At 69.1% G+C, this 57,671-nt stretch carries 47 protein-coding genes (1 of these 47 running past the window's edge); 25 read left to right on the top strand and 22 right to left on the bottom strand.

Features of this window, described 5'->3' with window-relative positions; translation table 11 throughout:
- Positions 1-482, bottom strand: partial view of a hypothetical protein gene (locus Q0C38_RS17330; protein WP_291298372.1) — the 5' portion only. The gene continues 61 nt to the left of window position 1, outside the view; the window shows 482 of its 543 coding nt (coding positions 1-482); its start codon is at positions 480-482; its stop codon lies off the left edge, out of view.
- 44 nt (positions 483-526) lie between these two features.
- On the opposite strand from Q0C38_RS17330, the gene Q0C38_RS17325 reads away from it, so the two are divergent.
- The 3 genes from Q0C38_RS17325 to Q0C38_RS17315 all read left to right on the top strand — a co-directional run bounded on the left by Q0C38_RS17325 (position 527) and on the right by Q0C38_RS17315 (position 2,812).
- Positions 527-952, top strand: coding sequence for a CoA-binding protein (locus Q0C38_RS17325; RefSeq protein WP_291298371.1), 426 nt, complete (start codon positions 527-529; stop codon positions 950-952).
- 86 nt (positions 953-1,038) lie between these two features.
- Positions 1,039-1,539 carry a DUF2076 family protein gene (locus Q0C38_RS17320; RefSeq protein ID WP_291298370.1) on the top strand — a complete coding sequence of 167 codons (501 nt, stop codon included), beginning with the start codon at positions 1,039-1,041 and terminating at the stop codon, positions 1,537-1,539.
- 58 nt (positions 1,540-1,597) lie between these two features.
- Positions 1,598-2,812, top strand: a complete 1,215-nt coding sequence (locus Q0C38_RS17315; protein WP_291298369.1) for an MFS transporter — start codon at positions 1,598-1,600, stop codon at positions 2,810-2,812.
- Positions 2,813-2,815: 3 nt separating this feature from the next.
- Here Q0C38_RS17315 and Q0C38_RS17310 read toward each other — a convergent pair whose 3' ends face one another.
- Genes Q0C38_RS17310 through Q0C38_RS17300 form a run of 3 tightly spaced genes read right to left on the bottom strand, consistent with a single transcriptional unit; the run spans position 2,816 to position 6,687 of the window.
- Complete coding sequence (locus Q0C38_RS17310) at positions 2,816-3,922, bottom strand: alanine racemase (RefSeq protein ID WP_291298368.1); 1,107 nt, start codon at positions 3,920-3,922, stop codon at positions 2,816-2,818.
- Between the two features lie 49 nt (positions 3,923-3,971).
- Positions 3,972-5,540 (bottom strand): M81 family metallopeptidase, encoded by a 1,569-nt coding sequence (locus tag Q0C38_RS17305; RefSeq protein ID WP_291298367.1) that lies wholly within the window; start codon positions 5,538-5,540, stop codon positions 3,972-3,974.
- Between the two features lie 4 nt (positions 5,541-5,544).
- The gene (locus Q0C38_RS17300; RefSeq protein ID WP_291298366.1) at positions 5,545-6,687 is read right to left on the bottom strand and encodes a pyridoxal-phosphate dependent enzyme; all 1,143 of its coding nucleotides are present in this window, start codon (positions 6,685-6,687) and stop codon (positions 5,545-5,547) included.
- A gap of 67 nt (positions 6,688-6,754) precedes the next feature.
- Here Q0C38_RS17300 and Q0C38_RS17295 point away from each other — a divergent pair, with 67 nt between their 5' ends.
- Positions 6,755-7,855, top strand: a complete 1,101-nt coding sequence (locus tag Q0C38_RS17295) for a M20/M25/M40 family metallo-hydrolase (RefSeq protein ID WP_291298365.1) — start codon at positions 6,755-6,757, stop codon at positions 7,853-7,855.
- Here the strand turns inward: Q0C38_RS17295 and Q0C38_RS17290 are convergent.
- From Q0C38_RS17290 to Q0C38_RS17275, 4 genes are all read right to left on the bottom strand, one after another.
- Positions 7,850-8,854, bottom strand: coding sequence for a magnesium transporter CorA family protein (locus Q0C38_RS17290; RefSeq protein WP_291298364.1), 1,005 nt, complete (start codon positions 8,852-8,854; stop codon positions 7,850-7,852). The two genes, Q0C38_RS17295 and Q0C38_RS17290, sit on opposite strands and share 6 nt — an antisense overlap.
- Before the next feature lie 71 nt (positions 8,855-8,925).
- Complete coding sequence (locus Q0C38_RS17285) at positions 8,926-9,564, bottom strand: exopolysaccharide biosynthesis protein (protein WP_291298363.1); 639 nt, start codon at positions 9,562-9,564, stop codon at positions 8,926-8,928.
- A gap of 10 nt (positions 9,565-9,574) precedes the next feature.
- A complete protein-coding gene (locus tag Q0C38_RS17280) occupies positions 9,575-11,551 on the bottom strand; it encodes a TRAP transporter fused permease subunit (protein ID WP_291298362.1) in 1,977 nt (658 codons plus the stop codon).
- Positions 11,552-11,775: 224 nt separating this feature from the next.
- On the bottom strand, positions 11,776-12,021 hold the full coding sequence (locus Q0C38_RS17275; protein WP_291298361.1) for a twin-arginine translocase TatA/TatE family subunit: 246 nt from the start codon (positions 12,019-12,021) through the stop codon (positions 11,776-11,778).
- A gap of 322 nt (positions 12,022-12,343) precedes the next feature.
- On the opposite strand from Q0C38_RS17275, the gene Q0C38_RS17270 reads away from it, so the two are divergent.
- From Q0C38_RS17270 to Q0C38_RS17235, 8 genes are all read left to right on the top strand, one after another.
- Positions 12,344-13,378, top strand: a complete 1,035-nt coding sequence (locus Q0C38_RS17270; protein ID WP_291298360.1) for a TerC family protein — start codon at positions 12,344-12,346, stop codon at positions 13,376-13,378.
- 239 nt (positions 13,379-13,617) lie between these two features.
- On the top strand, positions 13,618-14,583 hold the full coding sequence (coxB, locus tag Q0C38_RS17265; RefSeq protein ID WP_408870042.1) for a cytochrome c oxidase subunit II: 966 nt from the start codon (positions 13,618-13,620) through the stop codon (positions 14,581-14,583).
- 59 nt (positions 14,584-14,642) lie between these two features.
- Positions 14,643-16,235 (top strand): cytochrome c oxidase subunit I, encoded by a 1,593-nt coding sequence (gene ctaD, locus Q0C38_RS17260; RefSeq protein ID WP_291298358.1) that lies wholly within the window; start codon positions 14,643-14,645, stop codon positions 16,233-16,235.
- Positions 16,236-16,265: 30 nt separating this feature from the next.
- Positions 16,266-17,237: a heme o synthase gene (locus tag Q0C38_RS17255; RefSeq protein WP_408870043.1), complete on the top strand. Its 972-nt coding sequence runs from the start codon at positions 16,266-16,268 to the stop codon at positions 17,235-17,237.
- A 47-nt stretch (positions 17,238-17,284) separates the two neighbouring features.
- Positions 17,285-17,578: a hypothetical protein gene (locus tag Q0C38_RS17250; RefSeq protein ID WP_291298356.1), complete on the top strand. Its 294-nt coding sequence runs from the start codon at positions 17,285-17,287 to the stop codon at positions 17,576-17,578.
- A gap of 23 nt (positions 17,579-17,601) precedes the next feature.
- On the top strand, positions 17,602-18,162 hold the full coding sequence (locus Q0C38_RS17245) for a cytochrome c oxidase assembly protein (protein ID WP_291298355.1): 561 nt from the start codon (positions 17,602-17,604) through the stop codon (positions 18,160-18,162).
- A gap of 81 nt (positions 18,163-18,243) precedes the next feature.
- Positions 18,244-19,230 carry a tripartite tricarboxylate transporter substrate binding protein gene (locus Q0C38_RS17240; protein WP_291298354.1) on the top strand — a complete coding sequence of 329 codons (987 nt, stop codon included), beginning with the start codon at positions 18,244-18,246 and terminating at the stop codon, positions 19,228-19,230.
- A 174-nt stretch (positions 19,231-19,404) separates the two neighbouring features.
- Positions 19,405-19,605, top strand: a complete 201-nt coding sequence (locus Q0C38_RS17235; RefSeq protein WP_291298353.1) for a hypothetical protein — start codon at positions 19,405-19,407, stop codon at positions 19,603-19,605.
- A gap of 7 nt (positions 19,606-19,612) precedes the next feature.
- Here Q0C38_RS17235 and Q0C38_RS17230 read toward each other — a convergent pair whose 3' ends face one another.
- Complete coding sequence (locus Q0C38_RS17230; RefSeq protein WP_291298352.1) at positions 19,613-20,044, bottom strand: nucleoside deaminase; 432 nt, start codon at positions 20,042-20,044, stop codon at positions 19,613-19,615.
- 79 nt (positions 20,045-20,123) lie between these two features.
- Between Q0C38_RS17230 and Q0C38_RS17225 the strand changes: the two genes are divergently transcribed.
- The 3 genes from Q0C38_RS17225 to Q0C38_RS17215 are packed head-to-tail and all read left to right on the top strand — an operon-like array spanning position 20,124 to position 21,967.
- Complete coding sequence (locus tag Q0C38_RS17225; protein WP_291298351.1) at positions 20,124-20,909, top strand: pseudouridine synthase; 786 nt, start codon at positions 20,124-20,126, stop codon at positions 20,907-20,909.
- 16 nt (positions 20,910-20,925) lie between these two features.
- Complete coding sequence (gene rsmD, locus Q0C38_RS17220; RefSeq protein ID WP_291298390.1) at positions 20,926-21,492, top strand: 16S rRNA (guanine(966)-N(2))-methyltransferase RsmD; 567 nt, start codon at positions 20,926-20,928, stop codon at positions 21,490-21,492.
- Positions 21,493-21,526: 34 nt separating this feature from the next.
- Positions 21,527-21,967, top strand: coding sequence for a hypothetical protein (locus Q0C38_RS17215; RefSeq protein ID WP_291298350.1), 441 nt, complete (start codon positions 21,527-21,529; stop codon positions 21,965-21,967).
- A gap of 3 nt (positions 21,968-21,970) precedes the next feature.
- On the opposite strand, the gene mutL is transcribed toward Q0C38_RS17215, so the two are convergent.
- The 3 genes from mutL to Q0C38_RS17200 all read right to left on the bottom strand — a co-directional run bounded on the left by mutL (position 21,971) and on the right by Q0C38_RS17200 (position 25,852).
- Entirely contained in the window at positions 21,971-23,701 is a 1,731-nt protein-coding gene (mutL, locus tag Q0C38_RS17210) for a DNA mismatch repair endonuclease MutL (protein WP_291298389.1), read from the bottom strand.
- Positions 23,702-23,709: 8 nt separating this feature from the next.
- A complete protein-coding gene (pgi, locus tag Q0C38_RS17205; protein WP_291298349.1) occupies positions 23,710-25,368 on the bottom strand; it encodes a glucose-6-phosphate isomerase in 1,659 nt (552 codons plus the stop codon).
- Positions 25,369-25,444: 76 nt separating this feature from the next.
- Positions 25,445-25,852, bottom strand: coding sequence for a DUF4332 domain-containing protein (locus Q0C38_RS17200; RefSeq protein ID WP_291298348.1), 408 nt, complete (start codon positions 25,850-25,852; stop codon positions 25,445-25,447).
- A gap of 181 nt (positions 25,853-26,033) precedes the next feature.
- On the opposite strand from Q0C38_RS17200, the gene Q0C38_RS17195 reads away from it, so the two are divergent.
- The 3 genes from Q0C38_RS17195 to Q0C38_RS17185 are packed head-to-tail and all read left to right on the top strand — an operon-like array spanning position 26,034 to position 29,007.
- Positions 26,034-27,011 (top strand): tripartite tricarboxylate transporter substrate binding protein, encoded by a 978-nt coding sequence (locus Q0C38_RS17195; RefSeq protein ID WP_291298347.1) that lies wholly within the window; start codon positions 26,034-26,036, stop codon positions 27,009-27,011.
- Between the two features lie 35 nt (positions 27,012-27,046).
- Positions 27,047-27,502: a tripartite tricarboxylate transporter TctB family protein gene (locus tag Q0C38_RS17190; RefSeq protein WP_291298346.1), complete on the top strand. Its 456-nt coding sequence runs from the start codon at positions 27,047-27,049 to the stop codon at positions 27,500-27,502.
- A complete protein-coding gene (locus tag Q0C38_RS17185) occupies positions 27,502-29,007 on the top strand; it encodes a tripartite tricarboxylate transporter permease (RefSeq protein ID WP_291298345.1) in 1,506 nt (501 codons plus the stop codon). The genes Q0C38_RS17190 and Q0C38_RS17185 overlap by 1 nt, the downstream gene beginning before the upstream one ends.
- Positions 29,008-29,041: 34 nt before the next feature.
- On the opposite strand, the gene Q0C38_RS17180 is transcribed toward Q0C38_RS17185, so the two are convergent.
- Together Q0C38_RS17180 and Q0C38_RS17175 are read right to left on the bottom strand one after the other, a co-directional pair.
- Complete coding sequence (locus Q0C38_RS17180) at positions 29,042-29,707, bottom strand: DUF1109 domain-containing protein (protein ID WP_291298344.1); 666 nt, start codon at positions 29,705-29,707, stop codon at positions 29,042-29,044.
- A 13-nt stretch (positions 29,708-29,720) separates the two neighbouring features.
- Positions 29,721-30,287: a sigma-70 family RNA polymerase sigma factor gene (locus Q0C38_RS17175; protein ID WP_291298343.1), complete on the bottom strand. Its 567-nt coding sequence runs from the start codon at positions 30,285-30,287 to the stop codon at positions 29,721-29,723.
- 150 nt (positions 30,288-30,437) lie between these two features.
- Here Q0C38_RS17175 and Q0C38_RS17170 point away from each other — a divergent pair, with 150 nt between their 5' ends.
- The gene (locus Q0C38_RS17170; RefSeq protein WP_291298342.1) at positions 30,438-30,704 is read left to right on the top strand and encodes a PepSY domain-containing protein; all 267 of its coding nucleotides are present in this window, start codon (positions 30,438-30,440) and stop codon (positions 30,702-30,704) included.
- 19 nt (positions 30,705-30,723) lie between these two features.
- Here Q0C38_RS17170 and Q0C38_RS17165 read toward each other — a convergent pair whose 3' ends face one another.
- The 5 genes from Q0C38_RS17165 to Q0C38_RS17145 form a co-directional block, all read right to left on the bottom strand.
- On the bottom strand, positions 30,724-31,515 hold the full coding sequence (locus tag Q0C38_RS17165) for an amino acid ABC transporter ATP-binding protein (protein WP_408870041.1): 792 nt from the start codon (positions 31,513-31,515) through the stop codon (positions 30,724-30,726).
- Between the two features lie 29 nt (positions 31,516-31,544).
- Positions 31,545-32,708: an amino acid ABC transporter permease gene (locus Q0C38_RS17160; protein ID WP_291298341.1), complete on the bottom strand. Its 1,164-nt coding sequence runs from the start codon at positions 32,706-32,708 to the stop codon at positions 31,545-31,547.
- A 3-nt stretch (positions 32,709-32,711) separates the two neighbouring features.
- The gene (locus tag Q0C38_RS17155; protein ID WP_291298340.1) at positions 32,712-33,920 is read right to left on the bottom strand and encodes an amino acid ABC transporter permease; all 1,209 of its coding nucleotides are present in this window, start codon (positions 33,918-33,920) and stop codon (positions 32,712-32,714) included.
- 112 nt (positions 33,921-34,032) lie between these two features.
- Positions 34,033-35,055 carry an amino acid ABC transporter substrate-binding protein gene (locus tag Q0C38_RS17150; RefSeq protein ID WP_291298339.1) on the bottom strand — a complete coding sequence of 341 codons (1,023 nt, stop codon included), beginning with the start codon at positions 35,053-35,055 and terminating at the stop codon, positions 34,033-34,035.
- Between the two features lie 328 nt (positions 35,056-35,383).
- The gene (locus Q0C38_RS17145) at positions 35,384-36,439 is read right to left on the bottom strand and encodes an amino acid ABC transporter substrate-binding protein (RefSeq protein WP_291298338.1); all 1,056 of its coding nucleotides are present in this window, start codon (positions 36,437-36,439) and stop codon (positions 35,384-35,386) included.
- Between the two features lie 614 nt (positions 36,440-37,053).
- Here Q0C38_RS17145 and Q0C38_RS17140 point away from each other — a divergent pair.
- The gene (locus Q0C38_RS17140; protein ID WP_291298337.1) at positions 37,054-38,958 is read left to right on the top strand and encodes a hypothetical protein; all 1,905 of its coding nucleotides are present in this window, start codon (positions 37,054-37,056) and stop codon (positions 38,956-38,958) included.
- Positions 38,959-39,289: 331 nt separating this feature from the next.
- Here Q0C38_RS17140 and Q0C38_RS17135 read toward each other — a convergent pair whose 3' ends face one another.
- Positions 39,290-39,886, bottom strand: a complete 597-nt coding sequence (locus tag Q0C38_RS17135) for a nucleoside 2-deoxyribosyltransferase (protein WP_291298336.1) — start codon at positions 39,884-39,886, stop codon at positions 39,290-39,292.
- Entirely contained in the window at positions 39,873-40,241 is a 369-nt protein-coding gene (locus Q0C38_RS17130) for a hypothetical protein (protein WP_291298335.1), read from the bottom strand. The genes Q0C38_RS17135 and Q0C38_RS17130 overlap by 14 nt, the downstream gene beginning before the upstream one ends.
- Positions 40,242-40,529: 288 nt before the next feature.
- Between Q0C38_RS17130 and Q0C38_RS17125 the strand changes: the two genes are divergently transcribed.
- A complete protein-coding gene (locus Q0C38_RS17125; protein WP_291298334.1) occupies positions 40,530-52,892 on the top strand; it encodes an Ig-like domain-containing protein in 12,363 nt (4,120 codons plus the stop codon).
- Positions 52,893-53,103: 211 nt separating this feature from the next.
- Here Q0C38_RS17125 and Q0C38_RS17120 read toward each other — a convergent pair whose 3' ends face one another.
- The gene (locus Q0C38_RS17120; protein ID WP_291298333.1) at positions 53,104-54,117 is read right to left on the bottom strand and encodes an amino acid ABC transporter substrate-binding protein; all 1,014 of its coding nucleotides are present in this window, start codon (positions 54,115-54,117) and stop codon (positions 53,104-53,106) included.
- 123 nt (positions 54,118-54,240) lie between these two features.
- Between Q0C38_RS17120 and Q0C38_RS17115 the strand changes: the two genes are divergently transcribed.
- From Q0C38_RS17115 to Q0C38_RS17100, 4 genes are all read left to right on the top strand, one after another.
- The gene (locus Q0C38_RS17115; RefSeq protein WP_291298332.1) at positions 54,241-55,971 is read left to right on the top strand and encodes a SulP family inorganic anion transporter; all 1,731 of its coding nucleotides are present in this window, start codon (positions 54,241-54,243) and stop codon (positions 55,969-55,971) included.
- Positions 55,972-56,059: 88 nt separating this feature from the next.
- Complete coding sequence (locus Q0C38_RS17110; RefSeq protein ID WP_291298331.1) at positions 56,060-56,500, top strand: tripartite tricarboxylate transporter substrate binding protein; 441 nt, start codon at positions 56,060-56,062, stop codon at positions 56,498-56,500.
- Positions 56,497-57,042 carry a tripartite tricarboxylate transporter substrate-binding protein gene (locus Q0C38_RS17105; protein ID WP_366937288.1) on the top strand — a complete coding sequence of 182 codons (546 nt, stop codon included), beginning with the start codon at positions 56,497-56,499 and terminating at the stop codon, positions 57,040-57,042. Before Q0C38_RS17110 ends, Q0C38_RS17105 begins: the two co-directional genes overlap by 4 nt.
- Positions 57,042-57,671: MmgE/PrpD family protein (locus Q0C38_RS17100; RefSeq protein WP_291298330.1), on the top strand; the 630-nt coding region annotated here is incomplete at its 3' end. The genes Q0C38_RS17105 and Q0C38_RS17100, both read left to right, overlap by 1 nt.

Genomic DNA, 57,671 nt, shown 5'->3' with positions numbered 1-57,671 from the left:
CAGGCCGGAGAGCCGCCGCGGAGCGCGAGGACGATCGCCCCGCCCGCGAGCGTGGCGGCAAGCGCTGCGCCCTCGATGGTGCCGCCGCCGCGCGGGAACCCTTCGTCCACGGCGCGTGCGGCAAGGGCGACGACCGGAACAATGAAGGCGCTGAGCGGATACGCCGCCGGCGGTGCCGCCGCGAAGGCGAGCGTGACTGCGGCGGCAACGACCATGAACAGGTTCACGAGGTCGCCCTGCCCGGCGGCAAGCCAGCCGCCCTCGGGCGCCTTCAGCCGCGCGAGACGGCCGAGCGTTCGTGCGGTCTGCCGCAGCCCGCGCATGGCCGGCACGGGCAGCCCACGGGCGAACAGCCAGGCCCGCCGCGCGGCAAGCGCCGCGAGCAGAGCCTGCGCGACGATCGCCGGCCATGGCGCATCCACCACCGCCACGACGAGGGCAGTGGCGAGAGCGAGCCAGGCGCGGGCGAGGGAGAAGGTCACAGCCCATCACTTCCCCTGTTCGCCCCGCCGCGCAAGGATGGCGCATGCATGACGGCAACAGCGACGCGGCGATCCGCGACATCCTCACCTCCGTGCGCCGCATCGCGCTGGTCGGCGCCTCCGCGAAGGCCGGTCGGCCGAGCCATGGCGTGATGGGCTGGCTGCTCGCCCGCGGCTATGACGTGGTGCCCGTGAACCCAGGGCTTGCCGGGCAGACCATCCACGGCCGCACCGTCGTGGCCACGCTGGCCGAGGTGCCGGGCGAGATCGACATGGTCGACATCTTCCGCCGCAGCGAGGAGGCGGGCGCGGTGGTCGATGCCGCGATCGCGCGCGGGGCAAAGGTGGTTTGGATGCAGCTTGGCGTGGTCGACGAGGCCGCAGCCGCGCGCGCCCGCGCCGCGGGCCTCGCCGTGGTGATGGACCGTTGCCCCGCCATCGAGGCGCCACGCCTCGGGCTGAGCGCATGACAAGCGCGTGGCGAGGCTTGAACGGCGCCCACCGCCGGGCCACTTCCGCGCCAACCAATGGACGCAGGGACGCCAGGGAGCCAGCAATGACCGACGAGGAACGCACGCTCATCACGAGTTTCGTCACGCGCACGGTGAATGCCGGCGGCGAGGCGATCGACCCCGAGGCCGATGCGCTCTTGAAGGAGCTGTTCGAGAAGCACCCCGAGGCGCGCTATCGCCTCACGCAGCTTGCCTTCTTCCAGGAACATGCGCTGGCCGAGGCGACGAACCGCGCCAACCAGGTGGAGTGGCAGGCGCAATCGCAGCCCAAGGGCCTGCTCGGCGGCCTGTTCGGCGGCGGCAACACGGCCCCGCCGCCGGCGCAGGTGCACGCGCCCGGCTACCGCCCAGGCATGTTCCAGCAGGGCCGCCCCGGCTTCCTCGGCACGGCGGCGTCGACGGCCGTCGGCGTTCTCGGCGGTATCATGCTCGGCAACGCGCTGGCCTCCATGATGGGGATGGGCGGGGCGGCCGAGGCGGCGGAGCCGGAGCCGGCGGCAATCGAGGATGACGGCGGCTTCGACGGCGACGACGACCTGCTCTGACCCAGCCTCGGGGGTGGGGAGGTATGCGCCCCGCCCCTGATCGGCTAGCCTTCGGGGCATGAACCCCGCTCCCGCCACCTCTGCGCCGAAGGCGGGAAAGGATGCTCTGATCATCGCGCTGATCGGCGCGGCGCATTTCATCAGCCACTTCACCGTTCTCGCCATCCCGCCTCTGTTCCCGATGATGCGGGAGGACCTTGGCGTGTCCTACGCCGCCCTCGGCGGGGCGATCGCGGTTCTCTCGGCCGTCACCGCACTCGGGCAGACGCCGATCGGGGTGGCGATCGACCGCACGGGCGCGGCACCGTGGCTGATCGGCGGCACGCTGCTGATGGCGGTGGCCAGCATCGGCATGGGGGTCGCGCCAAGCTGGTGGTGGTTCATCGCCGCCGCCCTCGTCTCCGGCCTCGGCAACGCGACGATCCACCCGGCCGACTATGCGATCCTCGCAGGCTCCGTCAGCCAGGGGCGGATGGGGCGTGCGTTCAGCCTGCACACGGCCTCGGGCTATGCCGGCTTTGCCGCGGCACCCGCCGTCTCGATCGGGCTCGAGGCGCTGCTGGGCTGGCGCGGGACGCTGATGGTGATCGGGCTGATCGGGCTGCCCGTGGTGCTCGCGCTTTCCATCTGGGCGAAGGCGCTGCGGAGCGAGGCGGTGCAGCGGGCGAACACGGGAAGCCCCGTGCGGGTGCTGACGGCCAAGCCCATCCTGCTGCTGTTCGCGTTCATGACGCTGCTGGCGATGGGCGGGTCGGGCGTGCAGACGTTCCTCGTCACCGTGCTGCCGAAGATCCACGGCGTGACGCTGGCCGCCGCCGCGGCGGCGCTGACGGCGTGGCTGCTCGGCGGCACCTTCGGCACGCTCGCCGGCGGGTGGCTGGCCGATCGCACGACGCGGCATGCCTCCACCGTCGCGGTGATGCTGCTCGGCTGTGCCGCACTCGTCGCGGCACTCGGCGTGGTGCCGATGGGGGCAGCGGCGCTGATCGGCACGGCGGCAGCGGCGGGGGCGATGCTCGGCGTGCTGATGCCGGCGCGCGACATGCTGGTGCGGAAGGCGGCACCACCCGGAACGACCGGCCAGGTCTTCGGCTTCGTCTCGGCGGGGCTGCCGCTCGGCCAGGCGATCGTTCCGGCCCCGCTCGGCGCGCTGATCGACATGGGGCGCCCCGGGCTGACGCTCGTCGTCTCCGCCCTCTGCCTCGCCGCCGCAGTGCTCACCGCCGGCACGGCGCAGGCCGCGCGCGTCGCTGCGCAGCAGCCGGCGGAGTAACGCCTACCAGTAGTTCACGCGCGGCCACACCGCGACGATCTCGTCCGATCCGTCGAGCACGTTGTAGGCGGGGTAGGCGGCCGCGGTCAGGCAGGAATGGTTGGGCAGCACGCGCAGCCGCGCGCCGATCGGCAGCGCATCGAAGGGCAGCGGCGCGGCGCTCTCCACCACGCCGTGCTCCTGGTAGGCGCGGCGGACGATCGCATCGCCCAGCGTCGCGTTGCCGGCAAGGTCGACCACGAGGCCGAAGCCGTAGTCCTTCGGCGCGCCCTCGGTGCTGCGGTCCTTCGACAGCGCCAGCGCGCCGGCATCGAGCAGCACCTGGTTCGTCGCCGGCCGGCGCCCGATGACGGACGCGAGCACCGACACCGCGATGTCCTCGCGTGCCTCGGTGCCGATCTGGCATTGCAGGAGGTCGCCGAACATGTAGACGCCGGCGCGAAGCTCCGTCACGCCCTCGAGATGGGCGGCATGCAGCGCGGTGGGCGAGGAGCCCATCGAGACGATGCGCACAGGGATGCCGGCTGTCCTGATGCGCTCTGCCGCGCGGACGATACCTGCACGCTCGATCTCTGCCATCTGCGCCATGTCGGCGATGCTGCGCCCGGCATAGGAGTGGCCTGCATGGGTGAGAACGCCTTCGAAACGGGTGCCGAGATGCCGGGCGATCGCCACCAGCGCCGGATCGTCCGGCCCGAGCCCGCCGCGCCCCTCGCCGACATCGACCTCGACCAGCGCGGTGACCGGGCCCGGATGGGCCGCGATCGCCGCCGCGACGTCACGGTCATCGGTGATGACCTTCACCTCGGCACCGCGCAGGTTCAGTTCCGCGACCGTATCGAGCTTCGCGGGCGTGATGCCGACGGCGTAGATCTGGTCGCGGAACCCGGCCTGGGCGAAGTGTCGTGCCTCCGCGAGCGTGCTGACGGTGATGCCGCCCGCCTCGCCGGCGGTGGCCAGCCGCGCGACATCGACCGACTTGGCGGTTTTCAGATGCGGCCTGAGCGCCACGCCGTGGCGTGCGGCTGCCTCGTGCATCGCGGCGATGTTGCGGCGAAGCTTCGGCAGGTCGAGCAGCAGCGAAGGCGTTGGCAGGTCAGCGAGGCGCATGATGTCGTCCTGATCCCGTCAGCGGTGAACCGTTCGGCATGGCCTGCCGTCAGCGGGCGCCGGTGGAAGGCGACCAGGCGACGCCCTCGTCGAGCGGGATGACGGGGCGCGGCAAATTCTTCCACGCAAAGCGCGAGAGGATGGGCGAGGTGAGGCCGGGTGCGTCGACCTCGGTGATGCGGTCATTGCCGAAGAACTCGTCGAACCCGCCGCGGAAATGCCCGCGCGACTTCACCACGACCGACCGTGCGGCTCGGATGTCGAGGCCGAGCATCTCGAAGAACGCGGGATCGGCGCATTGCGTGCGGTACGAGACGATGACGATGGTCAGCCCGCCGACGGCGAGCGCGGCGCATGGCCCGAGCCGCATGTCACGGCCCGCGAAGATGCCGCGCCTGCCCGTGACATGCCCATCGCTGAGCGCGACGACGCGTGCCTCCGCCTCGAAAGGCTTCGAGAATTCGTTCGTCTCGGCGGTGTTGAAGCGCGCGGTGATGGTGGCACCCACGCCGGCTGCGTGCGCGGCTGTGGCCAGCGGTGCGTCGTTGATGATGCCGACGAGCGCACCCTTCACGCCGGCCTTCAGGAAGGCCTCGATGATCCACATCGTGTTGCCGCGCCCGCCACCGCCTGGGTTGTCGGCGACATCGGCGAAGCACTGCGCCGGCTTGCCGGGGTCGGCGCCGGTGGCGTGCGCCAGCGCCGTCGCGTCCTCGAGGCTGGTCAGCCGCGCCCGGAAACGGTCGCGGTTCATCCAGCCGAGCTCGGCGATCTCGACGGCAAGGCTGCGCGCCTCGTCCTCATCGCCCTCGCGCGCGGTGACGACGACGGCCAGCCCGTTCTTCGCCGTGTCGGCATAGGCGAAGCCGCCCATGACCGAGACGTTCATGATCCGCCCGGCGCAATCCTGGTCGGCGGCGCGACGCTGGCCGAGGTCGATCATCTCGCCATAGGGACGATCGGTCGCGTCGCGGCCCGTCAGCATCGTCACGGTGGGGGCGACGATGGGCAGGCGGACGAAGGCGCGCGTGGTGCGCGTGCCGCGCAGCAGCGCGCGGAGATGCACGGCCGCCTCCTCGCCACGCTCGCGCATGTCCATGTGCGGGTTGGTGCGATAGCCGACGAAGACGTCGAGATTGTCCACCATCGCGGCCGAGACGTTGGCGTGCAGGTCGAGCGTGCCGACGATGGGAACGCCGGCGCCGACGACCTCGCGCACAAGCGCGCAGAGATCGCCATCGGGGTCCTGCCGCGCGGTGGTCAGCCCCGCGCCGTGCAGGCAGAGATAGACGCCGTCGAGGGGCTTCGCGGCCTCGAGCCCCTTCCGCCATGCCGCCATCATCTCGGCGAACAGCGCCTCCTCGACAGGGCCGTTCGGCTCTGCCATCGCGAGCAGGATGGGAACGGGCTGCCACGGGCCGGTCGCATCCATCGCGGCGTAGAAGCCCGGCGTTTCCGGCAGCGCGACCGGGGCGGGGCAGCGCGCGTCGGCGGTGATCGCGTCACGCTCGAGCCAGACGCAGCCCTCGAAATCCTTCCGCGTCGCCGGCGGGGCGAAGGCGTTGCACTCGATCGAGAAGCCGAGAACGGCGATGCGCGGCGGTGGGCCCTTGGCCATCGGTTCAGATCTCCATGCCCATGAGCGCGCCGATGCGCGCCGTGGCCTTCAGCCCCGTGCCGGTGAGCACGAGGATCGTGGTCTCGCCAGGCCTGATCGTTCCGTCAGCGATAAGGTTGGCCAATGCCGCGGCGGCCGTCGCACAGGTCGGCTCGACATAGATGCCGCTGCGCGCGAGCGAGAATAAAGCTGCCTCGATCTCGGCTTCCGTCACCGTCACCGCCGCCCCGCCCGAGCGGCGGATCGCACCCAGCACCTCGGCCAGCCTGATCGGTTGCGCGATCGCGGTGCCTTCCGCGATGGTCGGTGCGATCGTGCAGGGAACGGGCGTGTCGCTGCCGGCGGCGAAGGCCGCGGCGATCGGCCCGACATTCGCCGGCTGCACCGCGAAGAGGCGCGGCAGCCGCGCGATTCCGCCGGCGCGCAGCAATTCGCCGAAGCCCAGGTCGCAGCCGAGCACGTTCGAGCCCGCGCCGCAGGGGATGATCACGTTGTCCGGCGCGCGGAAGCCGAGATCCTCCCAGAGCTCGTAGGCGAGCGTCTTGGTGCCGTGGAGGAAGAACGGGTGCCAGTTGTGGCTCGCGTAGAAGACCGTTTCCGCCTTCGCGAGTGCTGCATCCGCACAATCCTGCCGCGTGCCCGGAACGAGTTCGATCGCGGCTCCCGCTGCCTTCATCTGCACGATCTTGGCCGGGCTGGTCGAGGCCGGCACCATGATGGTCGCTGCCATCCCGCCCGCCGCCGCATAGGCCGCGATCGCAGCACCTCCGTTGCCGGAACTGTCCTCCAGCACAGCCGTCACGCCCTGCGCCCGCAGGCCGGACAGCATCACCGACGCACCACGGTCCTTGAAGCTACCGGTGGGTGCGAACCATTCGAGCTTGAGGTGAACCTCCGCCCCGCCGATCCGGCGCGGGATCAGCGGCGTGCAGCCCTCGCCCATCGTGATCGGCGCCACCTCCGGGCCGAAGGGCAACGCCGCGCGGTAGCGCCAGAGGCTGCGCGTCGCCTGGTCGATGTCGGCGCGGGCGAGGCCCGGCAGGTCGGTGAGCATCAGGGGCGCGCCATCGTCGCCGCGCCAGCGGGCGTGGTCGAGCGGCCAGATGCGTCCCGAGCGGGGATCGAGATAGGAGGGGGGATGGTTCATGCGCGGGCAGGCTTGCCCAAGCAGCGCCGGCTTGCAAGGCTGCACCCGGCAGGCACGGGAACCCACCATGACAGACGTCATCTCGCTGGCGCGCGACCTCGTCGCGCTCGACAGCCGCTCATCGCTCTCGAACATCGGGGTGGCCGACCGCATCGAGGCGGAGCTGGCCGGCTTCGAGGTCGAGCGACTCGACTTCATCGACCCAGCGGGCGTTGCCAAGCGTGCGCTCGTCGCCCATCGCGGGCCGATGCGCCCGGGGGCGGCGTTCAGCGCGCACATGGACACGGTTCCGGGGACGGGCTGGACGACAGACCCGTGGACGCCGGATGTCGCCGCCGGGTCGCTGATCGGGCTTGGCGCCTGCGACATGAAGGGGCCGCTCGCGGCCAGCCTGGTCGCGGCGAAGGCAGCACCCGAGGGGCTGCCGGTCACGCTGCTCTACACCTTCGACGAGGAGACGACGAAGGCAGGCGCGCGGCTGATCGCGACCGACAGCGCTCTCGTCCGCAAGGTGGTGCCGAAGGGGATCGTGGTGGTCGAGCCGTCCGGCATGCAATGCGTCCGCGGCCATCGCGTGCATGTGCAGTTCACCGCCACGGCCACCGGTATCCAGGCGCATTCATCGACCGGCAAGGGGCTGAACGGCAACCTCGCCCTGGTGCGGTTCCTGCACGCCATCCTGCCCGTGCATGACCGGCTGCGCACCGACCCCACCTGGCAGGATGAGGCGTATGACCCGCCCTTCAGCGACTTCAACATCACGATCGACAACCACGGCACGGCCGTGAACGTGACGGTGGCGCGGGCGACCGCGCGCATCAAGTTCCGCTACTCCCGCAAGGTTGACCCGATGCCCATCGTCACGGCCGTGCGCGCGGCCGCCGAGGAGGCGGGCATCGCGCTCGAGGAGGCGTGGGAGGGGGCGCCACCGGAACTCGCGCCCGACCATCCGCTCGTCGCTGCCGCCGTGGCGTCGACGGGGCTGCCGGCGAAAACCGCGCCCTACGGCACCGATGCGTCGGAGCTCCAGGCGATCGCACCCTGCATCGTGCTGGGCCCGGGCGATGTCGGGCAGGCGCACAAGCCGGGCGAGGGCATTCCGTTGGCCGAGCTCGAGGCCGCTCCCGCGCAGCTTCTTGCGCTCGCCGAACGCGTCGCCGCGCTATAGCCAACCTTTCCGGCGGAAGAACCACAGCGGCGCGATTGCCGAGGCGAGCATGAGGCCGAGCGCGAACGGGTAGCCCGCCACCCATTCCAGTTCCGGCATCACCTGGAAATTCATGCCGTAGATGCTGGCCACCAGCGTCGGCGGCATGAAGATGACGGCGACGACCGAGAACGTCTTGATGATCGCGTTCTGCTCGATGTTGATGATGCCGAGCACGGCATCGAGCAGGAACGTCGCCTTCTCGTTCAGGAACTTGCCGTGGTCCATCAGGCTGCGCACGTCGCGCGTGAGCGTCTTCACCCGGGTCTTGTTCTCCTTCCGGATGCAGGCATCCTTCTCCGCCGCGATGAAGGCGAGGATGCGCGAGAGCCCGAGCAGCGTGTCCGACGTGCGCGAGGTGATCTCGCCGACCTGGCCGAGCGCGATCAGCGCATCCTTCAGGACGTCGTTCTTGCGTGAGGCGCGGTCCTGGCTCTTCGCCGCCTTGAACGCTGCCTGGCTGGTGCGGTCCATGTCGGCGCCGACGCGCTCGAGGATATCGGCGAGCCTGTCCACCACCTGTTCGAACAGGCCGAGCATCACGCCATCGGGTGTCGAGGCGAGGTGCGGATTCTTGGCGGCGCGCGCGGCGAACACGCCGAATGCCTTGGGCGTTGCGTACCTCACCGTGACCAATGCCGTGGGCGTCAGCACGAAGGTGATGGCGGCGGAGCCGATCTCGCCCGTATCGATGCCGTAGAGGAACGGGGCTGTCATGAACAGCACGTCGCCCTCGCGGTAGAGGCGCGAGGAGGCCTCGATCTCCTGCATCTCCTCGCGCGTCGGCACCTCTACGCCGATCAGTTGCTCGACCAGCCGCTCCTCCTGGAGCGTCGGCTGCAGCAGGTCGATCCAGATCGGCAGCGCCCCCTCGCCCCGCGGCGCGTCGGGGCCGAGCAGCTGCGGCAGCGCGTCGCCCACGCGCATCTGGCCGCCCTCGATCCTGTAGGTCGTGATCATCCCGACCGATCTCCCACCCGCCGGCGCCCTGGGTCAAGCAGCAAAGCCGCCGCGTTGTTGACGCTTGGGCGTCACAGGAACGAGACGACAGCCTTCCCGAGCCCGACCAGCAGCGCGACGATGGCAATGTCGATCACGATCGCCGCGATCATCGCCGCGATGGCGGCGAGGAACATGCGTCGATCGGCCTCCACCAGGGCCATCGCGGTCAGGATGATGGCGACGGCGGGCGCCGGGTTGCCGAACGGGATCGGCAGGGCGAGCAGGATGGCGTTGAGCGTCAGCAGGATGGCCGCCGCGATCTCGACGGCGCGGCTCGGCAGCGTGAGCGTGCCGGGCTTCGTGATGCGCTCGATTCGGGCGAGCCAGGGCTGGGCGCGCAGCATCACCGCCTCCAGCGTCGCGCGCGGAAAGCTGCGCTCGCGGATCAGGCGCGGCAGCACCGGTTCCGGGTAGCCGGCGAGCATCATGAGCGAAAGCAGGATGATCGGTGTGCCGAGGATGCCGGACACGCCGGGCATCGGCACGGGGATCAGGTTCGGCAGCGCGAGTGCCAGGATCAGCAGGCCGTAGCCGCGATCACCCAGCGCCGCGAGAAGGTCGCCGATGGTGATGCGCTCGGCCGGCCAGGCGCGGGCAAGGTCGAGCAGCAGTTCCGAGGCGCGCCGCCGTGGCGGACGACCTGGCGCACCAGGCCCCTGGCCGTGCATCGCGCCGGCGTCAGCCGGCCACGGCAGCGCGCCCGGCAGCCCGCCGCTGCCAGAGATAGAGGCCGGCCCCGAGCGCGACGCCCAGGAGGTCCGTCACGCCCTCAGGCACGATGCACAGCACCGCCGCCACGCCCGCCAGCAGCCGGAGCGGCAAGGCGAGCCTGCCGGCCATATATCCCTCCGTGGCGAAGGCGAGCAGCACGACACCAAGCGCCGCCGTGGCAAAGGCCTGCAGGATCTCGATCAACGGCCCCTGGGCGAGCAGCACCGGGTTGAGGAAGAACATGTAGGGCACGAGGAAGGTCGCCATGCCGAATTTCAGCGCCTTCAGGCTGGTGCCCCAGAGACTTCCTCGCGCCAGGCCGGCCGCTGCGAACGAGGCGAGCGCGACCGGCGGCGTGATGGCCGAGAGCACCGCGTAGTAGAAGATGAACATGTGCGCGACGAGCGGAGGCACGCCCATGCGGATCAGCCCAGGTGCCACCACCGCGGCGGCGATGGCGTAGGCCGCCGTGGTCGGCACGCCCATGCCGAGGATCAGGGCCACGACCGCGGCGAAGGTCATGGCCAGCAGGGGAATGTCGCCGCCGAGCGCGAGCAGGATCGAGGCGAAGCGGCCGCCGATGCCGGTCAGGCCGATCACACCGGCGACGATGCCGGCCGTGGCGCAGACGGCGATCAGCTGCAGCGCCTCGCGCGCGCCGATCGCAAGCGCATCGGCGATCGCCTGGACGAGTTGGCCTGCGGCGCCGGCCAGGGCACCGAACGGGTTCTGCCGCTGCACCACGAGGCGATGCAGCAGGAACGTCACGGCCATGATCACGAGGGTCGCTGCGATGCCGAGGCCGGCCGCGCGGAACGGCGAGTAGCCCGAGAGCAGCACGACGATGAGGATGACGAGCGGCGAGAACAGGTAGAGGCGCTTCAGCAGCGGCAGCAGCGGCGGCAGCTCGTCGCGCGGCAGGCCGCGCAGCTTCGCCTTCAGCGCATGCAGGTCAGCGTGGGTATAGCAGGCGAGGTAGTAGAGCAGCGCCGGAATGATCCCGGCGATCAGGATCTCCTGGTAGGGGCGACCGAGCACCTCGGCCATGATGAATGCCCCCGCACCCATCACGGGTGGGGCGATCTGCCCGCCCGTCGAGGCGGTCGCCTCGACCGCGCCGGCGGTGTCGGCGTCGTAGCCGGCGCGCTTCATCATCGGGATGGTGAAGGTGCCGGAGGCGACCACGTTCGCCACCGAGCTTCCCGAGACCGTGCCGAACATGAACGACGAGATGACCGCGACCTTCGCCGGCCCGCCGCGTGCCCAGCCGACGAGGGACATCGCGAGGTCGTTGAAGTAGTCGCCCGCCTTCGAGGTCTGCAGGAAGGCGGCGAAGGTGACGAACATGATGATGAACGTCGCCGACACCGAGGTGGTGATGCCGAAGATGCCTTCGGTGCCGGCGATGAAGTTCACCGCCTCGCGCCAGGGAACGCCACGGTGGAAGAGCGCGCCGGGGAGCCAGGGGCCGACGAAGATGTAGGCCATGAACACGCACGCGATGATGGGCATCGCGAGGCCGGCCGTGCGCCGCGTGAACTCGAGCAGCAGCAGGATCGCGGCGAGGCCGACCACCGTGTCGCGGTTGTTCGGCCCCATGAAGGACCGCATCTCGATGCCGTCGGAATCGAGCGCGAAGTGGAATATCACGGCGATCGAGGCCGCCATCATCAGCCAGTCGTACCAGGCGATCCGGTCTAGCCGCGTGCGGGTGCTGGCCGCGAAGGTGGCGAGCCCGATCGCGGCGCCGGCAAATACATGGATGGCGCGCGCGATCAGCGGGTCCACTGGCGCGACGAGCAGCGTCCAGAGATGGAAGCCGACGAAGATGATGCCGAACCAGCGAAGCGCGATGCCGATGGGACCCGACAATGTGCGACGGCTCGAGGCGAACTCCATGTCCTCGATGCGCGCTGCCTCTTCGGCACTGATGGTGTCGTGCACCGGCCCGCCGCTACCGCCATGCGGCACGCGAGCAGGCCCCCCGCCTTCGGACGTCTCGCTCCTCATCCGCCCCCCTTGCAGCGCTTGCCCGGATCTTCTGTCCCGGCATTCGCGGCGGCGCACGATGACGCGTGCGCCGCTACCCTATGTTCACCTGAGGCAGATTAGGAGCGGAACCTGCCGTTGCGCAACGCAGCCGGCAGCCTGCCTTCGCCGAGGCTGCTTCAGCCGCGCGGGGCGGAGGACGTCTCGGTCGTGCGGGCCGTTGCCTGCGCGTCCGGGCCCGCGATGCTGCCGGCCGGCTTCTGCTCGGCCGTGCCCTCGGGCTTCTCGTCTTCCTTGATGTTCTGCTTGAAGGACTTGATGCCCTTCGCCAGGTCGCCCATCAGGCCGCTGATCTTGCCGCTGCCGAACAGCAGCAGGATGACCAGAAGCACCACGAGCCAGTGCCAGATGCTGAAGGATCCCATGGTGCCTGCGTCCGTCCCGCGCGTTTGTTCCGGTGACCGGGTCGCCCCGGCCTGTCCCTGATGTGGGGGGGACACTAACGCAAAGGAACCCCCCGGCAAAGTGCATCTCCAGTCCGATGCGGGGGTTGCATCGGGCCCGGCCTTTCGTTACGTCCCGCTGCTTGGGTCCGGGCCCCTCTGGCGGGAGGGTCCGGTACGGCCGCACTGCGCCCAGGCCGTTCCCGGCAACCGCGATGTCGGACCTTCTGGCGGGGGCCCCGTGCCGTGGGGCAGTCCCCGCTTTTGGTCATATGGCGTTGCGGCGCTGTCGTGGAGGCTCTTCGTGTCGGCACCGTTGTGGTTCTGGATCGCATTCAACGCGTTCATCCTGCTTTTGCTGCTGCTCGACCTCGGCGTCCTGACCAAGCGCGATCGGCCCATCCCGGTGAAGGAGGCGCTGTACCGCTCCGGCGCATTCTTCATCCTCGCCATGATCTTCGCCGCCGGCGTGTTCGCCTTCTATGGCGAGACGCCCGAGGAACGCAGCCGGAAGGGGTTCGAGTTCCTGACCGGCTACCTGATCGAGTGGTCGCTCTCGGTCGACAACATCTTCGTCTTCGTCCTGATCTTCAGCCATTTCCAGGTGCCGGCGCAGGTGCAGCACAGGGTGCTGTTCTGGGGCATCGTCGGTGCGCTGGTGATGCGCGGCACGCTGATCCTCGTCGGCTCGGCCCTGATCAACAATTTCCAGTGGATCATGCTGCTGTTCGGCGCGTTCCTGATCTTCAGCGGCTACAAGATGCTGAAGGCCGTGGATGCCGAGCCTGACCTCGACAACAATCGCCTGCTTGTTTGGATGAAGTCGAAGTACCGGGTGACCGAAACCTACGAGAAGGACCACTTCTTTGTCCGCCGCGACGGCGTCTTGTTCATGACCCCGCTCGCACTGGTACTGATCCTGATCGAGACGACCGATCTCGTCTTCGCGCTCGACAGCATTCCGGCGATCTTCGCCATCACGTCCGACCCGTTCATCGTCTACACGGCCAACGTCTTCGCGATCCTCGGCCTGCGCGCCATGTACTTCGCGCTCGCCGGCGTCATCCACCGGTTCCACTACCTCAAGTACGGTCTGTCGATCGTGCTCATGGTCGTCGGCGTGAAGATGATCGGCAACTACATCTGGAAGGCGAATGGCTGGGGCGAGAAGTTCCTGCCGGTCGAGGTGGCACTCGGCATCACCGCGGCGCTGATCGGCGGCTCGATCATCCTGAGCCTGGTCAAGACCGCCGAGGAAGGGCCGATGGTGCGAGCCAAGCACGCCTGGCAGGGCTGGGTGCCGTTTTCCGGCGGCAAGAAAAAGCAGGGCGACGGCTGAACGAAGGCTGAGAGACGGGTGATCCGGGATTCGTCCCGGCGGGTGCAGCATTGGCGGCGGGCCGAGGCGACAAGCTTCCGGCCCGTCGTCACGTCAGGGCCGTCTCCGCACCGTATCGGATGCTTGACCCCGGCCTGCGTTCGCGCGAGACATCGCGCCGTCCTTTGCGGTGCAGCACACGCCCTGGCTGTGCGGCGCGCGGCCGGAGGACACGTGAACCGGTTCGAACAGGTCAGACAATGCTTGTTGCGACGATTTGCCGCCGCGTGACGTCAGCTTTCTCAAAGGGATTTGGCGCGGTGGCGCTGGCCGGGCTGGGCGTCGGCGCCCTCGCCCTGGCGACATTGCCCGCCAAAGCCAACCAGATCGGCGAGCCTGTGCCCTGGGGCATGGGTCTCCAGGCCGCGGCGAGCCCGGTGAAGGAACGCATCGAGAGCCTGCACGACATGGTGCTCGTGATCATCACGCTGATCACGATCTTCGTGCTGGCGCTGCTCGCCTACGCCGTCATGCGCTTCAGCGCGGCGCGGAACCCGAATCCGTCCCGGACCAGCCACAACACCCTGCTCGAGGTGGCGTGGACGGTGATCCCGGTGCTCATCCTCGTGGTCATCGCCGTGCCGTCGTTCCGGCTGCTCTACTTCCAGGACCGCGCCCGCGAGCCCGAGATGACTGTGAAGGTCACGGCCTTCCAGTGGGCCTGGGAATATGAGTACCCGGACCATGACGGCCTCAAGTTCGAGAGCTACATGGTGCCGACCGAGAACCTCCAGCCTGGCCAGCGCCGCCTGCTCGACGTCGACAACGAGCTGGTCGTGCCCGTGGGCAAGGAAGTCCGCGTGCTGGTCACGTCGCGCGACGTGATCCACAGCCTGTTCGTGCCCGCCCTCGGCATCCAGAAATATGGCATTCCGGGCAGGACACTCGAGACCTGGTTCAAGATCGACCGCCCTGGCGTATACTATGGCCAGTGCAACCAGATCTGCGGCGTGAACCACGCCTACATGCCGATCGTGGTGCGGGCGGTTCCCGAGGCCGAGTTCACGGCCTGGGTCGCCGAGGCGAAGCGGCGCTTCGCCAACGACGCGACGCAGCCCGCCGAACCGCGGATCGCCGGGGCGGAAGGACCAGGTCGGGGAGGGCAGGCTGACGAGGCGCGCGGCGTGCAGCTTGCGGCCGGCGCAAACGACAACATTTCGCGTTAGTGATCGCGGCGGGCCCGGCTGGCCTGCTGACTGAACGGACAGGGCGGAACGGAGCGGACATGGCCAACGCCGACGCGCATGCGCATGACCACCATGACCACAAGCCCGGCTTCGTGGCGCGGTGGCTCTACAGCACCAACCACAAGGACATCGGCACCCTCTACCTGATCTTCTCCGTCATTGCCGCGTTCATCGGCGCGGGGATGTCGGTGCTGATGCGGCTCGAGCTGCACAACCCCGGCATGCAGTATTTCGCCGATGGCCAGATGTGGAACGTGGTCGTCACGGCGCACGGCCTCATCATGGTGTTCTTCGTGGTCATGCCCGCGCTGATCGGCGGGTTCGGCAACTGGTTCGTGCCGATCATGATCGGCGCGCCCGACATGGCCTTCCCGCGCCTGAACAACATCTCGTTCTGGCTGCTCGTTCCGGCCTTCTTCCTGCTGCTCGGCTCCGCCTTCGTCGGCCAGGGGGCCGGCACGGGCTGGACGATCTATCCGCCGCTGTCGAACTCGACCTTCCAGTCGGGCCCGGCGATGGACATGGCGATCTTCTCGCTGCACTTGGCCGGCGCGTCATCGATCCTGGGCGCGATCAACTTCATCACCACGATCCTGAACATGCGCGCGCCAGGCATGACGCTGCACCGCATGCCGCTTTTCGTGTGGTCGATGCTGGTGACGGCGTTCCTGCTGCTGCTCGCCGTGCCCGTGCTCGGCGGCGCGATCACCATGCTGCTGACCGACCGCAACTTCGGCACGGCCTTCTTCGATGCGGCGGGCGGCGGCGACCCGGTGCTGTTCCAGCACCTGTTCTGGTTCTTCGGCCACCCCGAAGTCTACATCATGATCCTGCCGGGCTTCGGCATCATCTCCCACATCATCGCGACGTTCAGCCGCAAGCCGGTGTTCGGCTATCTCGGCATGGCCTACGCCATGGTCGCGATCGGCGTGGTCGGGTTCGTGGTGTGGGCGCACCACATGTACACATCCGGCATGTCGGTCGACACCCGCGCCTACTTCATGGCAGCGACGATGGTCATCGCGGTGCCGACGGGCATCAAGATCTTCTCCTGGATCGCGACGATGTGGGGCGGCTCGATCCGGATGGAGCTGCCGATGATGTGGGCCGTGGCCTTCATCTTCCTGTTCACCGTCGGTGGCGTGACGGGCGTGGTGCTCGCCAATGCCGGTCTCGATACGGTGCTGCACAACACCTACTACGTGGTTGCGCATTTCCACTACGTGCTGTCACTTGGTGCGCTGTACACGATCTTTGCTGGCTTCTACTACTGGATCGGCAAGATGTCGGGCCGCCAGTACCCCGAGTTCTGGGGCAAGGTGCATTTCTGGACGACGTTCGTCGGCGTGAACCTGACGTTCTTCCCGATGCATTTCCTCGGGCTGCAGGGCATGCCCCGCCGCTACCCCGACTATCCGGACGCGTTCTGGGGCTGGAACATGCTCGCGTCGTGGGGCAGCTACCTGACCTTCGCCTCGTCGATCGTGTTCCTCTACGTCGTCTACAGGACCTTCGCCTCGAAGGAGGAGGTCGCGCCGAACTACTGGGGCGAGGGGGCGACCACGCTCGAGTGGACGCTGACGAGCCCGCCGCCCTTCCATGCCTTCGAGGAGCTGCCGCGCATCCGCTGAGGCGGGTGCGGGGGCCCTGCCATGGCAAACCTGGCTGACGCGGGGGCGCGCGCTAAGGCGCTGGGCGAGGGCGACGAGAGGTTCGATCCCCTCGTCGGCTCCCTGCCCGGTGACTGGCTCACCCTGCTGAAGCCGCGGGTGATGACGCTGGTCGTCTTCACCGCCCTGGTCGGGCTCATCGTGGCCCCCGTGCCGATGGACCCGGTGCTTGGTTTCGCCGCGATCCTCGCGATCACGATTGGCGCCGGGGCGTCGGGTGCGATCAACATGTGGTACGACCGCGACATCGATGCGGTGATGCGGCGCACCGCCACGCGGCCGATCCCGGCTGGCCGCATCAGCGCCGATGCGGCGCTGGGCTACGGCATCACGCTCGCGGTGTTCTCCGTCCTGCTCATGGGGCTTGCCTCGAACTGGGTGGCGGCGGGCATCCTCGCGCTGTCGATCGGCTTCTATGTGTTCGTCTACACGATGTGGCTGAAGCGGCGCACGCCGCAGAACATCGTGATCGGCGGTGCCGCCGGCGCATTCCCGCCGGTGATCGGCTGGGCCGCGGCGACGGGGTCGGTCGAGGCAGCGCCGCTCGTGCTCTTCGCGATCATCTTCTTCTGGACGCCGCCGCATTTCTGGGCGCTGTCGCTGTTCGCCCATGCCGACTATGCCCGGGCCGGCGTGCCGATGCTGCCCGTGGTCGCCGGCGCCCGCGAGACGCGGCGCCAGGTGATGATCTACACGCTGCTGCTCGTGCCGCTGACGCTCGTGCCTGTCGCGATGGGTTTCGCCTCCTGGTTGTACGGGGCTGCGGCGCTGCTGCTCGGGCTCAACTTCCTCCGTCATGCCCGCGCCGTGCTCGGCGAGGTGCAGGACGAGGCGGGGGTCAGCCTTGTGAAGGACGCTGCCGCAAAGGCGATGTTCCGCTTCTCCATCACCTACCTGTTCGCCCTGTTCGGGGTGCTGGCGATCGAGCGGATCCTCGTAAACGCCGCCATCCTGCCCATCTGATGGTGATGGCGACGCACGAGACCGCTGGTTCCCAGACTTCCCGGCCCGTGCGACGCGCCGCCGGGCCGGCAGACCCGCAGGCCGCCCGCCGCGGCCCCGACCTTACGCGCGAGCAGACGGCAACGCTCCGCGCGCGGCAGAAAAGCCGCAACCGCGTCATGCTCGCCGTGCTGCTCGGCCTCATCGTGCTGTTCTTCGCGTTGACCATCAGCCGCATGTCTCAGGTGAGCGACCCGCAGGCGCTGACGCGGCCCGGCGCGCTCGGGCCTGCCGGCGGCAACGCGGTTCCTCCCATGCCGACGCAGGGAGGGGCGCCATCCGCAACCGCACCGTCGCGCTGAGCCTCGCTGGCGTTGTCGCCGGCATGGTCGGGCTCTCGTTCGCCGCCGTCCCGCTCTATGACCTGTTCTGCCGTGTCACCGGCTTCGGCGGCACGCCGATGATCAACGCGAACGTTCCCGCTACCCAGGATGCCCGGACGATCCGCGTCGAGTTCGTCGCCAATGTCCAGTCCGGGATGCCGTGGACGTTCCGGCCGGCGCAGCGTGCCGTGACGCTGCACGGGGCGGAGGAGGGGCTCGCCTTCTATACCGCCCGCAACGACTCGCCGGGGCCCGTGACGGGCATCAGCACCTACAACGTGACACCCGAGAAGGCGGCGCCCTTCTTCAACAAGATCGCCTGCTTCTGCTTCACCGAGCAGACGCTCCAGCCAGGCCAGCAGGTCGAGATGCCGCTCGCCTTCTGGATCGACCCCAAGATGTTCGACAACCCCAATACGCGCGACCTTCGCGTCATCACGATCAGCTACAGCTTCTTCCGCTCGGCCCACGATGCCGAGAAGGCGGGAGCGATGGCCTCGGCCGGCCCGCATGTCGGCGGCTTTACGCCGAACACCGCACCTGGACCCTCCAGGACGCGCTGAGGCGCTTGCGGCGGCAGGTTCGCTGCCGCCACACTCCTGCATGACGCCAGGCAGAGACCCAGGCGCGACGGGAGGATACCGATGACCGCATTCCGCACCACACGCCGTGCTGCGCTCATGGGCGCCGGCGCGCTGCTTGCCGCGCCTGCAGCGTTCGCCCCCGCGACGCTGCGGGCCGCCACCTTCCCCGACCGCCCGATCCGCCTCATCTGCCCGTGGACGGCCGGCGGATCGACCGACCTGCAGATGCGCAGCCTCGCCGAAGCCGCCGGCAAGCTGCTCGGCCAGCCCATGGTGGTGGAGAACCGCCCCGGTGCCGGTGGCACGCTTGGGGCGACGCATCTGTTGCAGGCGCGGCCTGACGGCTACACCCTGGCGCAGATGCCGATCAGCGTCTTCCGCTTCCCCTCGATGCAGGCGACCCCAGGCTGGAACCCGCTGACCGATTTCACCTATGTCAGCCATATCACCGGCTATCTGTTCGGCATCGTCGTCCGCGCCGACAGCCCGTTCGCCACCTTCCCCGAGATGATGGCCTGGGCGAAGGCGAACCCGGGCAAGCTCACCTATGGCACGCCGGGGGTGGGCACCTCGCTGCACATCACGATGGAGCAACTGGCCCAGAAGGTCGGCGTCGAGTTCCTGCACGTACCCTTCCGCGGCGTGGCCGAGAACCAGACAGCCCTGCTCGCCGGCACGGTGATGGCGACGGCCGACAGCTCCGGCTGGGCGCAGCTGGTGAAGGACGGACGGTTGCGCCTCCTCGTCACCTGGGGGGCGGAGCGGGCGCGGAACTTCCCCGACACGCCGACGCTGAAGGAGCTCGGCTACGAGATCGTCTCAGCCTCGCCCTACGGGTTCGCCGGGCCGAAGGGGATGGCCCCGGCCGTGGTGAAGGTGCTGGACGACGCCTTCCGCCGGGCGATCGACGATCCTGCCCACGCAGCGATCCTCGCGCGGTTCGACATGTCCCCCTGGTATCTCGACAGCGCCGCCTACACGGCTTTCGCCGCGAAGCAGAACGAGGAGGAATCGGCTATGGTGCGGCGGCTGGGGCTGAAGCTGTAGCCACTTCGCGGCATACGGGAAGCGAACGCAACGACTTCCCGTAATCTGCGTCAAATTCGGGGATGACTCGCCTACTGTAACATGCCTGACACGCAACGTTCGCGCTCCTCCACAGGGCACGCCATCGTCTAGACACCCCGGCAACGACAACCCCGCATCCCCGGAGTCTTTGCCATGCGATCGTCCGAGCGCATCGTGATGTTCATCCACGACCCCACGGGCACAGCCGAGCCCGTTCCCTGCGTGCGCACCCTGGCCCTGCTCGCGACGCAGGCGCCGACCATCTGGCCTGACCGCAAGGGTCCTGGCCGCACCCTCATCTACGAGATCGACCAGCGCGACATCGCGAACGACGTGCTGCGCAAGGCAAGCTGAGCCAGGCTCATCGCCGCGCGGCGAAGAAGTCCCTGAGCAGCGCTGCGGCCTCCCCCTCCGCCACCCCGCCCACGATCTCCGGGCGGTGGTGGCAGGTGGGATGCGAGAACACGCGCGGCCCATGCTCGACGCCGCCGCCCTTCGGGTCATAGGCGCCGAACACCAGCCGGCGGACGCGGAACAGCGCGATCGCCGCGGCGCACATCGGGCAGGGCTCCAGCGTCACCACGAGGTCGCAATCGGGCAGGCGCGGCTCACCCCTGAGCGTCGCGGCGGCGCGAAGGGCCAGGATCTCGGCATGCGCCGTCGGGTCCGACAGCTCCTCGACGCGGTTTCCGGCAGCGGCGAGCACTCGGCCGTCGGGCCCGAGCACGACCGCGCCCACCGGCACCTCGCCGCGCGAGGCCGCCGCCCTCGCCTCGGCCAGGGCTCGCTGCATCGGCGTCTCGTGCGCTCCGTCCATCCGCGCTACATCACATCCATGATGGAAACAGGCAACCGATGAGGAAGGCAGGGCCATGAGGCGGGCCGGCACCACGCCGAAAGGTGCTGCCGACGGCACGGCGGGCGACCGGGTTGCGAAATGGCTCGCCCGCGCGGGCGTGGCCAGCCGCCGCGACGCCGAGCGGATGATCGCCGAGGGGCGGATCGCCATCAACGGCCGCAAGCTCGCAGACCCGGCCGTGCTGGTCGAGCCGGGCGACACCGTGACGGTCGACCGTGTTCCGGTCGACCCGCCGGGCCGCGCGCGGCTCTGGCGCTACCACAAGCCGAAGGGGCTGCTCGTCACCGCCCGCGACCCGGAGGGCCGCCCGACCGTGTTCGAGAAGATGCCCGAGGACATGCCGCGGGTCGTCTCCGTCGGCCGGCTCGACATGGGCTCGGAGGGGCTGCTCCTGCTGACGACGGATGGCGGGCTGGCGCGGCAGCTCGAGCATCCGGAGAATGCCTGGGTGCGCCGCTACCGCATCCGCGTCCACGGGCGCCCCGACCTCGCCTCCCTCGCCGCGCTGGGCAAGGGCATCACGATCGAGGGCATCCGCTACGGCCCGATCGAGGCAGGTCTCGATGCCGTCAAGAACGAGGCCTCCTGGCTCACCGTCTCCCTGCGCGAGGGCAAGAACCGCGAGGTGCGGCGGGTGTTCGAGCATCTCGACCTGCCCGTGCTGCGGCTGATCCGCGTCGCCTATGGGCCGTTCCAGCTCGGCCTGCTGCCGCGCGGGCAGGTGGAGGAGGTGCCGCCCAAGGTGCTGCGCGAGCAGCTTGGCCTGGCCGCGCCGAAGCGCGTCCATCCAAAGGCTTGAGCGTGAGGATTGCCCTCTGAGAATCGTGGGCGGCGCCTGGCGCGGCCGACGCCTGGCCACCCCCGCCGGCGAGGCGACGCGCCCGACCGCTGACCGCGCCCGCCAGGCGATCTTCGACGTGCTGCTGCATGCCCCGTTCGCCGGCCGCGCGGCAGTGCTCGACGCGCATGTGCTCGATGGCTTCGCCGGCACCGGGGCGATGGGGCTCGAGGCGCTGTCGCGCGGCGCGGCATCGGCTGTCTTCATGGAACAGGCGCGCGCGGCCGTTGCCACGCTCAGGTCCAACATCGCCGCCTGCCGGGCGGAGGGGCGAACCCAGGTGTTGACCGTCGACGTGCTGGCCCCGCCTCGTGCCGACCGGCCCGCGACGCTCGTGTTCCTCGACCCGCCCTACCGCCACGGGCTCGTCCCGCGCGCGCTTGCTGCCCTCGGTGCCGCAGGCTGGATCGCCCCGGGCGCCCTCGTGGTCGCCGAGGTCGGGGCAGAGGACGGCCTGCCCGACATGGCGGGATATGCGTGCTGCGATGAGCGACGCTACGGCGCGGCACACGTGCTGTTCCTTCGTGCCGAAGGCGGCGGTTAAGGCCGCGTCAATCCGTGGTCGTCATGATCGGGTGATGCGCGATTGCCTCTACGAAGTGCTGCTGCATGCCGAGATCCCGACCCGCGTCGGGGCGAAGGGGCGGTGGTATCTCGGCTCCGCCCACCCCGACCTGGCCGGGGCGGAGGCATCCTATCGCGCGCTCGAGGCTGATTTCCCCTCGCCCAAGGTCACGGTCGCGATGGTGCGGTCGGAGCATGAGCCGCGCACCGGGCTGTTCGTCGACCGCATCGTGAAGGCGCGCGGCCTCGTGCCGATGATCGCGCGCAAGTCGATGGAGCGTCTCGACCCCGCCACGCGCGAGGCGATCGCCAACGCCACCGCGCCGCCGAAGCCGGAGGTGGTGCTGCCGCCAGCGGCCGCTGCGGTGGCGGCCTCGCGCGGCGGCGGCTGGCTCTGGATCGGCTGCGTCGCAGCGACCGTCGGGCTGTTCGCCGCGATCACCGTCGGCCGGTAGCATCTACCGTCGGCCGAACAACCGTTCCAGGTCGGCCTTCGCGAGCCTGATCCAGGTCGGACGGCCGTGGCTGCATGTGCCGCTGCCCGGTGACGTCTCGATCGCGCGCAGCAGCGCATCCATCTCCGCCGGTGCCAGCCTTCGCCCCGCGCGGATCGAGCCGTGGCAGGCCATGCGCGCCAGCACGGCATCGAGCCTCAGGGTCAGCGCCGTCGTCTCGTCCTCCGCCAGCTCGTCGGCGATGTCGCGGACGAGGGGAGCGGGGTCAGCCCCGGCCAGCGCGGCTGGGAGGGCACGCACCAGCACCGCGCCCTCGCCGAACGCCTCGACAGCAAGGCCGAGTGCGGCGAGTTCGCCCGCCCGCGCCACGACGCGCGCGGCCGAGACGCCGTCGAGCTCGACCACCGCCGGCACGAGAAGCGCCTGCGACGGCACGGCGCCTGACGCGCGGGCGGCCTTCAACGCCTCATGCGCCAGACGCTCCGCGGCAGCGTGCTGGTCGACCAGGATCATCGCGCCATCGGCCGTCTCGGCAACGATGTAGGTGGCGAGAAGCTGCGCCCGGGCGGCGCCGAGGGGGTGGTCTGCCGCTGCCGGCGCGGGCGCGCTGACGGCCGCGCGCGGCGGGGCGATCAGGGGAAGGCCCATCAGCGGTGGGGGGGGCGCCTCGGCGAGCGCGCCCATCGGCCCCATCGGCGCGAGGCGGAGCGGGGCGGCGGCAACGGGGGCGGAGACGGCGCCGCCAAGCGCGGTGCGGATCGCGGCGATGACGAAGCCGCGCACGGCATCGGCATCCCGGAACCGTACTTCCGTCTTGGCGGGGTGAACGTTCACGTCGACCAGCGGGGCGGGAAGCTCCAGGAACAGGGCGGCCACCGGGTGCCGCCCGCGCTCGATCGCCTCGGCATAGGCGACGCGGAGTGCGGTGCGCAGCAGCCTGTCGGTCACCGGCCTGCCGTTGACCACGAGGTGCTGCTCGGCGGGCGTCGCGCGCGTCAGGCTCGGCGGGCCGACGAGGCCCGACAGCCGCATCGGCCCACGCTCGGCGGCCAGCGTGATGGCATGGGACGCGAACTCCCCCCCGAGCAGCCGGCCAGCCCGCGCCTCCATCGTCGCCGGGCCGAGCGAGAGAACCTCGCGGCCATCGACGGTGGCATGGAACGCGACGCCGGGGTGGGCGAGCGCCAGGCGCCGGAGGGCAGCGATGGCGGCATCGGCCTCGGCGCGCGGGCCGCGGAGGAACTTCAGGCGGGCGGGAGCGGCGAAGAACAGCTCGCGCACCGTCACCCGCGTGCCGGGGCTTGCGGGTGCCGGCCGGGCCTCGCCCTTCGCACCGCCGGTGACGGTGATGGCAGCACCCTCCGTGGCACCCTGTCGGCGCGAGACGATCTCGAGCCGCGCGACGGCGCCGATCGAGGGCAGCGCCTCACCCCGGAAGCCGAGGGTGGCGATCTCGATCAGCCGCTCGTCGGCGAGCTTGGAGGTGGCGTGGCGCTCGACCGCCAGCGCGAGGTCAGCGGGCTCGATCCCGGCGCCATCATCCTCGACCGTGATGCGCTCGATCCCGCCGCCTTCGATCGTGACCGCGATGCGGCTCGCCCCGGCATCGAGAGCGTTCTCGACCAGTTCCTTCACCACCGCCGCCGGACGCTCCACCACCTCGCCCGCGGCGATCCTGTCCGCTACTGCGGAGGGCAGTAGCCTGACACGCGAGACAGGGCGGGAGGGCAGCATGCCGTCCATCAGTGTGTGGATCCGGCACCAAGCTGGCGCAGCGCAGCGACCAGGCCGGCGGTCGAGGCATCGAGGCCTGCGGTCGCGCCGCTCTCGAGCGCGGTCAGCGTGCCGGCGGCCAACGTCTTGCCGAGCTCGACGCCCCATTGGTCGAACGCGTTGATGCCCCAGATGGCGGCCTGCACCGCCACCTTGTGTTCGTAGAGGGCGAGCAGGGCGCCGAGGGTTTCCGGGGTGAGCCGGGGCAGGACGATGCCGATGCTCGGCCTGTCGCCAGGGAAGTGGCGATGCGGGGCAAGGCGTGCTGCCTCGTCCGCCGCCATGCCGGCGGCCAGCATCGCCTTCTCCTGCTCCGCCCCGGACCGGCCGAGCGCGAGCGCTGCCCCTTGGGCGAGACCGTGGGCGAGCAGGATGCGGTGGTTGGCGGCGAGCGCATGTTCGGGCTGGGCGACCATGATGATGTCGGCCGGCACGATCGCCGGCCCCTGGTGAATGAGCTGCATGAAGCTGTGCTGCGAATTGGTCCCCGGCTCGCCGAACACCACCGGCGCGGTGGGGTAGGTGACGGGGCGGCCCGCGGCGTCCACCTGCTTGCCGTTGCTCTCCATCTCCAGCTGCTGCAGCCAGGCCGGGAGCCTGGCGAGGCGCTGGTCATACGGCAGGCAGGCGTACGACGCGTGGCCGCGGAACGTGGCGTGCCAGGTATGGGCGAGGCCGAGCAGGATGGGCAGGTTCTCGGCCGGAGTGGCGGAGAGTGCGTGGCGGTCCATCGCCCATGCGCCGGCGAGCAGCCCGGCGAAGGCCTCCCACCCGCGCGCGAGCGCGATCCCGAGGCCGATCGGGCTCCAGAGGCTGAACCGGCCGCCCACCCAGTCGCGGAAGCCGAAGGTCTGCGCCGCCGTTGCGCCGAAGGCAGCGACCGCGCGGGCATTGGTGGAGAGGGCCGCGACATGCGTGGCGATCGCCCCCTCGCCGAGCGCTGCGACGAGCCAGGCCCGCGCAACGGCGGCGTTGGCCATCGTCTCCTGCGTCGTGAAGGTCTTGGACGCGATGAGCACGAGCGTGCGGGCCGGGTCGAGCGTCGCGAGAACGGGGGCGAGCGCGTGGCCATCGACATTCGAGACGAAGCGCACATCCATGCGCGGCTGCAGCGATTGCAGCGCCTCGGTGGCCATCGCAGGCCCGAGATCGGACCCGCCGATGCCGATATTCAGCACCGCCGAGAAGGGCGCGCCCGTCGCACCCCGCAGCCGGCCCTCGTGGATCGCGGCGACGAAGGCGCGCATCCGGGCCAGCTCGGCATGCACCAGCGCGGAGGCATCCTCCCACCCGTCGCCGACACGCGCCCGGAACCCGCCATCCTTCGGCGCACGCAGCGCGATGTGCAGCGCCGCGCGCCCCTCGGTGGCGTTGGCGATCTCGCCTTGCGCCATCGCCGCGAGCTTCCCCGGAACGTCGGCTGCCGCGGCAAGGTCGAGCAGGGCGGCGAGCGTCGCCTCGTCGAGGGACGTGCGCGACAGGTCGAGGAGGAGGCCGGCGCCGGCGCGGGAGAGGCGGGCGAAGCGGTTCGGGTCAGCCCCGATGCGGTCGCGGATCGCGCCGGCATCCGGCCGTGCGGCAAGAGCGGCGAGGGCGGCCCAGGCGTCGGTGGCGGTGATGGGGGGCATGGGCGACTCCGGGGTGTGGAGGCGGATGGTTCCCCTCCCGCCGCCCCTGGTCAATCGCCCGCCCCCGTTCGCCTGTTCAATAGCTGAGGATGCGGGGCAGGGCGCGGGCCTCGGCGATGAAGCGGGCGCATTGCGCCTCGCCCGGCACGTGTCGGACCAGCTTCCGCTTGTCGTTCGCCGCCTGCAGCGCCTCGGCCAGTTCTGCGGCGCGGCGGCGCTTCAGGCCCGGCAGCGTATCGATGCCGGCGGCCTCGAGCAGGTCGCCGATCTCCTCCGAGATGCCTTTCACGCGCATCAGGTCGGCCCGGTTGGCCCATTTCAGGATGAGCGCCTCGCTGACGCCGGTCCTGCCGGCGATCGCTGCACGACCCTTCGGGCGCGCGGCCGCCTCGAGCAGGTCATCGGTCGTGGCAAGCCCGGCTTCGCCCAGCCGGGCGGCGAGCTTCGGGCCAATGCCCTCGATCCTGGCCAGACGATATGCCATCGCGTGATGCCCCGGAACGCTGCTGTTGCAATGTGAGCACGAAACGGCTCCGGAATGGAACGATCCTGTGCCCGGTGGGTTGCACCCCGCCAGACGGAAGGGGGTGGCGGCTTCGGACAGTGGATGGCAGGCTCCGTCGCCGGGACAGGCGGGCAGCGCCTGACGAAGTGGGGAGGACCGCATGATCCGTATCGCAGCAACGACGCTCGCTGTCGCACTCGCGCTCGCGCCGATGCGCGCCGAGGCGCAATTCCAGCCGACCAACCCTGAATGCATCGCCGGGGCCGGGCCCGGCGGCGGGTTCGACCTCACCTGCCGCCTGCTCGGGCGGATGCTGAACGAGAACGGCATCGTCACCGCCCCGATGCGCACGACGAACATGCCAGGCGGCATCGGCGCGGTCGCGATGAACCACATCCAGGCCCAGCGGCGGGCCGATCCGAACACCGTCGTCGCCGTCTCGACCGGGAGCTTCCTCAACCTCGCCACCGGCAAGTTCGGCCGCTGGACCGAGAACGACGTGCGCTGGATCGGCGCGATCGGGGCCGATTTCGGTGTCATCGTCGTGCGCAAGGACAGCCCGTTCCAGACGCTGGCCGACCTCGTCGCTGCGCTGAAGGCCAACCCTGGCGCGGTGCCGATGGGCGCTGGCGGCACGGTCGGCAGCCAGGACTGGATGAAGGCAGCGCTGATCGCCCGCGCGGCAGGCGTCAACCCGCGCACGATGCGCTACGTGCCTTATGACGGCGGCGGCGGGGCGATGGCCGCACTGCTCGGCGGCCATATCCAGGTGTTCCCGGGCGATGCGTCCGAGGTGAAGGGCCAGCTTGCGGCCGGCGAGGTGCGCGTGCTGGCCACCCTCTCGCCCGACCGCCTGCCGGCCCCCTTCGCCGCCGTGCCAACGGCGAAGGAACAGGGCCTCGACGTCGAGTGGGCGATCATCCGCGGCGTCTACATGGCGCCGGCAGCACCGGACGAGGCCTACAATTTCTGGGTCGAGGCGCTGCGCAAGCTCAGCGCCAGCCCGAACTGGCCGGCGGCGCGCGACGGCCAGGGCCTGTTCGCGTTCGACAGCTTCGGGGCGGAATTTACCACGCTGGTGAAGGCGCGCGTGGCGACAATGCGTGAGCTCTCGAAGGAAATGGGCCTGATCCAGTAGCAGCCTGACGCGGGCACCGGCGCGGGGGTGGGGCGATGGCGCCGAGGGGCAACACCGATCGCGTGCTGGGCGTGGCGCTTGCCGCGCTCGGCCTCGCGGCCATCGTGGCGGCGCAGATGATCGATGTGCGCTTCCTCGGCGACCCGGTGGGGCCGAAGCCGTTCCCCACCGTCGCGGGTGCGGTGCTGTTCGTCTGCGGCGTCATCGTCGGCCTCCGCCCCGGCCCGCCCGTCGACTGGCCGAGCCCCGCGCGGCTGGGTGCGATCGCCGCGGCCGCCGGCGCGCTCGCGCTCTACGCCCTCGGCATGCGGCCACTCGGCTTCGTGCTGGCGACTGCGATCACGGTGGCGATCGCGGCGAAGGTGTTCGGCGCGCGGCTGATCCCCGCCGGGCTCCTCGGCATCGGCTTTGGCACAGCCCTCTACCTGCTGTTCGACCGCGTGCTGGAGATCCCCCTGCCCAAGGGCCTGCTGGCCGGGCTGTTCGGCTGATGGAGGCGTTTGGTCTCCTCGGGGCTGGGTTCGCCACCGCTCTCTCGCCGCTGAACCTCGCACTCGCGGTCGCCGGCGCCTTTACCGGGACGGTCGTCGGCGCCCTGCCCGGCATCGGGCCGGTGAACGCGATCGCGCTGCTGCTGCCGCTCGTCTACGCCCTGAAGCTTCCCGCCACCTCCGCGCTGATCCTGATGGCAGCGACGTATTACGGTGGCGGCTATGGCGGGCGGATCGCGGCGATCCTGCTGAACGTGCCGGGCGACCCGTCATCCGTCATGACGACGCTCGACGGCTACCCGATGGCCCGCCGCGGCGAGGGGGCGAGGGCGCTCGCCATCACCGCGATCGGCTCCTTCGTCGGCGGCACCGGCGCGGTGATCATGCTCACCATCGCGGCACCCACCATTGCGCGCGCCGGCCTCGCCTTCGGCCCGGCGGAATACGTCGCGCTGATCGTGCTGGCCATCGCCGCCGCGGCCGGCATCGGCGGCGGGTCAGCCGCCAAGGCGCTGGCGGCGGGCGCGATCGGGCTTCTGATCGCCACCGTCGGCGTCGACAGCGGAACGGGGATCGAGCGCTTCACCTTCGGCGTGCTCGAATTCCTCGACGGGGTGGATTTCACCGTCGTCGTCATCGGCCTGTTCGCGGTGGCCGAGGTGCTGGAACTGCTCGAGCGCCGCGGCGGGGCGTTCGACAGCGTGCCTGATGTCTCCCGCGGCGGGCTGCGGCTTGCCGACATTCTCTACACATTCCCGACGATGCTGCGCAGTGCCGCCTCCGGCTTCGTCATCGGCGTGCTGCCGGGGGCGGGTGCCACGCTCGCCACCCCGCTCGCCTACGCGATGGAACGGCGCATCGCCGGGCCTTCCGGTACGTTCGGGAAGGGCGACATCCGCGGCGTCGCCGCACCGGAGACGGCCGACAACGCCTCGCATGCCGGCTCGATGATCCCGATGCTCGCCCTCGGCATCCCCGGCTCTGCCACCACCGCGGTGATGATGGGCGCGCTGATGCTGTACGACATCACGCCGGGCCCGCTTCTGTTCCGCGACAATGCGCCGCTGGTGTGGGGCCTCATCGCATCGATGTACGTCGCCAACGTCGTGCTGCTGGTGCTGAACCTGCCGCTCATCCGCTTCTTCGTGCGGATGCTGCTCATCCCGCCCTGGGTGCTCTACCCGCTGGTGATCGCGCTCGCCTTCGCCGGCGTGTGGGCGGTGAACAACTCGGTGCTCGACCTGCTGCTCGCGACCTTCTTCGGCGTCGCGGGCTGGGCGGCGCGCAAGGCGGGCATGCCGCTGGTGCCGCTGCTGCTCGGCATGGTGCTGGGGCGGATGCTCGAGGACAACGTGCGCCGGGCGATGGCGCTGTCGGACGGCGATCTCTGGATCCTCGTCTCGAGCCCTCTCTCGGCCGTGCTCTGGGTCGCGGCCGTCGGCGTGCTGCTGTGGCCGGCGGTGGCGGGCGCCTTGCGGGCGCGGCGGGGTCAGGCCGCGGCCTGATCAGGCTGCGGGCTGAATCAGGCTGCGGGCTGAATCAGGCCTCTGCCTGAACCAGCGCACTCTGCCGCGCCAGGGTGCGCCCGCCAACGACCCCGCCGATCGCAGTGGCGATCGCGACCGCGCCGACATGCCAGATCAGCACCATCACCGCAGCGTCGAGATAGTGCACGATCGAGAGTCCGACGGAGGCCAGCATGGCGATGGAGAGAACGCCTATGGCCATCGTCGGGCCCGGGCGGATCGGCCCGGCATGGCGGAGGGCCACCAGCAGGGCACCACCCATCGGCAGCGACAGTCCGAGGATGAATCCAAGGCAGCCGAAGGACGTGCCGAGCGCGATGCCATCGGGACCGAGGCGGACGAAATCCACGACGCACCCCCAGCCGAGCGTGCCGACCCAGAGGACGAGGCTGGGCAGTGGCAGCAGTGCCCAGCGATCCGACCGGTCGGGCAGAGTCAGGTGGAAGGCAGAGATCGCGGCGAGAACGGCGGTGATGGCAGCCATCGCCATCTGCGCTGCCTCCCATGGTTGCGCGAGGCGCTGGGCCAGGTCATCGCGCGGCCCGGAAACCGCGACGATCGCGGCAATCACGGCCACGCTGAAGCCGAGCCAAAGGGCAGCGCGCACCATGGGTGGGCGAAGCCGCTTCACCGGCCCCATTTCCCGGGCCATGGCAGAGACCAGGTCGTCGGTCTTCACCCGTCGCATCTCCTCATTCACCGCCGAGTTTTCGGCGCAGCGCGCCGATCGCCCGGTGGGTTGCCACCTTCAGCGCGGTCACGGAACTTCCCGTCTGTGCCGAGGCCTCCGCCAGGGAGAGTTCCTGGAGTTTCAGGAGCTCGATCGCCTGGCGCTGCCCCGCCGGAAGCTCCGCGACAGCGGCGCGGATCTCGCGCGCAACAAGCCGCGCTTCCCCTTCATTCGTCATGGAGCCGGGCAAGGTTTCGCTCAAAACGTCATCGAGCTCGATTTCCCGTGCCCCCCGCCGGCCGGTGACCCGGGCGCGGTCGAGCGCGCGACGCTCGGCGATCGCGGCAAGCCAGGGGCGGATCGGGCGCGTCGGGTCGTAGGTGGCGCGGATCTGGTGGATGGTCAGCAGCGCATCCTGGACCGCATCCTCGACATCGGCCTCGCCGCGCAACCGCCTCCGCGCGACCGAGCGGAGGAAGGGCACGCACTCCCGCAGCAGCCGCTCATAGGCGCGCCGGTCGCCATCCTGGGCGGCTGCCATGAGCCGGCCCCAGGTGTCGTCGCGGGATTCTGCTGTGTCGTCGGCCATCAGGTCACGGGCGTGCGGAATAAGGGCGCGGGCGGCGCGTTGTCCAGCCGCAGGGTGCACCGCCACGGCAGGGCCAACATCGCGTCACGGTGCCACCATTGCAGTGCGGCAGCCTCGCTGGCAATCGCTCAACGACCGGGAGACCATATGATGGCCGTCATCCTGCGCCTTGCTGCCCTCGCCGCCCTGCTTGCGCTTCCGGTCCCGGCGCAGGCCGAGGACGATTGCCGTGGCATGCCGATTTCTGCCGCCCAGGCCATCGCGATCGCCGCGACCGTCGGGCTCCTGCACGTCAAGGACGTCGATTGCGACGACGATGAGTGGGAGGTCGAAGGCTGGCACGTGGACGGGCGCGAGATGGAGGTCGAGATCAGCGCGCGGACGGGGCGGATCCTCGAGGTCGAGTTCGACGACTGAGGCTCCGCCCACCTTTGTGTCAGTGCCCGCGCAGGATCTGGCTCAGGAACATCTTGAGGCGGTCCGACCGCGGGTTGTCGAAGAACTCCTTGGGCGGCCCGACCTCGACGATCTCGCCGCGGTCCATGAACACCACGCGGTCGGCCACCTTCTGGGCGAAGCCCATCTCATGGGTGACGACCACCATCGTCATGCCGCTCTCGGCGAGCTCGACCATCACGTCGAGCACTTCCTTGATCATCTCGGGGTCCAGCGCCGAGGTCGGCTCGTCGAACAGCATGATCTTCGGCCTCATGCAGAGGGCGCGGGCAATCGCCACGCGCTGCTGCTGGCCGCCCGAGAGCTGGCCCGGGTATTTCGCGGCCTGCTCGGGGATCTTGACGCGGCCGAGATACATCATCGCGAGTTCCTCGGCCTCCTTCTTGGGCATCTTGCGCACCCAGATCGGGGCGAGCGTGAGGTTCTCGAGGATGGTCAGGTGCGGAAACAGGTTGAACGACTGGAAAACCATGCCGACCTCGCGGCGGATGGCGTCGATGTTGCGGAGATCGCCCGTCAACTCGATGCCATCGACCGTGATGGTGCCTTCCTGGTGTACCTCGAGCCGGTTGATGCAGCGGATCATCGTCGACTTGCCCGACCCCGAGGGGCCGCAGACCACGACGCGCTCGCCTTCCTTCACGGTCAGCGTCACGTCGCGCAGCACGTGCAGCGCGCCGAACCACTTGTTGACGCGGTCGAGCTCGATCATCGGCTTCGCCGCGGCGAGTTCCGCCGCATGATCGTTCGCCGCTACGGCCACTTGCTGCATGTGGGTGTCTTTCCTCTCGTCCGGTGCGATCAGCGGTTGCGGTGCCGGTTGAACTCGGTCTCGAGACCGGCGCTGTACTTCGACATCGCGAAGCAGAATACGAAGTAGATCGCCGCCACCGCGAGATAGGCCTCGATGCCGAAGCCCTGCCAGGCAGGCTCGATGATCGCGGTCTTGGCGGCGTTCAGCAGATCGAAGATGCCGATGATCAGCACCAGCGACGTGTCCTTGAACATGCCGATGAAGGTGTTCACCAGCGGCGGGATTACCATGCGCAGCGCCTGCGGCAGGATGATCAGCCCGGTCTTGTTCCAGTAGGAGAGGCCGAGCGCTTCGGCCGCCTCGTACTGGCCGCGCGGCAGCGCCTGCAGCCCTCCGCGCACCACTTCGGCAAGGTAGGCCGCGGCGAACAGGATGATCGCGATCTGCGCACGCAGCAGCTTGTCGATGTTCATGCCCTCGGGCAGGAACAGCGGGAACATCACCGAGGCCATGAACAGCAGCGAGATCAGCGGCACGCCACGGATCAGCTCGACGTAGACGACGCAGAGCGCCTTGACCGCAGGCAGGTTGTTCGCCCGCCGCCCGAGTGCGACGAGCACCGCGAGCGGAAACGCGAAGGCGATGCCGAACGTGGACAGGATCAGCGTGATGATCAGCCCGCCCCAGCGCTCCTGCTCGACATAGGACAGGCCGAACACGCCCCCCCACATCAGGATGCCGATCACGGTGAGTGCCGCGATCCACACCAGCAGCAGCTCGCGCCGCCAGAAGCGCCGCATTGCCGACACGACATAGAGGCCGATGAACACGACAATGCAGATGGCAGGCCGCCACTGCTGGTCGAACGGATAGAGACCGAACAGGATGAAGCGGTACTTCTCGCCGATCAGCGCCCAGCAGGCGCCGATGCCCTTCATCTCGCGGCAGGCCGTGGTGTTCACCTGCTGGCCGGTGCCTGGGACCGACCACACCGCGTTGAACACCGCCCAGTCGAGGAAGCCGAGCGTCCAGCGGATGATGAGGTAGCCGAGCAGCAGCGTGACGGCGGTCGACAGCCACGAGTTGAACAGGTTCGCGCGCATCCACCCGATGAACCCGACGCTGAGGACGGGCGGCGTGCGCGTCGTCGGCGGCACGAACCCTTCGGGCGAGGAGCCGATCGCGGCGGCGTCTGCAGGAGGCGGGGTCATGGCCTAGCGCTCCTTCAGCGCGATGCGCGCGTTGTACCAGTTCATGAAGGCGGAGATGGACAGGCTGATGGTGAGATAGACCATCATGATGATGGCGATGCCCTCGATCGCCTGGCCGGTCTGGTTGATCGTCGTGTTCGCGATCGAGACGATGTCCTGGTAGCCGATGGCGACCGCGAGCGAGCTGTTCTTGGTGATGTTCAGGTACTGGCTCGTCATCGGCGGAATGATCACGCGGAGCGCCTGGGGCAGGATGATCAGGCGCAGCTGGTCGCCCCGCGAGAGGCCGAGCGCGCCGGCCGCTTCCCACTGGCCGCTGTGGATCGCCTGGATGCCGGCGCGCACGATCTCGGCGATGAAGGCGGCGGTGTAGAGGACGAGGCCAAGAAGCAGGGCAGCGAATTCGGGGCTGATCGTGCCGCCGCCGCGGAAGTTGAAGCCCCTCAGCGCGGGCACGTCGACCGTCCACGGCGCGCCCATGGCCAGCCAGATGGCGACCGGCAGGCCTGCGACCAGGCCAAGCGCGAAGGGCCACAGCGGCGTACGCACGCCGGTGGCGAACTGCCTGGCGCGCAGCGCGCGGTTGACGAAGATCAGGGCGATGCCGCCGAGCACGGCCGCGAGCAGCGCGGCGCTGTGCGCGCTCTCCCAGATGATCCAGGGGAACTTGATGCCGCGGTTGGAGAGGAAAACCCCGTCGACGGGGTTCATCGCCTGCCGCGGCCCGGGCAGGGCCTGCATCAGCCCGTACCAGAACAGCAGCTGCAGCAGCAGCGGCAGGTCGCGCAGCACCTCGACATAGACGGCCGAGAGCTTCGACACGAGCCAGTTCTTCGACAGCCGCGCAACGCCGATCACGACCCCGAGCAGGGTTGCCAGCACAGCACCTATGACCGCGACCCGGAGCGTGTTCAGCACGCCGACGAGCAGCGCGCGCGCATAGGTGTCGGCCGGCGTGTACGAGATCATGTACTCGCCGATCGGCAGGCCCGCTTCCCGTTCGAGGAAGCCGAAGCCGGTGGCGATCTTGCGCACCTCGAGATTGCGCATCGTGTTGGAGACGAGCCACCAGCCGATGAAGCCGACGATGCCGAGGATCAGCAGCTGCCAGACGATGTTGCGCACCGTCGGATCGCGCCACGAGAGGGTAAACCCCTTCGAGGGCGGGCGGCGGGCGTAGCGCGGATCAGCGGTGGTTGCGTCGTTCGGCATCGGTGCCTCCGGCCGAGAGGGCGGCGGGTGCGCCCGGCGGTTGATGTCGGGGCCGCGGCGAACCGCGGCCCTTCCCGTCACCGCCGGTCGTACTTGCGCACGCCGGTATCAATCAGCGGATCGGCGGGGCGTACATCAGCCCGCCCTTGGTCCAGAGCGCGTTGATGCCGCGCGGCACGCCCATCGGGGTGATGCTGCGCTCCCAGAGCTCCTCGAAATTGCCGACCTGCTTGATCACGTTGTAGGCCCAGCGGTTGTCCACACCCATCATCTGGCCGAGCCCGCCGGTGACGCCGAGAAGGCGCTGGATCTCGGGGTTCTGGCTGGTCAGCATCTGGTCGACATTGGCCGACGTCACGCCGAGCTCCTCGGCCGCGAGCTGTGCGAAGAACGCCCAGCGCACGAGGTCGAAGAACTTCTGGTCGCCCTTGCGCACGACCGGGCCGAGCGGCTCCTTCGAGATGATCTCGGGCAGCATCACGTACTGCTCGGCGTTCGCACCCTGCGTCGAGCGGAACGAGGCGAGCGAGGAGCTGTCGTTCGTGTAGACGTCGCAACGGCCGGAGATGAAGGCGTTGCGGATCTCCTCGATGCTCTCGATCACCACGGCGCGGAACGACATGCGGTTGGTGCGGAAGTAGTCGGCGAGGTTGAGTTCGGTGGTGGTGCCGGGCTGCACGCACACCGTCGCGCCGTCGAGCTGCTTGGCCGAGGTGACGCCGAGCGAGCGCTTCACCATGAAGGCCTGGCCGTCATAGTAGTTGATGCCGGCGAACTGGAAGCCGAGGCTCGCCTCGCGCGCCATCGTCCAGGTCGTGGTGCGGACGAGCAGGTCGACCTCGCCCGACTGAAGCGCCGGGAAGCGGTTCTGGCTGGTCGTGCCGACATAGCGGACCTTCGTGGCATCGCCGAACAGCGCCGCGGCCACCGCGCGGCAGCCATCGACGTCGAGCCCGCGCCAGACGCCCTGGCTGTCGGGGTTGGAGAAGCCGGCAACGCCCGTCGTCACGCCGCAGTTGAGCACGCCGCGCGCCCGCACGGCGTCGAAGGTCGAGGCCTGCTGTGCGATCGCGACCCCGGTCGCACCGATCGTGAACGCCGCGGCGACAACGCCGGCGCGCATGAAATTGATCATTGGTAGCCCTCCGTCCCAGAACCCAGAAGTCCCAGAGCCGCCCTCGGGCACCACATTCGTGACGTGGCGTTCCGTCGCCGGCTCGCGCTGCTGCTGCGCCGCATTCCCGGCCGCACTCCGGCGGCTTGCGCGGGCAATGTGGGCCAGCCCGCGTGCCCGTTCAACAGGATTGATACCATCAATCAGCAACAAAGAGGGCCGCCCCGACGCGCGAGGCGGCCCCTTTGCCCAACGTTGCGCCAGCCTGCCCAACCGAGCGCCGCGGCCGGCAATGCCGCACGCGATGGCGGTCAGCGCATCGGCGCGCCGCCGATCATTGCAGGGCCGATCAGCGCATGGGGGGCGCGTACATCAGCCCGCCCTTGGTCCAGAGCTCGTTCGGGCCGCGCTGGATGCCGAGCGGGGTGACGTTGCGGGTGAAGCTCTCGCCGTAGTTCCCGACCTGCTTGATGATGTTGTAGGCCCAGCGATTGTCGAGCCCGAGCATCTGCCCAAGCCCGCCGGCGGCGCCGACGAAGCGCTGGATGGTCGGGTTGGCGGAGGCCATGTGCTGGTCGATGTTGGCCGAGGTGAGGCCGAGTTCCTCTGCCTCGAGCATGGCGTTGTGGGTCCAGCGCACGATGTCGGCCCAGCGGCTGTCGCCGTGGCGCACGGTCGGGCCGAGCGGCTCCTTTGAGATGACCTCGGGCAGGATCACGAACTGCTCGGCATTGGCGCCCTGGGTCGAGCGGACCGAGGCGAGGCCGGAGATGTCGGTCGTCAGCGCGTCGCAGCGGCCGGAGAAGAACGCCGCGTTCACCTCCTCGATCCGCTCGATCACCACCGGGGTGAAGCGGATGTTGTTGGCGCGGAACCAGTCGGTCAGGTTGAGCTCGGTCGTGGTGCCGGGCTGCACGCACACCGTCGCGCCGTCGAGCTGCTTGGCCGTGGTGAGGTTGAGGCTGCGCTTCACCATGAAGCCCTGGCCGTCATAGAAATTGATGCCCACGAAGTCGAGGCCGAGCGAGGTGTCGCGGCTGAGCGTCCAGGTCGTGTTGCGGCTGAGCAGGTCGACCTCGCCCGACTGGAGCGCGGTGAAGCGCTGCTGGGCGGTGGTGGGGATGTAGCGGACCTTCGTCGCATCGCCGAACATCGCGGCGGCGACCGCGCGGCAGAGGTCGACGTCGAGGCCGCGCCACACGCCCTGGCTGTCGGGCGCGGCGAAGCCGGCGAGGCCGGTGTTGGTGCCGCAGTTGATGGTGCCGCGGGCCTTGATGGCATCGAAGGTGGCGGCGGACTGTGCCGCGGCGGGGCCGGCGAGCCCGAGGGCGAGCGCTGCCGCCGCCGCTGTCGCGGCGAGGCGACGCGCCGGTCCGGCGTTGGTCACCGATTTCTGGATGGTCATCTGTTCTTCACTCCCGTTCGTTTGGCGCCAGGTCGCGCAGCGGTCGTTCAGGGCCTGCCCGCGATCCGGCCAACCGTGGGGCATCTGCCACGGCCGTGGGCAGGGACTTGTCTGGGGACCAAGGTCGTGGTGCCCCCGCGGCCCCTTTCTGGCAAGCCTCGCGGCGTGGCGCAACCGCGGATGCCTGACCGTCGGGCGGGGCCGTGGGACGGGCGGGATGCAACTCGTGCGGCAGTGAGCGGTGTGAGATGGATCACATTAATGGAACGAGATATCGTAAGTTGTGACGACTCTCCGGTCGATTCACGGCCTGTCCTCGCGTAATCCGAGAAATGCCCATTGTATCAGTGCTGTGGGAGCTACTCGTTGCCTGTTGTGCCGTACATCAGAATGCGATCACCATACGCACGCGTCAGATATGCACGTGTAGGTTGTGAAAAAATCAGCCCATCGCCGCTGACGTGTAGCAAAAATGCGCTGACGCTTCAGAATGTCATCGTTTCCCCCCTACCGCGACGCAGCAGAACCGTTTACATTCTCTTCACGTTTTTCGACACCAGCCGTAGGCTGCGGCATGTCTCCGCGCCTGCGCCACCGATCACGGGGGTACGGACATGAACAAGAGCTACATCCTCTTCAGCCAGAGCGCGACTGGCACCGGCCAGCGCAACACCTGGGACGGCGGCGCCGGCGACGGCACCGGGTCGGCCAACAGCGTCCCCGGGATCGTGCAGGGTGTGCCCACGACGGTCGCGTCGAGCAATTTCAACGCCAACGCGAACGTCGAGCAGGTGAACGGCAACACCGCCCGGCACAGCCTCGACTTCCTCAACGGCGGCACCTACGCCGGGTCGGGCCTCTCCAACAACCTCGCCGATGGCCGCGCCTTCTCGGGCCCAGCCGCCGCTCAGAACCCGGTGCTGACCAGCAGCGTGGTCGACGGCGTGCTGTCGTTCTCGCTGGCGAACAACGACTGGAACGGCATCAAGAACCTCGAGATGTCGATCGACACCGAGGATCTTGCCGGCCTGAACGGCATCAACATCCGCAACTTCGTCGACGTGCGCATCAAGCTCGGCGACGAGGCGGTGGAGCCGACCTGCCGCAGCACCGACGGCTACGAGGGCAAGTACGTCGTCAATATCGAGAACGTGAAGCGCGGCGAGCTCATCGCCTCCGAGAGCGACCAGGGCGTCGACGCGACGATCTCGCTCACCACCAACCTCGCGAGCCCGAACGTCTCGATCTGGCAGGCGAGCTTCCTGATGGTCGGCTCCCAGTTCGGCGACAGCCTGCTCGTCGAGCAGGGCGACATGGCGGGCTTCGCCAAGACGCTGCCCGGCCAGGTGTTCGACAACACCGGCAAGCTCCAGCTCGTGGTCGCCAACATGGGCGGCGGCGATGACGTGTACAACGGCAACGGCAGCTTCGCGCAGAGCGCCGTGACCCTCGGCACCGACCATGGCCAGCTCTTCTTCGGCTCTGCAGGCACCGTGAAGCTCGGCTTCGCCGGCACCCAGCAGGGTGCGACCGCGCAGCTGACCGACTGGTTCGACGACGCCGACGCAGCCGGCCTCGACCTGACGATGACGGCCTACTGGAAGACCACCGGCGGCAACATCGCCACCGCCCAGGCCACCAGCAGCCTCGGTGACCAGGCCGGCGTCGCGGCGATCCCGGGCACCGACTTCAACGCCGGGTTCTCGCAGACCTCGGGCATCTGGACGGGCCCCGCCGACCTCGGCACCGTGCAGACCTCGCCGGCCCTGTACCCCGATGTCGGCGGCCTCGGCATCAGCCAGGCGAACCGCACCGAGTTCTTCGGCACCGCCACCGTGACCAACGGCGATGCCGCGAGCGCGAACGGCATGTACGAGATCAACGCCTGGGGCGGTGCCAACGGCAACACCTTCAGCGACGTTCTCGTTGTGAAGTGGGACGGTGGCGACGCGATCGCCGCGAAGATCGACCTGAACTACTTCTACTGCGGCGAGAACGAGGGCGAGGTCGCCCGCATCCAGCTGTGGAACAACGGCGTCCTGGTCGACGACAGCATCTACGGCCCCGACGATCTGCTCGTCCCGACCGGCACGTTCAGCGCGACGAACGGCGGCGAGGGCAGCTTCATCATCAGCGGCAAGGGCAGCTTCGACGAGATCCGCTTCGTCGGCTACAACACCGCCGCCGCGGTGGCCGCCGGCGACCCGTCCGACTACCTCGTCGACGGCATCGAGCTCGTCATGTCCGGCCAGCTCGCCACCGCGCTCGGCGGCGACGTTGCCTATGGCGGGTCGGGTGCCGACAACTTCCTCTACAACGTCGCGAACGACGATGGCGTCGACACGATCTACGACTTCACCCAGGGCCAGGACCAGCTCCTCGTCCAGCTCGGCGGCGACTCGCAGATCGTGCAGGAGATCGGTGGCGATACCATCGTGTCCTTCGCCAGCTACGATGGCGGCATCATCCTGAAGGGTGTCACCGGCCTCGTCATCGGCACCGACATCGTCTTCGCCTGATCCTGTCCTTCCGGCCGGGCGAAAGCCAGGCCGGGCGGGCACGCGGCACGGCGCATTGGGCGGGGTGGGCAACCATCCCGCCCTTTCCGTGTCCGGCGCACGGCCGAACGCCCCATGCACCCGTCGAGCGGACGGCCTTCCGATCGATCGATGCCAATCGATCGGAACGCGCCTTGGAGCCGCGGTATCGGTGCGGGCTACGTGAACGCGCGTGATGGCGAGATGCGGTGCATGGACGCGGCCGGTATCCGTTACGGCCGCGCATTCACCAGGTGCGGCGAGGTGACCATCGACGACCCGGCCGCTTCAGCGGCGGAGGGCGGCGCTGCGATCAGCCCCGTCGCTGCGGCGCGAGGGCTGCCGCGGCGGCGCGCGCGCAGGCGGTGAAGGCATCGAGGTCGCGCCACGGATCGGCAGCCGGGGCGGTGACGCGCACGAAGCTGCCGCCCGCCGCCGCGATGCCGCCCTCGATCATCAGGTTGTCGGACAGGCCGAAATCCTCGATGTCCAGCCCGTCCGGGTCAGACAGTACGCGCGCGGCATACTCGCGCGGGTCGGTCGTGTAGGCGAACAGCTTCAGGCCGAGCCCGCGCGCAAGCCCGACCTCGTAGACCGTGCCCGCATCGGCCGAGGCGCCGCGGAACGGCGACAGGTTCGCGATGACGGCGACACAGCTCCTGATCAACGCCTCGTTGCCAGCGGCGATCGCGAACGCGCGCGCCCGCGCGGTGGTGGCCGGCGGCGGGGGCGTGTCGATCAGCGGCGCGACGGGATCGAGGCCGAGGGGAAGGCAGATGCCCTTCTTGGCCGCGAGCACGTCGAGCGCATCGGGCAGGAACACCTCCGGCCCCGCCAGGTAGATGCGGGGCCGCGGCGGTGCTTCGGGTGTGCGTGCGTGCAGTGTCGCGTCCTGTTCAGTGAAGGGCATCGGGGCGGGCGAGCCCCTTCTGGCGGATCACCAGCGTCACCCCGTCGGCCGCGGGCTCGAGCGCCTTCTCGCCGTGCCTCGGCAGCGGGATGCCGGCGATCCTGCACCAGCCGATGAGAACGGCCGTCACCTCCTCGGCGTCCATCGTGCAGTCGCGATAGAGGCCGCCGGTCCGCCGCCAGCGCGCCACCACCACGGCTTCCTCGGAGTCGTCGGTGCCTTCCGCCATGCGCACATGGTCAAGCTGCGCGTCGGGCATGTCCAGGCGAATGATGTCGGCGATGCAGAGGCGCAGCGCCTCGGCGATCATGTCGGTGCCGAAGTCGATGCGGCGGTACTCGCGGATGCGCGGCATGATGTGTCTCCTGTTCGGCCAGCACCCTGCGTCAATGGATCATTAACCTTCAAGCCATCGACGGTTGCGCGGCGACGTCGGGCGGCACGCGTGGCGCGATTTCGGCCTGAGACGCGCCTGTCGGGGTGTGAGCCACGTCACGCCGAATACATGAGTCTGTTCCAGATATTTAACGAAACGGGACCGGCCTGACCTTGGCGCGGTCGCGTTCTTTCGATATCGTTAACGTATCAGTGCGGCCCTCCGTCAGCGATGGGCGGGGCGCTCGGGCGGGGGAGCTACAGTCGTATGGCCAACATCACCGGCACCTCTGGTGACGACATCATCCGCACGGCTGCCGCGGGTGGCTCCAACAACGGCCTCGGCAACGCGACGGACGTCGGCGATTCGATCAGTGGCGGCGGGGGCAACGACACCATCTCGGCCGGCGACGGCAACGACAGCGTCAGTGGCGGGTCCGGCGCCGACACGATCAACGGCGAGGGCGGCAACGACAATCTCTCGGGCGGCACCGAGAACGACACGATCGACGGTGGCGAGGGCAACGACACGATCGACGGCGAGCAGGGCGATGACACACTGATCGGCGGCAACGGCAACGACCAGAACAACGACTTCCAGGGTGCCAACACCTGGAACGGCGGCACCGGCAACGACACCGTGTTCTACGTCAGCTACGGCCCTGGCGCCTCGACGCTGGCCGGCGGTGCTGACCGCGACTTCTACCGCCTCGACTATACCTGGAGCATCGCCGGCACCCTTCCCGACACGATCACTGATTTCCAGGGTGGCCCCGGCGGCGACAATGTCCGGCTCGATACACTGATCGGCACATTCCAGGGCTTTCCGACCGCTGCGAACCCCTTCACCTCCGGCTACCTGCGCCTCGTCTCCGTCGACCTCGATGCCGATGGGGCGGACGACACGGCGCTGCAGGCCAACCGCGACGGCCAGGGCAGCGACTGGGTCACGGTGCTGAACTTCGCCAACATCGCCCCTGCCGCCTTCACCCTGTTCAACTTCAGCCATTCCGCATGGGTCGGCAGCGACCAGCCGCGCGGCTACGCGCCCGATGGTGTCGGCCTCTCCATCACCGGCACGCCGCTGGCCGAAACCATCAACGGCAGCCTCTCGAACGACCTGCTCGTCGGCCGCAACGGCAACGACACGCTGAACGGCGACTGGGGCGACGACGTGCTGGTCGGCGGCGCCGGCGCGGACACGCTGAACGGCAGCAATGGCCGCGATACGCTCGATGGCGGTGACGGCAACGACATCCTGAACGGTGGCCTGGGCAACGATACGCTCGATGGTGGCGACGGCGCCGACACGCTCGACGGCGACCAGGGCGACGACATCCTCCGCGGCGGCGACGGCAACGACCAGTTCCAGGAGTACCAGGGCAACAACACCCAGGACGGCGGGGCGGGCGAGGATTTCTTCATCTACGTCTCGTTCTCCACGGGCCTTGACCTGATCACCGGTGGTTCCGGCGTCGACACATTCCGCGTCTACCAGGGGGAGATCTTCTCCTACACGGTCGACCAGATCCTCGACTTCCAGGCGGGGTATGGCGGCGACGTGCTGCTGCTGGACCAGCTCTTCGGCCAGATGAACGGGCGCTTGACGGGCCAGAACCCCTTCACCGGTGGCTGGCTGCGCTTCGTGGTGGGTGATGCCGACGGCGACGGGGCGGACGACACGTTCCTCGAGCTCGACCGTGACGCGGGCGCCGGCGGCTTCACCTTCCAGCGCATCGTCGCGCTGATCGATGTCGATCCAGCCGACATCATCGCCGGCAACATCGCGAACGACACCAACGGCGCGCCCGGCTATGCGCCCGACAATGTCGGCGAGACGATCATCGGCACCGCCGGCAGCGAGACACTGAACGGCACGCCGAGCGATGATGTGATCAGCGGCGGCCTCGGCAATGACACCATCAACGGCCGCGATGGCGACGACGTGCTGAACGGCGAGAGCGGCAATGACACGCTCAATGGCGGCGAGGGCAACGACACGCTGAACGGCGGCGACGGCAACGACAACCTGAACGGCAACAACGGCAACGACACGCTGAACGGCGGCGAGGGCAACGACACGCTCGACGGCGACGCGGGCAACGACACGCTGACGGGCGGCGACGGCGACGATATCAACAACGACTACCAGGGCAGCAACACGTTCGACGGCGGCGCCGGCAGCGATCTTGTCCGCTACGCCAGCTACGGCCCTGGGGTGTCCACATATGCCGGTGGGGCGGGGCGCGACAGCTATCTGGTCTACCCTGCCTGGGCGGTAGCGGGCGGCGTGGCGGACATCGTCACTGACTTCGTCGGTGGCCAGACCGGCGACGTGATCGGCATCGAGAGCTGGAACAGCTTCCAGAACACCGGCGGCTATGGCTCCGACCTGTTCGCCTCGGGCCATCTGCGCCTCAGGCAGGATGGGGCGAACACGATCCTCGATGCCAACCGCGACGGTGCCGGGGATGACTGGGTGGCCATGCTCATCCTGCAGAACGTGCAGGCCTCGACGCTCGGCATCTTCAATTTCCGCTATGCCCAGGACAACAACACCTTCTTCGGCCCGCAGGCGACGGGGCTCGTCTACGTCGGCTCTGATACCAACGACACGACGACCGAGACGATCAACGGCACGGCGGAGAACGACACGCTCTCCGGCGGTGCGGGCAACGACACGCTGAATGGCCGTTACGGTAACGATACGCTGAACGGCGATGCCGGCAACGACACGTTGAACGGCCAGGAGGGTGACGACTCGCTGAATGGTGGCGACGGCAACGACACGCTGAACGGCAATGCCGGCAACGACACGCTGGACGGCGGCGCGGGCAACGACAGCCTCGACGGCGATGCCGGCAACGACACGCTGAGCGGCGGTGACGGCAACGACACGTTCTTCGACTACCAGGGCGTGAACGTCTCGAACGGCGGTGCCGGCAACGATGACTTCTACTACGTCAGCTACGCCGCGGGCCGCAGCACCTACACGGGCGGCGCAGGCAGCGACGTGTACCGCCTCGACGGGCGGGCGATCACCACGGCCGGCGTCGAGGCCGACCTGATCACCGATTTCGCTGCCGGAACGCAGCCGATCGCCGACGGGCAGGAATACGTCCTGCTCAACGACCTCGCCGGTGCCCTCCAGGGCTGGACGACCAGCACCAACCCGTTCGCGACCGGCTTCATGCGCCTCGCCGCCGGCGATTTCGACGGCGATGGTGCTGCCGATGACGTGGCGCTGCAGGCTGACCGCAACGGCGCCACGGGCGGCGAGAGCTGGACCACGGCGCTGATCTTCCAGAACACCGCGCTCGGGTCCTTCAACGCCTACGACTTCTTCTACTCGAACCGCTGGGTGGACCCGTTCCCCGGTGCCGGCAACAACAGCGGGCCGACGGCCGTGCCGTTCGACATGGTCGCTGTCGCGAACCAGACCCACACCTTCCAGGCCAATCTCGGCCTGTTGCGCGATGCGCTCGACACCGACGCCGACACGCTGTCGGTCAGCATCCTGACGCCGCCCGTGGTGGGCACGCTGACGATCCAGAACGCCGCAACGGGCGTGGTGAGCTTCAACGCCACAGGCGTCGCCGCCGGCACCTACACCTTCACCTATCGCATCACCGATGGCGTCGCGAACACCGACCTCACGGGAACAATCCGCGTGCTGGCCAACACCAGCACGGGGTTCAGCTTTACCGGTAGCGAGGCCAACGATTCGATCAACGCCAATGCTGGTGACGACACGCTGAGCGGCGGTGGCGGCAACGACACCATCAACGGCGGCGAGGGCAACGACACGCTCGATGGCGGTGCAGGCAACGACAGCCTGAATGGTGGCGGCGGCACCGACACCATCATTGGTGGCGCTGGCAACGACACGGGCAACAACTCGGCCGGCAACGACACCTACGCGATGGGCGACGGCGACGATTTCGTCGAGGACTACACCGGCAGCAACGTCATCGACCTCGGCGCCGGCAATGACCGCGTGCAGTGGGTCAGCTGGGGCACCTCGGTCGACGTCATCACCCTGGGTACGGGCCGCGACGAGGTCGAGCTCTCGAATGATGTCTACATCAACGGCTCCTACGTCGCCGACATCATCATGGACTTCGTCGGTGGGCCCGGCGGCGACTTCATCGATCTCGCATGGGACAGCTTCGTCTCCACGTCATCGCTGACCAACTACACCGACGGGGCGAATCCGTTCGCATCGGGCCACATCCGGCTGCGCGCGATCGACATCGCCCACCCCTCCGATCCTGACGCGACGGTGGACGACACCGTCCTCGAGGTCGACCGCGACGGCCCGACGGGGGCTGGCGGCTTCGTCGCCGCGCTCTACTTCCGCGACATCGCGCCGGCCGCCTTCACGCGCGACAACTTCCTGCCTGGCTGGAGCCCTGACGGCCTCGGCCTGACGCTCACCGGCACGGCGCTGAGCGAATCTCTCTTCGGCGGCGTCGACGGCGACACGATCGCCGGCCTCGACGGTGACGACACCATCCGCGCCGATGACGGCAACGACACGGCCGATGGCGGGTCGGGCAACGATGACGTGCGCGGCGGCAACGGCAACGACACGGTCTCGGGCGGCGACGGCAACGACACGGTCTTTGGCGAGAACGGCAACGACACCGTCAACGGTGACGGCGGCAACGACAACCTGTCGGGCGGCGCGGGCATCGACACACTGAACGGTGGCACGGGCAACGACACGCTCGACGGCGATGCCGGCAACGACACGCTGAACGGCGGCGACGGTGCGGACACGTTCAACGACAGCCAGGGTGCGAACATCGTCAACGGCGGCGGCGGCGATGACGTCGTCACCTATGTCGGCTGGGACAATTTCGCCGACACGATCACGACCGGGTCCGGGCGTGACCTGCTCAACATCTACCACTACCGGCTCGTGGCCCCTGCGTCCTACGCCATCGACGTGGTGACCGATTTTGCCACCGGCGATCAGGGCGACGTGCTTCGCCTCAACAACCTCGGCTCCAACTGGTTCACGAACTGGGATGCCAACGTGAACCCCTTCACGGCCGGCTACCTCCGCCTGCTGCAGGACGGTGCGAACACGCTGTTCCAGGGCGACAGGACGGGTGCTGCGGATGGTGCGCAGTGGGTGACGATGCTCACGTTGCAGAACACCACGGCCACTGCCTTCACCCGCGCCAATTTCCGGGTCGACTACACCTATGACGACCTCGGCTACAGCCCCGACGGGCTTGGCCAGCTCATCACCGGCACCCCGTATGCCGACAACAACTCGCGCCTCGGCGTCCTCTATGGCACGCCGGATGACGACACGATGTCCGGCGGCTCGCAGAACGACGACATCCGCGGCGGCTACGGCAACGACACGATCGCAGGCGGTGACGGCAACGACTTCATCTATGGCGACCAGGGCAACGACACGCTCACCGGGGACGGCGGCGCCGACAACCTCCGCGGCGGCACGGGCAACGACACGATGTCGGGCGGGTCGGACAACGACGACATCCGTGGCGATGCCGGCAACGACACGCTGAACGGCGATGCCGGCGAGGACTATCTCTACGACTACGAGGGCAACAACACGCAGAACGGCGGCGCCGGCGACGATCGCTTCGCCCTGGTCAGCTACAGCACCGGGACGGACCTGTTCACTGGCGGGGCCGGCCGTGATCGCTTCGATCTCGAAACCTACGTCATCAACCAGACGTCGTACGCGACCTGGGTTGCGGACACGATCATCGACTTCGAGGCGGGGAGTGACGGCGACGTCGTCTTCATCGACCTCGGTGGCGCAAGCCTGCAGAACTTCTCGTCCGGCCAGAACCCGTTCGCGACGCAGCACATGCGCCTGATCGCGCGCGACGTCGACGGCGATGGCGCGGCCGACGATACCGTGCTCCAGGGCGACCGCGACGGCCCGACCTCGGCGATCAACGGCTGGGTCGACGTGCTGCGCTTCCTCAACGTGTTGCCGGCAGACTTCGTCAGCACCAATTTCAGCCCCGCCTACGCGCTGACGGCGGGCAACCCGCCCCCGCTGGCGGAGCCCGATGCCTTCCAGGTGGACGAGGACGGCGTGCTGAACGCGTTCGCGCCCGGCGTCGTCGGCAACGACAGCGATGCGAACGGCGATGCGTTCACTGTCGCGGTTGCGTCCGGCCCCTCGCACGGCACGCTCGTGCTGAACACCGATGGCAGCTTCGTCTACACGCCCTTTGCGAACTTCTCCGGCACCGACCAGTTCACCTATCGCGGCAATGACGGCACCAGCCTGGGCAACATCGCCACCGTCACGATCACGGTGAACCCCGAGAGCGATCCGCCGACGGCGTTCAACAACGCCTATGTCGTGCAGCAGGGCCAGGTGCTGACAGTCTCCGGCACCGGCGTGCTCGGCAACGACAGCGATCCCGATGGCGATGCGCTCACCGCCGCGCTCGTCGCCGGCCCGAACAACGGCACGCTCGCCCTCGCCGCCAATGGCAGCTTCGTCTACACGCCGAATGCCGGGTATTTCGGCCCCGACCAGTTCACCTACCGTGCGAATGACGGCGAGTTCGACAGCAACGTCGCGACCGTCACGATCACCGTCCAGGGCACGAACACGGCACCCGTCGGCGTCGCCGACAGCTACAACGCGACGGAGGAGACGCCGCTCGTCATCAGCAATCCCGCTCTCGGCGTGCTGGCGAACGACACCGACGGCCAGGGCGACACGCTGACGGCGGCGCTGAACGGCGTCTCGGGCGGCACGGTGACGCTGAACGCGAACGGCACGTTCACCTTCACGCCAGCCGCCAACTTCCAGGGCACCGGCGGCTTCACCTACCGGCCGAACGATGGCCAGGCGCTCGGCAACGTCACGTCGGTGCAGATCATCGTGGCGAACACGAATGACGCGCCTGTGGCCGACAACGACAGCTACGCGGTGACGGAGGACGGCACCCTCATCGTCAATGCCGCCAACGGCGTGCTGCAGGGCGACAACGACATCGATCCGTCGGAAGTCCTGACCGCGATCCTCGCCGCCGGCCCCGCCAACGGAACGCTCGCGCTCGCGGCCGACGGCAGCTTCACCTATACGCCGAACGCCAACTTCGCAGGCCAGGACAGCTTCACCTACCGCGCCAATGACGGCGAGGCGAACAGCAACCTCGCCACCGTGACGATCACGGTGAACCCGGTCAACGACGCGCCCGTCGCGGTGGTCGACGCCTACGTGATCGACGAGGACGGCCTGCTCGAGGTGAACGCCGCCAACGGGGTGCTGGCCAACGACAGCGACGCCGAGGGCAGCGCGCTGACGGCGCAGCTCGTCAGCGGCCCCGGCAACGGCAGCTTCGCGCTGAATGCCGATGGGAGCTTCGAGTATATCCCCAGCCCCAACTTCAACGGCCAGGTGAGCTTCACCTACCGTGCGTCGGACGGCATCGCGCTCAGCGCCGCGACGACGGTGACGATCAACGTCACGGCCGTGAACGATGCCCCCGTCGCGGTCGGCAACGGCTATGCGCTGGCCGAGGATGCAAGCCTCGTCATCGCGGCCCCCGGCGTGCTCGGCAATGACAGCGACCCGGATGGCAATCCGCTTTCCGCCGTGCTGGTCACGGGCCCTGCGAACGGCGTGCTGGCCCTCAACGCCGACGGCAGCTTCACCTACACGCCGAACGCCAACTTCTTCGGCGGCGACAGCTTCACCTACCGCGCCTCGGATGGTGCGCTGCAGAGTGCCGCGGTCACTGTCAGCCTGTCGGTCAATGCGGTGAACGATGCGCCCGTCGCGGTCGACGACGCGGCGAACGCCACGTTCCAGACGCCGCTCGTGATCCCGGTCGCGGCGCTGCTCGGCAACGACACCGATGTCGACAACCCGGTGCTCTCCATCACCGGCGTCGGCGGCGCGGTGAACGGCACGGTCTCGCTCGCTGCCGGCGTCATCACCTTCACGCCGAATGCCGGGTTCAGCGGCGCGGCGGGCTTCACCTACACGGTGAGCGACGGGTCATTGACCGATACGGGCGCCGTTGCCGTCACCGTCGCCCCGCCCGGCAACACACCGCCGGTCGCCGTGAATGACGCCTTCTCCGGCGACGAGGACACGGTGCTGTCGGGCAACGTGCTCGCCAACGACACAGACGCCGACGGCAACACGCTGACGGCGACGCTGGTCACCGGCCCGGCCAGCGGCACGCTCGTGCTGAATGCCAATGGCAGCTTCACCTACGATGCCGGCGCCAACGCCAGCGGCGCGGCGAGCTTCACCTACCGCGTGAACGACGGCACGGTGAACGGCAATGTCGCTACCGTCTCGCTCACCGTCAACGCGGTGAACGACACGCCAACAGCCACGAACGGCGCGTTCGCGACGAACGAGGACACGGCCTTCGTCGGCAACCTGCTCACCCTGCTCGGCGCCTCCGACATCGATGGCGATGACCTCGACATCGTCTCGGTCGGCACGACGGGTCTTGGCGGCTTCGCGGTGGACAACGAGACGGGCGTCTTCACCTTCACGCCGGACGCGAACGAGAACGGCGCGGGCAGCGTGCAGGTGGCGCTGACCGATGGCGTGGCCACGGTCGTGCGCACGCTCTCGCTCACCGTCAACGCGGTGAATGATGCACCGACGGGCACTGACGGCGCGTTCGCCACGAACGAGGACACGGCGTTCACCGGCAACCTGCTGACGCTGCTCGGTGCCTCCGACGTCGATGGCGACGATCTCGACATCGTCTCGGTCGGCACCACGGGCCTCGGCCTGTTCAGCGTGGACAACGAGACGGGCGCCTTCACCTTCACGCCGGACGCGAACGAGAACGGCGTGGGCAGCGTGAACGTGATGTATGGCGACGGCTCGGTGAGCATCACCCGCACGCTCTCGCTCACCGTCACGCCGGTGAACGACGCACCGGTCGCCGGCGATGACAGCGCTGTCACGGCCTTCGAGACGCCGCTGGTGCTTCCGTTCGCCACCCTGTTCGCGAACGATACCGATGCCGATGGCCCGGCGCCGATCATCACCTCCGTCGGCAATGCCGTCGGCGGGTCGGTGGTGCTGAACGCCGGCAGTGTCCTGTTCACCCCCACCGCGGGATTCAGCGGCGCGGGGAGCTTCGTCTACACGATCAGCGACGGCACCGCGTCCGACAGTGCGACGGTGACGGTGCTCGTCGGCGCGCCGGGCAACAGGGCGCCGGTGGCAGTCGCCGACAGCATCGTTGGCTTCGAGGACAACGACATCGGCGGCAACGTCCTTGCGAACGACACTGACGCCGATGGCAATGCGCTGACCGCCTCGCTCGTTGCCGGCCCCGCGAACGGCACGCTGGTGCTGAATGCGAACGGCACCTTCCTCTACACGCCCGACGCCAACTTCAATGGTGCCGACAGCTTCAGCTACCGTGCGAATGACGGGTCGGCGAACAGCAACCTGGCGGTCGTGCAGTTGACCGTGCAGGCGCTGAACGACGCGCCGGTGGCCGATGACGATTTCTTCGACTTCCACGCCGCCTCGATCACGATCCCGGCCGCAACCCTGCTGTTGAACGACAGCGACGTCGACGGCGACACGCTCGGCATCTCGGCCTTCGGCGGCGCGACCAACGGCACCGTCAGCTTCGATGGCACCAGCTTCACCTACACGCCCAACGCCGGCTTCTTCGGGCTGGACAGCTTCACCTACACGGTGAGCGACGGGAATGGCGGCAGCGATACGGCGACGGTGGCCGTGGCACTCCGCAACGACGTGCCGGTGGCGAACGACGATGCGTTCAACACCCGCGCGCAGACGGCGATCGACATCCCGCTTGCAGCCGTCCTCGGCAACGACACCGATGGCGATGGCGACACGCTCGGCGTCTCCGCCTTCGGCGGCGCGACGAACGGCACGGTGAGCTTCAACGGCACGCGCTTCATCTACACGCCTGACGACGACTTCGTCGGGCAGGACAGCTTCACCTATACGGTCGCCGACGGCTTCGGCGGCACGGACAGCGCAACGGTCACGGTGAACGTGGTCAACGCGGCGCCGGACGCGGTGAACGACGTGATCGTCTACCACGCGGCGTCGGTCCAGGTGACCGCTGCCTCCCTGCTCGCCAACGACACCGACGTCGACGGCGACACGCTCGGCATCTCGGCCTTCGGCGGCGCGACCAACGGCACCGTCAGCTTCGATGGCACCAGCTTCACCTACACGCCCAACGCCGGCTTCTTCGGGCTGGACAGCTTCACCTACACGGTGAGCGACGGCTTCGGCGGCAGCGACACGGCGACGGTGTCGGTGCAGCTTCGCAACAGCGTTCCGGTGGCGGTGGATGACCAGTTCAACGCGTCGTTCCAGACGCCGCTCGTCATCACCACGGCGCAGCTGTTGGGCAACGATGCCGACGCCGATGGCGACACGCTCAGCATCGCCGCCTTCGGTGGCGCGTCCAACGGCACGGTGTCCTTCTCGGGCGGGAGCTTCACCTACACGCCGAATGCCGGGTTCGTCGGCCTCGATACCTTCACCTACGCGGTGAATGACGGGTTCGGCGGCACCGACGTGGCGACGGTGAGCGTGACGGTGAACGGGTCCGGCAACGCGGCACCGGTCGCGGTGGATGACGTGCTCGCCACGCGCCCGGGCCAACCCGTCCTCATCGACGTGCAGGCGCTGGTTAGCAACGACACCGACGCTGACGGCGATACCCTCTCGTTCGACTTCATCGTCTCCGGCGTCACCAGCGGCACGCTGGTGGGCGATGCCTTCGGCAATTTCACCTACACGCCGAACGCGGGCTTCGCCGGGCAGGACAGCTTCGCCTACCAGGTGAGGGATGGCGCCGGCGGCACCGATATCGGCACGGTCACCATCACCATCGTCAACGCCACCCCGGTGGCGGCGGATGACGCGGTCACGACCCGGCCGGGCCAGACGATCGCGATTGCCGCGACCGACCTCCTCGCGAACGACAGTGACGGGGATGGCGACGCGCTGACGATCGACCTGCTGGTCGATACCACCGCCAACGGGCTGCTGCTGATCACCAACGATGGCTTCACCTACACGCCGAATTTCGGCTTCGTCGGGCAGGACGAGTTCACGTATCGCGTCACCGACGGCTTCGGCGCCATCGATACCGCGACCGTGACGATCAACGTCGTCAACGCAGCGCCCGTGGCGGTGGACGACACGGTCACGTATCATGCGCGCTCGTTCACCTTCCTTGCCGCCAGCCTGCTGGCGAACGACACGGACGCCGACGGCGATACGCTCGACTTCGAGACGATCGTCGGCCCGCTCAACGGCACGCTGGTGTCCGACATCACCAGCACCACGCTGACCTACACGCCGCCCGACAATTTCTTCGGGTCGGAGACCTTCACCTACACGGTGAAGGACGGGTTCGGCGGCTTCGCCAGCGCGACGGTGACGATGACGCTGGTGAACGAGGCCCCCGTTGCGGTGGATGACGTCTTCAGCACCGCCTTCGACAGCGCGCTCCAGATCCGGACCGCGCAGGTGCTCGGCAACGACACCGATGCGGATGGCGATGCGCTGGTCGTCAGCGGCGCTGGGGCTGCGGCAAACGGCAGCGTCACATTCGTTGCCAACCTCGGCTTCCTCTACCGGCCGAATCCCGGCTTCGTCGGCCTCGATACGTTCACCTACACGGTCGATGACGGGCTCGGCGGCACCGACACCGCCACCGTCTCTGTCATCGTCGGCGCAGCCCCCGTGCCGACCACGGCGTTCCAGATCAGCCAGGGTGGCACGGGCAACCCGCCAGGCAGCATCCCCTCGGGACCGCCGCTCTCGCCCGCGCAGCTCGCGCTGATCGAGACGGCGCCGACGCTGCTCGAAGGCCAGCCCTTCACCCGCCTCGAGAACGAGGACACCTGGAACGGCTTCAAGAACGCGGCGTTCGGGCCGGGCGAGTACACGCCGCTGTTCGGTGAGAACATCCTGTTCGCCAACTTCGTCGACAACCGGATCGATCTCTCGGATGCCGTGGGCGTCGACCTCGACGTCGTGATCGTCGGCGGCAAGCGCGGCCTGCTGAAAACGGCCGACGGCGACGATGCCGCCACCTGGTACTTCCACTCGAACGAGGGCACCTGGTCGAACCTGGCGACCATCGACACCGGCCTCGGCAACGACACGATCTTCGTCAGCAGCATCAACCTCACCACGCTCGACAACGCGCTGCTCGCCGACAACCCCGTGCCGAACAACGGCAGCTTCTGGAACGCCAACTACGATGGGCGCTTCTCGGTCGCGCGCGTCGAGGCGGGCGCGGGCGATGACACGATCACGGCGGCCGGCCGCACGCGCCTCGAGGCGTTCGGCGGGGCGGGCGATGACGTGATCACCGGCGCGCTGGGCAATGACCTGATCGTCGGCGGCAATGACAACGACACGCTGCGCGGCGGTGCCGGGGCCGATCGGTTCCGCTTCGACAACAATGACGGCGCCGACGAGATCCTCGATTTCTCGGTGGCGCAGGGTGACAGGGTGCAGCTCTCCTCCGGCGGCAGCTATACGCTGGCCGGCACGAGCTTCACCTACGGCACCACCACCGTGACCGCCGACAACGGCCACGTCTGGACAGCGGCGGACTTCCTCTTCGTCTGAGAGCCTGCTTGTGAATTCTACTGCCGTGGCCGACTTGCTTTGGTTTTCTGCGCTTCCGGTGCTCACGGACGTAAAGTCCGCTGCGCGCCGGTTCTCGAAAACCGCGCCATCCGACTCACGGCAGCGAATTCTCAAGCAGGCTCAGTGACGGCACGCGAAACGACGACGGGCGGGGCAGCGATGCCCCGCCCGCTTCGTTTGGGCGCGGCGCCTACCGTGCGGGGATGGCGTACATCAGCCCGCCGCGCGTCCAGAGGTCGTTCAGGCCGCGCTCGAGCCCGATCGGCCCGCCCTTGCCCAGCGTGCGCTCGAACACCTCGCCGTAGTTGCCGACCTGCTTGACGATCGCATAGGCCCAGCTCTCCTCGACGCCGAGCGCCTTGCCGAAGCCCGGTGTCACGCCGAGGAAACGCTGAATTGCCGGATCGGTGCTCTTCAGCATCTCGTCAACGTTGGCCTGGGTGATGCCGAGCTCCTCTGCCTCGATCATCGCCATCAGCGTGAAGCGGGCAATGTCCATCCACTGGTCATCGCCGTGCCGCACATAGGGGCCGAGCGGCTCCTTCGAGATGCGCTCGGGCAGGATCACGTGGTCATTCGGGTTGGTGATGGCGGAGACGCGGAGTGCTGCAAGCTGGCTCGCATCGGTCGTCAACGCATCGCAGCGGCCGGAGTTGTAGGCGGGCACCATCTCCTCGAACCGCCCCATCACCACGGGGTTCACGCGGATGCGCTCGCGGCGCGCGAAATCGGCGAGGTTGAGCTCGCTGGTCGAGCCGGAGGTGACGCAGACCGAGGCGCCATCGAGCTGTTTCGCGGCCGTGACGTTCAGGCGCTTCGGCACCATGAAGCCCTGGCCGTCGTAGAAGTTCACGCCGACCATGTTGAACCCGAGTGCGGTGTCGCGCGTCAGCGTGAGCGTGACGTTGCGCGCGAGGATGTCGACCTCGCCCGATTGCAGGGCGGTGAAGCGCGTCTGGTGGCTGGTGCCGACGAAGCGCACCTTCGTCGCATCGCCGAACATCGCCGCGGCGAGTGCGCGGCAGTAATCGGCATCGAGGCCGCGATAGTTGCCCTGGGTGTCGGGGGCGGAGAAGCCCGCGACGCCGCTATTGACGCCGCACACCACGGTGCCGCGCGCCTTGATGGCATCGAAGGTCGGGCCGGCCATTGCCTGGGCAGTGAGCAACGGAACCACGAGCGTGGCCGCCAGAACGTATCGCATGACACTTCCCCTCCGGGTGACCCTGGGGGGATGAAGCTAGCCGCCTTCCCCCAGGCGCGCCAGGAAGCCCCGCCTGGCTACCCAGGCTGGCGAAACGTGCGCGTGGAGAGTATCCACGCACTCATGAATGCTGCTTCGCGGCCACCTGCGCCCAGGCTCGCGCAATTCGCGCCCGGGCTCGCGGCGCTGCTCCGCTACCGCGTGAGCGACCTGCCGCACGACATCACGGCTGGGCTCTCCGTAGCGGCGGTGGCGCTGCCGGTCGGCGTCGCCTATGCGCAGCTTGCGGGGTTCGAGCCGGTCTTCGGCCTTTATGCCAGCATCCTGCCGCTCGTCGCCTACGCGCTGTTCGGCACCTCTCGGCAGCTGATCGTCGGACCCGACGCCGCGACCTGCGCGCTGGTAGCCGCGGCCGTCACGCCCCTGACCGGTGGCGATCCCGCGCTCCACCTGCCGATTGCCGTCGCACTTACGGGTATGGCTGGGCTGATCTGTATCGGGGCGAGCTTCCTCCGCCTGGGCGCGATCGCTGATTTTCTCTCCAAGCCCATCCTGGTCGGGTTCCTCAACGGCATCTCGCTGCACATCCTGTTCGGGCAGCTGGGCAAGCTGTTCGGCTTCCCGGTCGAGTCGACGCTGATCGTCCAGAAGCTGCTGGAGGTCGCCGGCACGCTGGACCAGACGCACTGGCCGACGCTCGCGGTCGGGCTCGGCACCTTCGCGTTGCTCGCTGCCTCGGCACGGTTCCTGCCGCGCCTGCCCGCAGCCCTCGTCGCGCTCGTCGTCGCCGGCGCCGTGTCGGCTGCGCTCGGGCTCGAGGCGCGGGGCGTCGCGGTGGTAGGCGCGGTGCCGTCCGGCCTTCCGGCGCTCGCCCTTCCCATCGTCCCGCTCGACCGTCTCAGCGATCTCATCGGCGCGTCGGCGGGCGTCGCGCTGGTCAGCTTCACGAGCATGATGCTCACCGCGCGCAGCTTCGCGGCGCGGAACCGCTACGAGATCGACGTCGATCGCGAGGTCGCCGCTCTCGGCGCGGCCAATCTCGCCGCCGCGCTTGCACAGACCTTTGCCGTGAGCGGGGCGGATTCGCGCACCGCCGTCGCCGACGCGGCCGGTGGGCGTACGCAGCTGACAGGCCTCGTCGCTGCCGCCACGATCGCCGCGGTGCTGCTGTTCCTCACCGGGCCGCTGCGCTACGTGCCTGTTGCGGCGCTGGCCGCCGTGCTTGTGCGCGCTTCGCTCTCGCTGCTCGACGTCGAGACGTTGCGACGGCTCTGGCGCTTCTCGGGCTTCGATTTCACGCTCTGCCTCATCGCCACCCTCGGCGTCATCTGGGTCGGTGCCATCCATGCCATCGTCGTGGCCGTGGTGCTGGCCCTGCTGAAATTCGTGCGGACGACGGCGCGGCCGCGCGTCGAGCTCCTCGGTGAAGTCGACGGGCTGCCCGGTTTTCATGCCCTCGAGCGCCATCCCGGGGCGCGCACCGAGCGGGGCCTCGTGATCTTCCGTTTCAACGCCCCGCTGGTGTTCTTCAACGCCCCATTCTTCAAGCAGCGCGCGCTTGCCGCGATCCAGGAGGCGGGCCCCGCGCTCCGATGGTTCGTGCTCGATGTCCTGCCGCTGACGGAGTGCGACGTTACCGGCTACGACACGCTCGAGGAGATCGCCTACCTGCTTCGCGAGCGCGGGGCAGCCTTCGTCGTCGCCGGCCGGATGACGGAGGTGCGCCTCTGGGCCGAGGCCAAGGGGCTCGATACCGGCGTGGTTGCCGCGCAGCATTTCCCGACGCTTCGCAAGGCGGTGCGCGCCTATCGCGCGCTGCCCGCAACGGAGGATTCGCTGCCCCGCCGCGGCTGACGGCTCGCCCGCGGGGAACTTGCCGACCGGCCGGAGCCTGTCAGACTGAGCCGTTCCGGGTGACGCGAGCGAACACGGCGAGGGATGGATGGCAGGTATGACAATCAGGCGCCGCGCGATGCTCGCGGGCGTGGCCGCGATCGGCGCCGCACCGGCGCGCGCGCAGGCCCCCTGGGCGCCGACGCGGCCGTTGCGTCTCGTCGTTCCCTTCGCGCCGGGTGGGCTGACCGACATCCTCGCCCGCGCTCTTGCCGAACAGCTTCAGCCGCGGCTCGGGCAATCGGTGATCGTGGAGAACCGCGCGGGGGCGGGCGGGAACCTCGCGGCCGAGGCCGTAGCGCGGGCGGAGCCTGACGGGCACACGCTGCTGGTCGCCACGCAGGGCATCATCGCGATCAACACCGCGTTGTTCCGGCGCCTGCCGTATGACCCGGATGCCGACTTCACCCCGCTCGCCTTCATGGCGCGGCAGCCGAACCTGCTCGTCGCCAACCCAGGCTTGCGGGGGCGGGCTCGGTCGCTGCGCTGATCGCGGCTGCCAAGGCTGCACCCGCCCCGCTTGCGTATGGCTCCAACGGGGTCGGCAGCTTCACCCATCTCTCGATGGAACTGTTCCGCATGAAGGCGGGCATCACGCTCACCCACGTTCCCTATCGCGGCTCCGCGCCCATGCTGGCGGACCTGATCGGCGGGCAGATCACGCTGGCGATGGATGCCGTCGGCACCTCGATGCCGCATGTGACGGCCGGCACGCTGAAGGCGGTTGCGGTCACCTCCGCCGCCCGCGCCCCCTCGCTGCCCGCCGTCCCCGCGATCGCCGAGACGCTCCAGGGCTATGACGCGAGCCCGTGGTACGGCGTGTTCGGCCCCGCGCGTGCGCCCGCGCCCGTGCTGGAGCGGCTGGAGGCGGAGCTGCGCGGCGTGCTCGATGGCCCAGCCTGGAAGGCGCTGCTTGCCCAGCGCCAGGCCGACCCGGTGCCGGAGGATCGCGCGGCGCTGATCCGCATGCTCGCGGTCGAGGTGCCGGCCTGGCGCGAGGCCGTCCGCGCGTCCGGCGCGACGGCAGAGTAGTGCCCGACGCCGCGGTCGCCTGGGCCTTCGACGGGCCGGCGGAAGGCAGCGCGGCCGACCATGCCGCGCGGCTGCTGCTGCTCGACAGCCTTGGCTGCGCTCTCGCCGGCCTCGCCCACCCTCGCCCGCGTGCGTTCGGCACGGCACTTGCCGCCAGCATGCCGGGCGCAGTCCGGCTTCCGGGGATCACGGCCGCCCTCTCCCGCGCAGGGGCCGCCGCCGTGCTCGCCGCCGCGATGTGCTGGGACGAGGCGAATGACGGGCTCGCCATCGCCCATGGCAGGCCAGGGCTTGCCGTTGCTCCGCTGGTGCTCGCCGCCCTTGCCGAGGGCGTGGCGCTGGGCGAGGCGCGGGCGGCCTACGCACTCGGCTACGAGGTGGCGGGGCGTGCCGGGCTCGGCTGGCGCATCAGGCCCGGGATGCATGTCGATGGCTCCTGGCACGCACTTGGCGCTGCCGCTGCGGCGGCGCGGCTGGCGGGCGGTGACGCGGCCGTGGCGGCCCGCGCGGGGCGGCTCGCGGCGTGCCAGATCCCGGCAAGCCTCTACGCCCCGATCGCGGCCGGGATGGACGGGCGCAACACCTATCCCGGCCATGCCGTGCTGCTCGGCGCGCTCGCGGCCGCAGGG

It is taken from the genome of Elioraea sp. (genome assembly GCF_022842375.1).
Taxonomy (GTDB): Bacteria; Pseudomonadota; Alphaproteobacteria; order Acetobacterales; family Acetobacteraceae; genus Elioraea_A.
The sequence above is the reverse complement of the archived record's forward strand: the minus strand, read 5'-3'. Positions and strand labels throughout refer to the sequence as shown.

What these genes read in the sequence shown, in the direction of transcription:
- Q0C38_RS17170 (WP_291298342.1), top strand. Translation starts at nt 30,438, where the DNA reads ATGGCCGTCATCCTGCGCCTTGCTGCCCTCGCCGCCCTGCTTGCGCTT.
- Q0C38_RS17320 (WP_291298370.1), top strand. Translation starts at nt 1,039, where the DNA reads ATGACCGACGAGGAACGCACGCTCATCACGAGTTTCGTCACGCGCACG.
- Q0C38_RS17120 (WP_291298333.1), bottom strand. Translation starts at nt 54,117, where the DNA reads ATGCGATACGTTCTGGCGGCCACGCTCGTGGTTCCGTTGCTCACTGCC.
- Q0C38_RS17315 (WP_291298369.1), top strand. Translation starts at nt 1,598, where the DNA reads ATGAACCCCGCTCCCGCCACCTCTGCGCCGAAGGCGGGAAAGGATGCT.
- Q0C38_RS17140 (WP_291298337.1), top strand. Translation starts at nt 37,054, where the DNA reads ATGAACAAGAGCTACATCCTCTTCAGCCAGAGCGCGACTGGCACCGGC.
- Q0C38_RS17230 (WP_291298352.1), bottom strand. Translation starts at nt 20,044, where the DNA reads ATGCAGCGAGCCCTGGCCGAGGCGAGGGCGGCGGCCTCGCGCGGCGAG.
- Q0C38_RS17175 (WP_291298343.1), bottom strand. Translation starts at nt 30,287, where the DNA reads ATGGCCGACGACACAGCAGAATCCCGCGACGACACCTGGGGCCGGCTC.
- Q0C38_RS17200 (WP_291298348.1), bottom strand. Translation starts at nt 25,852, where the DNA reads ATGGCATATCGTCTGGCCAGGATCGAGGGCATTGGCCCGAAGCTCGCC.
- Q0C38_RS17110 (WP_291298331.1), top strand. Translation starts at nt 56,060, where the DNA reads ATGGCAGGTATGACAATCAGGCGCCGCGCGATGCTCGCGGGCGTGGCC.
- Q0C38_RS17185 (WP_291298345.1), top strand. Translation starts at nt 27,502, where the DNA reads ATGGAGGCGTTTGGTCTCCTCGGGGCTGGGTTCGCCACCGCTCTCTCG.
- Q0C38_RS17310 (WP_291298368.1), bottom strand. Translation starts at nt 3,922, where the DNA reads ATGCGCCTCGCTGACCTGCCAACGCCTTCGCTGCTGCTCGACCTGCCG.
- Q0C38_RS17115 (WP_291298332.1), top strand. Translation starts at nt 54,241, where the DNA reads ATGAATGCTGCTTCGCGGCCACCTGCGCCCAGGCTCGCGCAATTCGCG.
- pgi (WP_291298349.1), bottom strand. Translation starts at nt 25,368, where the DNA reads ATGCCCCCCATCACCGCCACCGACGCCTGGGCCGCCCTCGCCGCTCTT.
- Q0C38_RS17245 (WP_291298355.1), top strand. Translation starts at nt 17,602, where the DNA reads ATGGTCGGGCTCTCGTTCGCCGCCGTCCCGCTCTATGACCTGTTCTGC.
- Q0C38_RS17215 (WP_291298350.1), top strand. Translation starts at nt 21,527, where the DNA reads ATGCGCGATTGCCTCTACGAAGTGCTGCTGCATGCCGAGATCCCGACC.
- Q0C38_RS17240 (WP_291298354.1), top strand. Translation starts at nt 18,244, where the DNA reads ATGACCGCATTCCGCACCACACGCCGTGCTGCGCTCATGGGCGCCGGC.
- Q0C38_RS17295 (WP_291298365.1), top strand. Translation starts at nt 6,755, where the DNA reads ATGACAGACGTCATCTCGCTGGCGCGCGACCTCGTCGCGCTCGACAGC.
- Q0C38_RS17325 (WP_291298371.1), top strand. Translation starts at nt 527, where the DNA reads ATGCATGACGGCAACAGCGACGCGGCGATCCGCGACATCCTCACCTCC.
- Q0C38_RS17300 (WP_291298366.1), bottom strand. Translation starts at nt 6,687, where the DNA reads ATGAACCATCCCCCCTCCTATCTCGATCCCCGCTCGGGACGCATCTGG.
- Q0C38_RS17225 (WP_291298351.1), top strand. Translation starts at nt 20,124, where the DNA reads ATGAGGCGGGCCGGCACCACGCCGAAAGGTGCTGCCGACGGCACGGCG.
- Q0C38_RS17135 (WP_291298336.1), bottom strand. Translation starts at nt 39,886, where the DNA reads ATGCCCTTCACTGAACAGGACGCGACACTGCACGCACGCACACCCGAA.
- Q0C38_RS17275 (WP_291298361.1), bottom strand. Translation starts at nt 12,021, where the DNA reads ATGGGATCCTTCAGCATCTGGCACTGGCTCGTGGTGCTTCTGGTCATC.
- Q0C38_RS17130 (WP_291298335.1), bottom strand. Translation starts at nt 40,241, where the DNA reads ATGCCGCGCATCCGCGAGTACCGCCGCATCGACTTCGGCACCGACATG.
- Q0C38_RS17165 (WP_408870041.1), bottom strand. Translation starts at nt 31,515, where the DNA reads ATGCAGCAAGTGGCCGTAGCGGCGAACGATCATGCGGCGGAACTCGCC.
- Q0C38_RS17285 (WP_291298363.1), bottom strand. Translation starts at nt 9,564, where the DNA reads ATGCACGGCCAGGGGCCTGGTGCGCCAGGTCGTCCGCCACGGCGGCGC.
- Q0C38_RS17150 (WP_291298339.1), bottom strand. Translation starts at nt 35,055, where the DNA reads ATGATCAATTTCATGCGCGCCGGCGTTGTCGCCGCGGCGTTCACGATC.
- Q0C38_RS17305 (WP_291298367.1), bottom strand. Translation starts at nt 5,540, where the DNA reads ATGGCCAAGGGCCCACCGCCGCGCATCGCCGTTCTCGGCTTCTCGATC.
- coxB (WP_408870042.1), top strand. Translation starts at nt 13,618, where the DNA reads ATGCTTGTTGCGACGATTTGCCGCCGCGTGACGTCAGCTTTCTCAAAG.
- mutL (WP_291298389.1), bottom strand. Translation starts at nt 23,701, where the DNA reads ATGCTGCCCTCCCGCCCTGTCTCGCGTGTCAGGCTACTGCCCTCCGCA.
- Q0C38_RS17195 (WP_291298347.1), top strand. Translation starts at nt 26,034, where the DNA reads ATGATCCGTATCGCAGCAACGACGCTCGCTGTCGCACTCGCGCTCGCG.
- Q0C38_RS17190 (WP_291298346.1), top strand. Translation starts at nt 27,047, where the DNA reads ATGGCGCCGAGGGGCAACACCGATCGCGTGCTGGGCGTGGCGCTTGCC.
- Q0C38_RS17235 (WP_291298353.1), top strand. Translation starts at nt 19,405, where the DNA reads ATGCGATCGTCCGAGCGCATCGTGATGTTCATCCACGACCCCACGGGC.
- Q0C38_RS17160 (WP_291298341.1), bottom strand. Translation starts at nt 32,708, where the DNA reads ATGACCCCGCCTCCTGCAGACGCCGCCGCGATCGGCTCCTCGCCCGAA.
- Q0C38_RS17155 (WP_291298340.1), bottom strand. Translation starts at nt 33,920, where the DNA reads ATGCCGAACGACGCAACCACCGCTGATCCGCGCTACGCCCGCCGCCCG.
- Q0C38_RS17145 (WP_291298338.1), bottom strand. Translation starts at nt 36,439, where the DNA reads ATGACCATCCAGAAATCGGTGACCAACGCCGGACCGGCGCGTCGCCTC.
- Q0C38_RS17290 (WP_291298364.1), bottom strand. Translation starts at nt 8,854, where the DNA reads ATGATCACGACCTACAGGATCGAGGGCGGCCAGATGCGCGTGGGCGAC.
- Q0C38_RS17125 (WP_291298334.1), top strand. Translation starts at nt 40,530, where the DNA reads ATGGCCAACATCACCGGCACCTCTGGTGACGACATCATCCGCACGGCT.
- ctaD (WP_291298358.1), top strand. Translation starts at nt 14,643, where the DNA reads ATGGCCAACGCCGACGCGCATGCGCATGACCACCATGACCACAAGCCC.